General features: G+C 66.8%; 58 protein-coding genes (1 of these 58 cut by a window edge). 46 read left to right on the top strand and 12 right to left on the bottom strand.

Features of this window, described 5'->3' with window-relative positions; genetic code table 11:
• Positions 1-110: 110 nt before the first annotated feature.
• The gene (locus IC40_RS0106545; protein ID WP_030133941.1) at positions 111-1,250 is read right to left on the bottom strand and encodes an acyl-CoA dehydrogenase family protein; all 1,140 of its coding nucleotides are present in this window, start codon (positions 1,248-1,250) and stop codon (positions 111-113) included.
• Between the two features lie 86 nt (positions 1,251-1,336).
• Between IC40_RS0106545 and IC40_RS0106550 the strand changes: the two genes are divergently transcribed.
• The gene (locus IC40_RS0106550; protein WP_030133942.1) at positions 1,337-1,921 is read left to right on the top strand and encodes a TetR/AcrR family transcriptional regulator; all 585 of its coding nucleotides are present in this window, start codon (positions 1,337-1,339) and stop codon (positions 1,919-1,921) included.
• A gap of 130 nt (positions 1,922-2,051) precedes the next feature.
• Here IC40_RS0106550 and pntB read toward each other — a convergent pair whose 3' ends face one another.
• The 3 genes from pntB to IC40_RS0106565 form a co-directional block, all read right to left on the bottom strand.
• On the bottom strand, positions 2,052-3,473 hold the full coding sequence (pntB, locus tag IC40_RS0106555) for a Re/Si-specific NAD(P)(+) transhydrogenase subunit beta (RefSeq protein ID WP_030133943.1): 1,422 nt from the start codon (positions 3,471-3,473) through the stop codon (positions 2,052-2,054).
• 46 nt (positions 3,474-3,519) lie between these two features.
• A complete protein-coding gene (locus tag IC40_RS0106560) occupies positions 3,520-5,055 on the bottom strand; it encodes a Re/Si-specific NAD(P)(+) transhydrogenase subunit alpha (protein ID WP_030133944.1) in 1,536 nt (511 codons plus the stop codon).
• 129 nt (positions 5,056-5,184) lie between these two features.
• Entirely contained in the window at positions 5,185-6,207 is a 1,023-nt protein-coding gene (locus tag IC40_RS0106565) for a magnesium transporter CorA family protein (protein WP_030133945.1), read from the bottom strand.
• 294 nt (positions 6,208-6,501) lie between these two features.
• Between IC40_RS0106565 and IC40_RS0106575 the strand changes: the two genes are divergently transcribed.
• From IC40_RS0106575 to IC40_RS0106595, 5 genes are all read left to right on the top strand, one after another.
• Positions 6,502-6,924: a hypothetical protein gene (locus IC40_RS0106575; RefSeq protein ID WP_030133946.1), complete on the top strand. Its 423-nt coding sequence runs from the start codon at positions 6,502-6,504 to the stop codon at positions 6,922-6,924.
• An 88-nt stretch (positions 6,925-7,012) separates the two neighbouring features.
• Positions 7,013-7,384 carry a hypothetical protein gene (locus tag IC40_RS26435; RefSeq protein WP_036469518.1) on the top strand — a complete coding sequence of 124 codons (372 nt, stop codon included), beginning with the start codon at positions 7,013-7,015 and terminating at the stop codon, positions 7,382-7,384.
• Between the two features lie 144 nt (positions 7,385-7,528).
• Positions 7,529-8,392 (top strand): ABC transporter permease, encoded by an 864-nt coding sequence (locus tag IC40_RS0106585; RefSeq protein WP_030133948.1) that lies wholly within the window; start codon positions 7,529-7,531, stop codon positions 8,390-8,392.
• A complete protein-coding gene (locus IC40_RS0106590; protein WP_030133949.1) occupies positions 8,393-9,439 on the top strand; it encodes a taurine ABC transporter substrate-binding protein in 1,047 nt (348 codons plus the stop codon).
• Positions 9,420-10,208 (top strand): ABC transporter ATP-binding protein, encoded by a 789-nt coding sequence (locus IC40_RS0106595; RefSeq protein ID WP_030133950.1) that lies wholly within the window; start codon positions 9,420-9,422, stop codon positions 10,206-10,208. Before IC40_RS0106590 ends, IC40_RS0106595 begins: the two co-directional genes overlap by 20 nt.
• A 58-nt stretch (positions 10,209-10,266) precedes the next feature.
• On the opposite strand, the gene IC40_RS27500 is transcribed toward IC40_RS0106595, so the two are convergent.
• Positions 10,267-10,377 (bottom strand): hypothetical protein, encoded by a 111-nt coding sequence (locus IC40_RS27500; RefSeq protein ID WP_019514171.1) that lies wholly within the window; start codon positions 10,375-10,377, stop codon positions 10,267-10,269.
• Positions 10,378-10,525: 148 nt separating this feature from the next.
• Here IC40_RS27500 and IC40_RS0106605 point away from each other — a divergent pair, with 148 nt between their 5' ends.
• The 7 genes from IC40_RS0106605 to IC40_RS0106635 all read left to right on the top strand — a co-directional run bounded on the left by IC40_RS0106605 (position 10,526) and on the right by IC40_RS0106635 (position 18,838).
• Positions 10,526-11,164 (top strand): TetR/AcrR family transcriptional regulator, encoded by a 639-nt coding sequence (locus tag IC40_RS0106605; protein WP_030133951.1) that lies wholly within the window; start codon positions 10,526-10,528, stop codon positions 11,162-11,164.
• A gap of 15 nt (positions 11,165-11,179) precedes the next feature.
• The gene (locus tag IC40_RS0106610) at positions 11,180-11,956 is read left to right on the top strand and encodes an SDR family oxidoreductase (RefSeq protein WP_030133952.1); all 777 of its coding nucleotides are present in this window, start codon (positions 11,180-11,182) and stop codon (positions 11,954-11,956) included.
• Between the two features lie 51 nt (positions 11,957-12,007).
• Positions 12,008-13,153: a ferredoxin reductase gene (locus IC40_RS0106615; protein ID WP_030133953.1), complete on the top strand. Its 1,146-nt coding sequence runs from the start codon at positions 12,008-12,010 to the stop codon at positions 13,151-13,153.
• Positions 13,154-13,163: 10 nt separating this feature from the next.
• Complete coding sequence (locus IC40_RS0106620) at positions 13,164-14,402, top strand: fatty acid desaturase family protein (RefSeq protein WP_030133954.1); 1,239 nt, start codon at positions 13,164-13,166, stop codon at positions 14,400-14,402.
• Positions 14,403-14,422: 20 nt separating this feature from the next.
• Positions 14,423-16,135, top strand: a complete 1,713-nt coding sequence (locus tag IC40_RS0106625) for an acyl-CoA dehydrogenase (protein ID WP_030133955.1) — start codon at positions 14,423-14,425, stop codon at positions 16,133-16,135.
• Between the two features lie 102 nt (positions 16,136-16,237).
• Complete coding sequence (locus tag IC40_RS0106630; protein ID WP_030133956.1) at positions 16,238-17,233, top strand: tripartite tricarboxylate transporter substrate binding protein; 996 nt, start codon at positions 16,238-16,240, stop codon at positions 17,231-17,233.
• An 87-nt stretch (positions 17,234-17,320) separates the two neighbouring features.
• The gene (locus IC40_RS0106635; RefSeq protein ID WP_036469523.1) at positions 17,321-18,838 is read left to right on the top strand and encodes a phospholipase D-like domain-containing protein; all 1,518 of its coding nucleotides are present in this window, start codon (positions 17,321-17,323) and stop codon (positions 18,836-18,838) included.
• A gap of 2 nt (positions 18,839-18,840) precedes the next feature.
• Here IC40_RS0106635 and IC40_RS0106640 read toward each other — a convergent pair whose 3' ends face one another.
• Positions 18,841-19,935, bottom strand: coding sequence for an alcohol dehydrogenase catalytic domain-containing protein (locus IC40_RS0106640; RefSeq protein WP_030133958.1), 1,095 nt, complete (start codon positions 19,933-19,935; stop codon positions 18,841-18,843).
• Between the two features lie 25 nt (positions 19,936-19,960).
• On the opposite strand from IC40_RS0106640, the gene IC40_RS0106645 reads away from it, so the two are divergent.
• The 5 genes from IC40_RS0106645 to IC40_RS0106665 all read left to right on the top strand — a co-directional run bounded on the left by IC40_RS0106645 (position 19,961) and on the right by IC40_RS0106665 (position 23,482).
• Positions 19,961-20,422, top strand: coding sequence for an acyl-CoA thioesterase (locus tag IC40_RS0106645; RefSeq protein ID WP_030133959.1), 462 nt, complete (start codon positions 19,961-19,963; stop codon positions 20,420-20,422).
• Between the two features lie 62 nt (positions 20,423-20,484).
• Entirely contained in the window at positions 20,485-21,633 is a 1,149-nt protein-coding gene (locus IC40_RS0106650) for a zinc-dependent alcohol dehydrogenase (protein WP_030133960.1), read from the top strand.
• Positions 21,634-21,645: 12 nt separating this feature from the next.
• A complete protein-coding gene (locus tag IC40_RS0106655; RefSeq protein ID WP_030133961.1) occupies positions 21,646-22,215 on the top strand; it encodes a hypothetical protein in 570 nt (189 codons plus the stop codon).
• The gene (locus tag IC40_RS0106660; RefSeq protein WP_030133962.1) at positions 22,206-23,012 is read left to right on the top strand and encodes an MBL fold metallo-hydrolase; all 807 of its coding nucleotides are present in this window, start codon (positions 22,206-22,208) and stop codon (positions 23,010-23,012) included. Before IC40_RS0106655 ends, IC40_RS0106660 begins: the two co-directional genes overlap by 10 nt.
• A 32-nt stretch (positions 23,013-23,044) precedes the next feature.
• Positions 23,045-23,482 carry an SRPBCC family protein gene (locus tag IC40_RS0106665; RefSeq protein WP_030133963.1) on the top strand — a complete coding sequence of 146 codons (438 nt, stop codon included), beginning with the start codon at positions 23,045-23,047 and terminating at the stop codon, positions 23,480-23,482.
• A 27-nt stretch (positions 23,483-23,509) separates the two neighbouring features.
• On the opposite strand, the gene IC40_RS0106670 is transcribed toward IC40_RS0106665, so the two are convergent.
• On the bottom strand, positions 23,510-24,190 hold the full coding sequence (locus IC40_RS0106670) for a GntR family transcriptional regulator (RefSeq protein WP_030133964.1): 681 nt from the start codon (positions 24,188-24,190) through the stop codon (positions 23,510-23,512).
• Between the two features lie 173 nt (positions 24,191-24,363).
• On the opposite strand from IC40_RS0106670, the gene fadD5 reads away from it, so the two are divergent.
• The 16 genes from fadD5 to IC40_RS0106755 all read left to right on the top strand — a co-directional run bounded on the left by fadD5 (position 24,364) and on the right by IC40_RS0106755 (position 43,036).
• Positions 24,364-25,983, top strand: a complete 1,620-nt coding sequence (gene fadD5 / locus IC40_RS0106675) for a fatty-acid--CoA ligase FadD5 (RefSeq protein WP_042509495.1) — start codon at positions 24,364-24,366, stop codon at positions 25,981-25,983.
• A 338-nt stretch (positions 25,984-26,321) separates the two neighbouring features.
• On the top strand, positions 26,322-27,059 hold the full coding sequence (locus tag IC40_RS0106685) for an MlaE family ABC transporter permease (RefSeq protein ID WP_174241834.1): 738 nt from the start codon (positions 26,322-26,324) through the stop codon (positions 27,057-27,059).
• Between the two features lie 7 nt (positions 27,060-27,066).
• A complete protein-coding gene (locus IC40_RS0106690) occupies positions 27,067-27,936 on the top strand; it encodes an MlaE family ABC transporter permease (protein ID WP_030133967.1) in 870 nt (289 codons plus the stop codon).
• A 2-nt stretch (positions 27,937-27,938) separates the two neighbouring features.
• Positions 27,939-29,159: an MCE family protein gene (locus tag IC40_RS0106695; RefSeq protein ID WP_030133968.1), complete on the top strand. Its 1,221-nt coding sequence runs from the start codon at positions 27,939-27,941 to the stop codon at positions 29,157-29,159.
• Between the two features lie 31 nt (positions 29,160-29,190).
• On the top strand, positions 29,191-30,222 hold the full coding sequence (locus IC40_RS0106700; protein WP_030133969.1) for an MCE family protein: 1,032 nt from the start codon (positions 29,191-29,193) through the stop codon (positions 30,220-30,222).
• On the top strand, positions 30,219-31,802 hold the full coding sequence (locus IC40_RS0106705) for a virulence factor Mce family protein (protein ID WP_030133970.1): 1,584 nt from the start codon (positions 30,219-30,221) through the stop codon (positions 31,800-31,802). The genes IC40_RS0106700 and IC40_RS0106705 overlap by 4 nt, the downstream gene beginning before the upstream one ends.
• A gap of 9 nt (positions 31,803-31,811) precedes the next feature.
• Positions 31,812-33,449: a virulence factor Mce family protein gene (locus IC40_RS0106710; RefSeq protein ID WP_030133971.1), complete on the top strand. Its 1,638-nt coding sequence runs from the start codon at positions 31,812-31,814 to the stop codon at positions 33,447-33,449.
• The gene (locus tag IC40_RS0106715; protein ID WP_030133972.1) at positions 33,446-34,588 is read left to right on the top strand and encodes a virulence factor Mce family protein; all 1,143 of its coding nucleotides are present in this window, start codon (positions 33,446-33,448) and stop codon (positions 34,586-34,588) included. The genes IC40_RS0106710 and IC40_RS0106715 overlap by 4 nt, the downstream gene beginning before the upstream one ends.
• A gap of 6 nt (positions 34,589-34,594) precedes the next feature.
• The gene (locus IC40_RS0106720) at positions 34,595-36,145 is read left to right on the top strand and encodes an MCE family protein (protein WP_036462705.1); all 1,551 of its coding nucleotides are present in this window, start codon (positions 34,595-34,597) and stop codon (positions 36,143-36,145) included.
• Entirely contained in the window at positions 36,115-36,747 is a 633-nt protein-coding gene (locus tag IC40_RS0106725) for an Rv1363c family protein (protein WP_030133974.1), read from the top strand. Before IC40_RS0106720 ends, IC40_RS0106725 begins: the two co-directional genes overlap by 31 nt.
• Complete coding sequence (locus IC40_RS0106730; protein ID WP_030133975.1) at positions 36,744-37,721, top strand: RDD family protein; 978 nt, start codon at positions 36,744-36,746, stop codon at positions 37,719-37,721. The genes IC40_RS0106725 and IC40_RS0106730 overlap by 4 nt, the downstream gene beginning before the upstream one ends.
• A complete protein-coding gene (locus IC40_RS0106735; protein WP_030133976.1) occupies positions 37,718-38,269 on the top strand; it encodes an Rv1363c family protein in 552 nt (183 codons plus the stop codon). Before IC40_RS0106730 ends, IC40_RS0106735 begins: the two co-directional genes overlap by 4 nt.
• Positions 38,236-39,015: a mammalian cell entry protein gene (locus IC40_RS0106740; protein ID WP_030133977.1), complete on the top strand. Its 780-nt coding sequence runs from the start codon at positions 38,236-38,238 to the stop codon at positions 39,013-39,015. The genes IC40_RS0106735 and IC40_RS0106740 overlap by 34 nt, the downstream gene beginning before the upstream one ends.
• Before the next feature lie 23 nt (positions 39,016-39,038).
• Complete coding sequence (locus tag IC40_RS0106745; RefSeq protein WP_030133978.1) at positions 39,039-39,716, top strand: YoaK family protein; 678 nt, start codon at positions 39,039-39,041, stop codon at positions 39,714-39,716.
• Positions 39,717-39,725: 9 nt separating this feature from the next.
• On the top strand, positions 39,726-40,556 hold the full coding sequence (locus IC40_RS0106750) for an SDR family NAD(P)-dependent oxidoreductase (RefSeq protein ID WP_030133979.1): 831 nt from the start codon (positions 39,726-39,728) through the stop codon (positions 40,554-40,556).
• An 83-nt stretch (positions 40,557-40,639) separates the two neighbouring features.
• A complete protein-coding gene (locus IC40_RS0106755) occupies positions 40,640-43,036 on the top strand; it encodes an alpha/beta hydrolase family protein (RefSeq protein WP_110783576.1) in 2,397 nt (798 codons plus the stop codon).
• Between the two features lie 23 nt (positions 43,037-43,059).
• Here IC40_RS0106755 and IC40_RS0106760 read toward each other — a convergent pair whose 3' ends face one another.
• On the bottom strand, positions 43,060-44,142 hold the full coding sequence (locus IC40_RS0106760) for a phosphodiester glycosidase family protein (protein WP_030133981.1): 1,083 nt from the start codon (positions 44,140-44,142) through the stop codon (positions 43,060-43,062).
• 178 nt (positions 44,143-44,320) lie between these two features.
• Between IC40_RS0106760 and IC40_RS0106765 the strand changes: the two genes are divergently transcribed.
• Positions 44,321-44,599, top strand: coding sequence for a GlsB/YeaQ/YmgE family stress response membrane protein (locus tag IC40_RS0106765; protein ID WP_030133982.1), 279 nt, complete (start codon positions 44,321-44,323; stop codon positions 44,597-44,599).
• Here IC40_RS0106765 and IC40_RS0106770 read toward each other — a convergent pair.
• Both IC40_RS0106770 and IC40_RS0106775 read right to left on the bottom strand, forming a co-directional pair.
• Positions 44,592-45,896 (bottom strand): PQQ-dependent sugar dehydrogenase, encoded by a 1,305-nt coding sequence (locus IC40_RS0106770; RefSeq protein WP_030133983.1) that lies wholly within the window; start codon positions 45,894-45,896, stop codon positions 44,592-44,594. The two genes, IC40_RS0106765 and IC40_RS0106770, sit on opposite strands and share 8 nt — an antisense overlap.
• A complete protein-coding gene (locus tag IC40_RS0106775) occupies positions 45,877-46,638 on the bottom strand; it encodes a pirin family protein (protein ID WP_030133984.1) in 762 nt (253 codons plus the stop codon). The genes IC40_RS0106770 and IC40_RS0106775 overlap by 20 nt, the downstream gene beginning before the upstream one ends.
• Before the next feature lie 68 nt (positions 46,639-46,706).
• On the opposite strand from IC40_RS0106775, the gene IC40_RS0106780 reads away from it, so the two are divergent.
• From IC40_RS0106780 to IC40_RS0106790, 3 genes are read left to right on the top strand one after another with little or no spacing between them, the layout of a single operon-like run.
• Positions 46,707-47,150, top strand: a complete 444-nt coding sequence (locus tag IC40_RS0106780) for a MarR family winged helix-turn-helix transcriptional regulator (protein WP_030133985.1) — start codon at positions 46,707-46,709, stop codon at positions 47,148-47,150.
• A 43-nt stretch (positions 47,151-47,193) separates the two neighbouring features.
• Positions 47,194-47,448, top strand: coding sequence for a hypothetical protein (locus IC40_RS0106785; protein ID WP_030133986.1), 255 nt, complete (start codon positions 47,194-47,196; stop codon positions 47,446-47,448).
• 57 nt (positions 47,449-47,505) lie between these two features.
• Positions 47,506-48,282: an SDR family NAD(P)-dependent oxidoreductase gene (locus IC40_RS0106790; RefSeq protein WP_030133987.1), complete on the top strand. Its 777-nt coding sequence runs from the start codon at positions 47,506-47,508 to the stop codon at positions 48,280-48,282.
• A 78-nt stretch (positions 48,283-48,360) separates the two neighbouring features.
• Here IC40_RS0106790 and IC40_RS0106795 read toward each other — a convergent pair whose 3' ends face one another.
• On the bottom strand, positions 48,361-49,485 hold the full coding sequence (locus IC40_RS0106795; RefSeq protein ID WP_023985065.1) for an NDMA-dependent alcohol dehydrogenase: 1,125 nt from the start codon (positions 49,483-49,485) through the stop codon (positions 48,361-48,363).
• A gap of 129 nt (positions 49,486-49,614) precedes the next feature.
• On the opposite strand from IC40_RS0106795, the gene IC40_RS0106800 reads away from it, so the two are divergent.
• Positions 49,615-50,115, top strand: coding sequence for a VOC family protein (locus IC40_RS0106800; RefSeq protein ID WP_030133988.1), 501 nt, complete (start codon positions 49,615-49,617; stop codon positions 50,113-50,115).
• On the opposite strand, the gene IC40_RS0106805 is transcribed toward IC40_RS0106800, so the two are convergent.
• Positions 50,098-51,120 carry a sigma-70 family RNA polymerase sigma factor gene (locus IC40_RS0106805; RefSeq protein ID WP_030133989.1) on the bottom strand — a complete coding sequence of 341 codons (1,023 nt, stop codon included), beginning with the start codon at positions 51,118-51,120 and terminating at the stop codon, positions 50,098-50,100. The two genes, IC40_RS0106800 and IC40_RS0106805, sit on opposite strands and share 18 nt — an antisense overlap.
• Before the next feature lie 36 nt (positions 51,121-51,156).
• Between IC40_RS0106805 and IC40_RS0106810 the strand changes: the two genes are divergently transcribed.
• From IC40_RS0106810 to IC40_RS0106840, 7 genes are all read left to right on the top strand, one after another.
• Entirely contained in the window at positions 51,157-51,996 is an 840-nt protein-coding gene (locus IC40_RS0106810) for an alpha/beta hydrolase (RefSeq protein WP_030133990.1), read from the top strand.
• Entirely contained in the window at positions 51,993-53,045 is a 1,053-nt protein-coding gene (locus tag IC40_RS0106815) for an alpha/beta hydrolase family protein (protein WP_030133991.1), read from the top strand. The genes IC40_RS0106810 and IC40_RS0106815 overlap by 4 nt, the downstream gene beginning before the upstream one ends.
• A gap of 67 nt (positions 53,046-53,112) precedes the next feature.
• Positions 53,113-53,862, top strand: a complete 750-nt coding sequence (locus IC40_RS0106820) for a DUF2786 domain-containing protein (protein ID WP_030133992.1) — start codon at positions 53,113-53,115, stop codon at positions 53,860-53,862.
• On the top strand, positions 53,862-54,347 hold the full coding sequence (locus tag IC40_RS0106825; RefSeq protein ID WP_191293450.1) for a TIGR04338 family metallohydrolase: 486 nt from the start codon (positions 53,862-53,864) through the stop codon (positions 54,345-54,347). The genes IC40_RS0106820 and IC40_RS0106825 overlap by 1 nt, the downstream gene beginning before the upstream one ends.
• Positions 54,344-54,991 (top strand): O-methyltransferase, encoded by a 648-nt coding sequence (locus IC40_RS0106830; protein ID WP_030133994.1) that lies wholly within the window; start codon positions 54,344-54,346, stop codon positions 54,989-54,991. The genes IC40_RS0106825 and IC40_RS0106830 overlap by 4 nt, the downstream gene beginning before the upstream one ends.
• A 67-nt stretch (positions 54,992-55,058) precedes the next feature.
• Positions 55,059-55,442, top strand: coding sequence for an SRPBCC family protein (locus IC40_RS0106835; RefSeq protein WP_030133995.1), 384 nt, complete (start codon positions 55,059-55,061; stop codon positions 55,440-55,442).
• 68 nt (positions 55,443-55,510) lie between these two features.
• Positions 55,511-56,332: the 5' portion of a glycosyltransferase gene (locus IC40_RS0106840; RefSeq protein WP_030133996.1), read on the top strand. The gene runs 420 nt beyond the window's last position; the window shows 822 of its 1,242 coding nt (coding positions 1-822); it begins with the start codon at positions 55,511-55,513; its stop codon lies beyond the right edge, outside the window.

Consider the following 56,332-nt stretch of genomic DNA (forward strand, 5'->3'; position numbering starts at 1 on the left):
CCCACGCCCGCCGCACCATGACCGACCTACCGGCAGCTGCCTAACGCAAAACCGAAGCGCACCTTGACAACTGAACAGTGAGTCGGCTGCGGCCGGGGCGCGGTCGAATGCTAGGCCGTCAGCCCGCGGGCGATCACCAGGCGCTGGATCTGGTTGGTGCCCTCGAAGATCTGGGTGATCTTGGCTTCCCGCATGTAGCGCTCCGGTCGGAAGTCGCGGGTGTAACCGACGCCGCCGAGTACCTGCACGGCATCGGTGGTCACCTTCATGGCGGCGTCTGTCGCGATCAGTTTGGCCACCGATGCCTGGGTCGAGTACGGCAGGCCGAGGTCGCGGCGCCGCGCGGCGTCCAGATAGGTGGCGCGCGCGCTCACGACCGCGGCGGCCATATCGGCAAGCACGAATCCCAATCCCTGGTGGTCGATGATCTTGCGGCCGAAGGTGGTTCGTTCATTCGCGTACCGGGTGGCCTCATCGAGTGCGGCCTGTGCGATGCCGACGGCGACCGCGGCGATGCCGAGTCGGCCGGCATCGAGGGCAGAGAAGGCGATCGACAGGCCCTGTCCTTCGGTACCGATCAACCGGTCGGCATCGAGGCGGGCATTGTCGTAGAACGCGGCAGTGGTTGGGACGGCGTGTAGGCCCATCTTCTCCTCGGGCTTGCCGAAGCTCAAACCGTCCAGATCGCCGGGCACTAGGAAACAGGAGATGCCCTTTGATCCGTCACCGGTTCTGGCGAACAGCGTGTAGAAGTCGGCCTTGCCACCGTGGGTGATCCACGCCTTCGAGCCGTTGATCACGTAGTGGTCGCCGTCCCTGGTCGCGGCACAGCGTAAAGCGGCCGCGTCGGAACCCGCCTGCGGTTCGGACAGGCTGTAGGCGCCGATCTGGTCACCCGACAGCATGCCGGGCAGCCAACGACCCTTCTGTTCCTCGGTGCCGAAGGACAACAGGGCGTGGGTGGAAAGGCTGTGCACGCTGACCGCCACGGCCACCGTGGCCCAGCGGGCCGCAATCTCCTCGAGTACCTGGAGGTACACCTCGTAGGGCTGCCCGCCGCCGCCCCATTGCTCGGGCTGGGGCAGGCTGAGCAGCCCGGCGGCCCCGAGTTGGGGGAAGACGCCGTCGGGATAGGTCTCGGTCCGCTCGTGCTCGTCGACGATCGGGTCGAGCACCTTGTCCGCGATATCGCGGGTCAGTGCGATCAGTTCGGCGGCGTCCTCGGACGGAAGCAGGCGTTCGACGGGCACGGGTTCACCTCTCAAAACAGTACTGCGATGCGGTTCGCAGTATCGTCAAAAGAGTACTGGAATAGCCGCTGAAGTACTATCGGAGAATGTCCGAGCTGGTCGAGAGTGGTTTCGCAACCCGCAGACAGATCCGACTGTTCGACGAACTGCTGGAGTTGATGCTCGCCGAGGGATTCGGCCACCTGACGCTCGACGAGATTGCCGCCCGGTTGCGCTGCTCGAAGACCACGCTGTATGCGTTGGCATCGAGCAAGGATGAGTTGGTGCGTCGGGTCACCGTGCACTTCTTCAAGCGGGCGACGATCGCGGTCGAGACCAGCCTGGCGCGGACGGGCAACGCACGCGATCGCGTGGCGGCGTATCTGACGGCGGTCGGAGCCGAGTTGGCCGTGGCATCCGAGGCGTTCATGGCGGATATGAACGCGTTCGCTCCGGCGCGCGAGGTCTACGAAGCCAACACCGCGGCCGCCGCGGAGCGGGTGCGCCAGCTCATCGAGGAAGGGGTCACCGCGGGAGCGTTCCGCTCGGTCAACGCCGCCTTCGCCGGAGATCTCATCGCCACCATGATGGTGCGCATCCAGCAGCGCGAGGTGGGTGCGGCCACCGGGCTCAGTGATGCCGAGGCCTACACCGAGTTGGCGACCCTGCTCACCGACGGTTTACGGGCCTGACCCGACCGCAGAACCGGCCGGACCGCAGAACCGGAGAACCGGACTGACGCAAAAACGACATGGTCGCCATCACCTGAGGCAATGGCGACCATGTCGTGGAATCCGGCGAACGGGATGCCGGGCCGAGTGGTTACAGCGCGGCGTTGATCGCGTCGACGCGATCCTTGGCATCACCGAAGAGCATCTGGGTGTTCTCCCGGAAGAACAGCGGATTCTGCACACCGGCGTACCCGGACGCCATGGAACGCTTGAACACGATGACGTTGTCGGCATTCCACACCGTCAGCACCGGCATACCAGCGATCGGTGACCCCGGATCCTCGGACGCAGCCGGGTTGACGGTGTCGTTGGCGCCGATGACCAGCACCACCGAGGTGCCGTCGAAATCGTCGTTGATCTCATCCATTTCGAGCACGATGTCGTAGGGCACCTTGGCCTCGGCCAGCAGCACGTTCATGTGCCCGGGGAGTCGGCCCGCGACCGGGTGGATGCCGAAGCGCACGTCGACGCCGCGCTCGCGCAGCTTGCGGGTCAGGTCGGCGACTCCGTACTGGGCCTGCGCCACGGCCATGCCGTATCCCGGTGTGATGATCACCGAGGAGGCATTGGCGAGCAGTTCCGCGGCGCCCTCGGCGGTGATCTCGCGGTGTTCGCCGTAATCCTTGTCCTCCGCGGGGCCGGCTTCGATACCGAAACCGCCTGCGATGACCGAGATGAACGAACGGTTCATCGCCTTGCACATGATGTAGGACAGGAACGCACCGGAGGAGCCGACCAGCGCGCCGGTGATGATCAACAGGTCGTTGCCCAGCAGGAAGCCCGATGCTGCGGCGGCCCAGCCGGAGTAGCTGTTGAGCATCGAGACAACGACCGGCATATCGCCACCGCCGATCGAGGCGACCAGATGCCAGCCCAGCAGCAGCGCCAGCACGGTCACCACGACCAGCAGCCACAGCTGGGGCTCGATGACGAACCAGACCGTCAGCGCGATGAAGACCACCAGCGCGCCGACGTTCAGGAAGTTCTTGCCAGGCAACATCAATGGCGCGGATTTGATGCGGGCCGACAGTTTGAGGTTGGCCACGATCGATCCGGTGAATGTCACCGCGCCGATGAATACGCCGATGAACACCTCGGCCGAATGGATGCCCAGCATGCCCTGGCCGGCAAGATGCGCGGCCTCGGCACCATCCGGATGAGCCTCCACGTGCAGGTAACCGTTCCAGCCGACCAGCACGGCGGCCAGGCCGACGAATGAGTGCAGCAACGCGATGAGCTCGGGCATGCCGGTCATCTCGACGATCTTGGCCCGCCACAGACCGATCGCCGCACCGATGGCCATGGCGCCCACCAGCAGGCCGAGACCGAGCGGTTCGATATCACGGCCGATGGCCAACACGACGGTGGCGATCAGCGCCACCGCCATGCCCGCGATGCCGAAAGTGTTGCCGGCCTTGGATGTTTCGTGTTTCGACAGGCCCGCGAGGGCCAGGATGAACAGCAGCGCCGCGACCACATAGGCCGCGGTGGCCGCGGTTTCCAGAGAAAGCATGGGGAATCCGTTCACAGAGAGTGTCGTGAGAAGTGGGAGGGCAGCCCTAGCTGCGGGAGAACATCGCGAGCATGCGGCGGGTCACCGCGAAACCACCGAAGACGTTGATGCTGGCCAGCAAGATCGCGATGGTGGCCAATACGGTGATCGCCAGATCGCCGGTGCCGATCTGCAGCAGCGCGCCGACGACGATGATTCCCGAGATCGCGTTCGTCACCGACATCAGTGGCGTGTGCAACGCGTGGTGGACACCGCTGATCACGTAGTAGCCGATGACGATGGCCAGCGCGAACACCACCAGATGCACCTGCAGTGCGGCCGGCGATATCGCGATCAAGGCGAACAACGCTGCCGCACCGGCGAACGTCAGGCCGAGCCTGCGCTGAGCCGACATCGGCGGCTTGGGAGCCGGTTTCTCGGCAGGGGTGGCGGCCGCCGCGGCGGCAGGTGCCGCGGACACCTGCACAGGCGGGGGCGGCCAGGTGACCTCGCCGTCACGCACCACGGTGACCGAGCGTTGGACGACGTCGTCGAAGTCCAGCGTGAGCCGGCCGTCCTTCTCGGGCGTCACCAGCTTGAGCAGGTTCACCAGGTTGGTGCCGTAGAGCTGCGATGCGGTGGCCGGCAGACGGCCGGCCAGGTCGGTGTAGCCGATGATCGTCACGCCGTTGTCGGTGACGATCGCCTGATCCTTGACGGTGCCCTCGACATTGCCGCCATTGGATGCGGCCATGTCCACGATCACGCTGCCCGGGCGCATGGAGGCGACCATCTCGGCGGTGATGATCCGCGGCGCAGGCTTACCCGGGATCAAGGCCGTGGTGATGATGATGTCGACCTCGCTGGCCAGCTCGGCGTAGAGCTGCGCCTCGCGGGCCTTGTAATCCTCGCCCATCTCCTTGGCGTAGCCGGTGGCCGACACCTCGGCGGCCGCCGGGTCGACCGAGACGTACTCGCCGCCGAGGGACTTGACCTGGTCGGCGACCTCGGGCCGCGGGTCGGTGGCCTTCACGATCGCACCGAGGCTGCCCGCGGCGCCGATCGCGGCCAGCCCGGCCACTCCGGCACCGACAACCAGGACCTTGGCCGGCGGCACCTTGCCCGCCGCGGTGACCTGGCCGGTGAAGAACCGCCCGAAGCTGTGCGCGGCCTCGACGACGGCCCGGTAGCCGGCGATATTGGCCATCGAGGACAGCACGTCCAGTGACTGCGCGCGTGAGATGCGGGGCACCGCGTCCATCGCCAACACCGTGATGGGACGCGCCGACAGCTTCTCGACGAGGTCGGGCTTCAGCGCCGGGGAGATCAGACTGACCAGCGTCGCGCCGTCCTTGAGCGCCGCGATCTCGGTGTCATCAGGGGCATTGACCTTCAGTACGACGTCGGCCGACAGTACTTCCTGGGTGGTGCCGATGCCGGCGCCGGCCTCTACATAGGCGGCGTCGGAGAAGCTCGAGGCCGCACCCGCGCCGGTCTCTACGACGACGTCATAACCCAGCTTGATGATTTGCCCAACGGTCGCAGGCGTCGCCGCGACCCGTGTCTCGCCCGCGTGAGTTTCGCGCGGAATGCCGATGATCATCGGAAGAGTCTCGCATTTGCCCGCGCATTGCGCGTATGCCCCTCATGCGGTGAGCGGTCAGCCGACGTCGCCCAGCGTGGGCAAACACGCGAAACACGGTGCGCCGGCGTGCGCCAGCTCACAGCGGGACTACAACCAGTCCCGCCTGCGGAACATCACGTACAGGATGGCGACCAGCACGACGATCAGTGCCGAACTGGTGATGAACCCGGCGGTCGTCTCGATGCCCGGGTAGAGCACGTTCTGGCCGTAGAACCCAGTGATGGCCGTCGGTACCGCGATGATCGCGGCCCAGCTGGTCAGCTTCTTCATCACGGTATTCAGCCGCGCGTCCTGCAAGGAGAGGTTGGTCTCGAACACGGTGGTCACCATGTCGCGCAGCGACTCGGTCCATTCCGAGGCGCGCAGTACATGGTCGTAGAGATCGGCGTACAGCGAGTCCAGTGACGGCGCGCTCGAGGGCGATTCCCCGTCGAGGCGCCGGTGCTGGATCGCGCCGACCACCTCTCGCATCGGCAACACGGCGCGACGAAGTTCGACGAGTTCCTTACGGAGCCGGAACGTCCGGCGCTGCAGGCCGCGCCGTGGCCCGCTGTCGTCGAAAAGCTCGTCCTCCAGTCCTTCGATGGCGTCGTCGAGGGACTGCACCGCATCGAAGTGTCCGTCGACGACGACGTCGAGCAGCGCGTGTACCAGGGCACCCACCCCGTACTGCTGGCCGCCGAGTTCGTCGAAGCGTTGCGAGACTTCGCGGATGTCGAAGTGCACCTCGGGGTGGTTGACCGAGGGCAGGCGCACCGTGATCAGCCCGCGGGGCAGCACGAACGCCGAGATGCGGTGTTTGACGAGGGTGGAGGTGATGGATTCGTCCTCACCGGTGCCGAGGATGTCCACGGCATAGACCGTGAAGAACGTGTGCGTGCGGTACACGCTGGCCTTGGTCCGCTCCTTGGGAGCCACGGCGTCCTCGACGGCCCACATGTCCAGGTGCAGTTCGGCGGCGAGCGCCGCGAGCGCTTCATGGTCGGGGTCGTAGATATCGGCCCACACCAGGCGGTCCTCGGATGCCAGGCAGTCCGAGATCGCCTCGAAGGTGAATTCCTCGTCATGGGATTGCCCGTCCCGCCACAACCGACCGGTCACTGTCGTCACTCGGCCATCATTCACCGGATTCCTGGGCATCCAGGTAATGGACAGGCTTGCAGAAGATAATCCGAGGCACCACCGACGAAGGAACTTCCATGTCCGATATCGAGACCGTGATCGTCATCATCGCCGCGCTGGTCGCCGTGACGGTGGTCGTGACGCTGCTCGTCAGCACGTCCAAGGGCCGCAACGGCCGTCGCTAGCTCGGCGCGCGGAGTTTCGCCGCGCAGTCGGCTGGGCACCCGCAATTAGCGCGCGCGTCGATAAGCGCGGCGTCCGTAGCCCAGCAAGGAGCGAAAGATGTCTGACACGAACACGTTGTGGATCGTCATTGCCGCGGTGGTTGTCATCGCGGTCGTGGTGGGTCTGGCCCTGGTCGCGAGGCAGAAGCGACGTCGGGTCGCTGCCGAGAAGATGCGCACCGAACTGGAGGCCGAGCGCGAGCAGGTGGCCAAGCGGCAGGCGCTGGCCGACGAGACCGACGCGCGGGCGCGGGCGGCCGCGGCCGAGGCGGAGGCGAAGGCAGCCGAGGCGCGCAGGCTCGCCGACCGGGCGTCGTCGCATCAGCAAACGGTGGCCGAGCAGCAGGAGGAACTCGAGGAGCGCAGCAAGCGCATCGACAAGCTGGACCCGGACGTCAAGACCGGCAAGCGAGACGACCGCGCCGAGGTCGGCGACGCGAGCACCGGTGACACCCCGCGGCGGGTCGACAATCTGCGCTGAGCGGTTCGGTCTCGGATGTGCGGCGAACACGTATCGACATGGGGCGAACCATGTCGGCGGTGGCGGCGCGCGTCCCACCATGTTGGGCATGGAAATGGTGATCGAACGCGGGCAGGCCCGGTGTCCCTTCTGTGTATCCGTGGCCGATTACCGATTCATCGAGAACGACCGCAGCCTGGTGCGCTACGAGGTGCACTGCCGATCCTGCGGTGAGCGCTATCGGGAGAAGCTGGGTCTGGCCGCCGTATCGAACGCACCGGCAACGCAACCGTGGCTGCCCGAACCCGCGCAGCTGCCCGCGGTGCCGCTGAGCGAGCGGCTGCGGGCTGTCGCCGCGGGTGCCCGTGAACGCTCGGCGGCGGTGTCCGCGGCCGTGGCAGCCTCCACCGCTGCGGCCTGGCAACGCCGGGATGTACTGCCGTGGCTGGCCGGCGCGTTGGCGCGGGCCCAGCGCGGATAAAACTCACCCCGATTCCAGACCTTCTGCCATCGTCCCCACCCGGGTAGCAATACGCGGGTGAACACGACGCGGTCCGCCGACCCCTGCTGTTGCTGCTGAACTCGTCCGTTCAGTCCTTTTCCAGCAACAGAAAGTCGGCCGCCCGTGTCCGTTTTCGTCGATATCGTGCCCGACCCATCGGCTGTCGACTCGCCACGTCCCGCGGCGCCCCGTCGCCGATTGCGCGCCGTCCTCACCAAGGCCGGGCTGCCGTTGCTGTCGGTGCTGGTGTTCTTCGCCGTCTGGCAGGTGGTCGCGAGCGCCGGCATCTGGAACCAGACGTTCGTGCCCTACCCGAGCACGGTGTGGCGCGCGTTCCTCGACGTCTCCACCACGCATGACGGCGTGCGCGGCTACGCCGGTTACCTGCTCTACGAACACCTCTACATGACGCTGCGCCGGGTGCTGGCCGGCGTGGTCATCGGTGTGGTGTTCGGCGTGCTGCTGGGTTTGTTGATGGGGTCGGTGGGCTGGCTGCGCAGTGTGCTCGAGCCATGGCTGACGTTCCTGCGGGCGCTTCCGCCGCTGGCCTACTTCTTCCTGCTCGTCATCTGGCTGGGTATCGACGAGGCGCCCAAGATCACCCTGCTCGCCCTGGCGGCGTTGCCACCGGCCGCAGTGGCCACCACCGCCGCCGTCGTGGCGGCGCCGGTCGGATTGCAGGAGGCGGCCCGTGCCCTTGGCGCGACCCGGGCCCAGGTGATCCGCGATGTCGTGGTGCCCGCGGCGCTGCCGGAGACCTTCACCGGCATCCGGCTGGCGGTCGGCATGGCCTATTCGTCGGTGGTCGCCGCGGAACTGTTCAACGGAATCCCCGGTATCGGCGGATTGGTCAAGGACGCAAGTAACTACAACAACACCCCAGTCGTGCTGGTCGGGATCTTCGCCATCGGATTCTCGGGGCTGGTCATCGACGGATTGCTGCGGTCGCTGGAACGGCGTGCCGTCCCCTGGAGAGGAAAAATCTAGATGAAGTTCAAATCCCTGATGGCCGTGGCCGCCGCGAGCGTGATCGCGCTGGCCGGTTGCGCGGTGGACAACTCCGGATCCGGCGGTGGCGGAAGTGACCCGGCCAAGCCCACGCTGCGCATCGGATACCAGACCTTCCCCAGTGGCGATCTGATCGTCAAGAACAACAAATGGCTCGAAGAGGCGTTGCCCGACTTCAACATCAAGTGGATCAAGTTCGATTCGGGTGCCGACGTCAACACGGCGTTCATCGCCAAGGAACTCGATTTCGGGGCGCTGGGCTCCAGCCCGGTCGCCAGGGGGCTGTCCGCGCCGCTGAACATTCCCTACAAGGTGGCCTTCGTGTTGGATGTCGCCGGTGACAACGAGGCGCTGATCGCCCGCAACGATGCGGGGGTCAACAGCATCCCCGATCTGCGCGGGAAGCGGATCGCCACGCCGTTCGCCTCGACCGCGCACTACAGCCTGTTGGCAGCGCTGGCGCAGAACAACCTGTCGCCCAACGATGTTCAGCTCATCGACCTGCAACCACAGGCCATCCTGGCGGCCTGGGAGCGCGGGGACATCGACGCCGCGTACACCTGGTTGCCGACGCTGGACCAGTTGCGCAAGACCGGCAAGGACCTGATCACCAGTCGTCAGCTGGCCGCAGACGGTAAGCCGACCCTCGATCTCGGTGTGGTCGCCGACGCGTTCGCCCGAGAACACCCTGAGGTGGTCGACACCTGGCGTCAGCAGCAGGCCCGTGCGCTGGACACCATCTCCGACGATCCGGCCGCGGCAGCCAAGGCGATCGCCGCCGAGATCGGTCTGCCCGACAGCGAGGTGGCCGGACAGCTCAAGCAGGGTGTGTACCTGACCCCGGCCGCCGTCGCTTCGCCCGAATGGCTGGGCTCGGATGGGGCACCGGGCAATATCGCCATCAATCTGCAGAGTGCATCGCAGTTCCTCGCCGACCAGAAGCAGATTCCGGCGGCCGCGGACCTGAAGACCTTCCAGGACGCCATCTATGTGAAGGGGCTTCCCGGTGTCATCACGGGCGGCTGAGCCGGCGGGTGGGTTGCGTATCGCCAACGTGGCCCACCGCTACGGCCGCGGCGCCGATCAAGTGACCGCGCTGGGGCCGGTGGACCTGGAGGTGGAACCGGGGGCCTTCCTGGTCCTGGTCGGTGCCTCCGGGTGCGGGAAGAGCACCCTGTTACGGCTCATCGCCGGGTTCGAATCGCCCAGCGAGGGCGAGGTTCAGGTCGGTGGGACGGCGCCGACACCCGGGGTCACCTCCGGGGTGGTGTTCCAACAGCCGCGGTTGTTCCCATGGCGCACCGTGGGCGGGAACGTCGACCTCGCGCTCAAGTACGCCAAGGTGCCGCGCGAACGACGCGCCGAGCGCCGCGAGCAACTGCTGGAGCGCGTCGGGCTGGACGGCACCGCCGACCGCAAGATCTGGGAGATCAGCGGCGGGCAACAACAGCGCGTCGCGATCGCCCGCGCGTTGGCCGCCGAGACGCCGCTGTTCCTGCTCGACGAGCCGTTCGCCGCGCTCGATGCGCTGACCCGTGAGCGGCTGCAGGACGATGTGCGTCAGGTCAGTGCCGAATCGGGGCGCACCACGGTGTTCGTCACCCACAGTGCCGAGGAGGCGGCGTTCCTCGGTTCGCGCATCGTGGTGCTCACCCGGCGGCCGGGCAAGATCGCCCTGGACCTGCCCTCGGAGCTGCCACGCACCGGTGTCGACGCCGACGAGCTGCGGCGGTCACCGGAGTTCCTCGAGCTCAGGAATGCCGTCGGCGAGGCCGTGAAGGCGGCCGCGGCCTGAGTGCAGAGCCAAAAAAGCACCCGCACGCATACGGCGTGCGGGTGCTTTTTACGTCTCGTTAGACCGGGGGATACGCCGGTGGCGGGTACACCCCGCGCAGGCCCCAGGCCAGCCAGCTGAAGAAGAACTCGCCCTCGTCACTGATGTCGTAATCGGGATTAGGATCCATAGTCGCCTCCGCCGCAGCAAGCCCTGTTTGGCAGAAGTCTAAACCCACTGGGCGATCCCAGGACAGTCAAACCGCCCCATTGCCTACACTGGCCAACCAGTTGATTGGTCAACCCCGGGTCGTCCGGGTCTGCAGATAGTGAGTTGCCATGTCCACCGAAGCCGCATCCAACGGTTCGTCACGGCGCGACGAACTGCTGGCGGTCGCCGCCAAGCTCTTCGCCGCCCGCGGCTACCACGGCACCCGGATGGACGATGTCGCCGACGCCGTGGGCCTGAACAAGGCCACGGTGTACCACTACTACGCAAGCAAATCGCTGATCCTTTGGGACATCTACAAGCGGACGGCCGACTTCACCGTCGGGGCGCTGCACGACGATCCGACGGCCACCGCGCGCGAGACCATCTACCACTTCACCCGGCGGCTGCTCACCGGCATCGCCAACGACCTGGAGGCGGCCGCCGTCTACTTCCAGGAGGGTCCGTACATCTCGGAGTGGTTCACCGAAGAGCAGGTCGCCTACATCCGGACCGCCGAGGCCACCGTGTACGAACACGTTCGGGATGTCATCGACCGGGGGATCGCCAGCGGTGAGTTCTTCGACTGCGACTCCCACGTCTTGGCGCTGGGCTATATCGGTATGACCCTGGGCGCCTACCGGTGGCTGCGCCCGCATGGCCGCCGCACCGCCCAGGAGATCGCCGTGGAGTTCAGCACCGCACTGTTGAGGGGACTGATCCGGGACGAGGCTGTGCGCACGGACGAGCCACTCGGCGGGGCCCAGTAGTTGAGAGGACCTGGAATGACCGACTTGTTCCGCCTCGACGGCAAGGTCGCCGTGGTCACCGGCGGTGGCCGCGGTATCGGCGTGATGATGGCCCGCGGTCTGTTGCAGGCCGGCGCGGCCAAGGTGTACCTGGCGGCGCGCAAACAGGCCGAACTCGACGCGTCGGTGGCCGAACTGTCCGCCCTCGGTGAGGTCGAGGGCATCTCGGCCGACCTCGGTACCGCGGACGGGGTCCAGGCTCTCGTCGATGCCGTCGCCGCGAAGGAGGACGCGGTCCACGCGCTGTTCAACAACGCGGGCGCCAACTGGGGTGAGCCCTTCGAGACATTCCCCGAGTCCGGGTTCGACCGGGTCTTCGACGTCAACGTCAAGGGCGTCTTCCTGCTGACCCGCGCGCTGGTGCCGCTGCTGACTGCCGCCGCCACCGACGACGATCCGGCTCGGGTGATCAACACCGGCAGCGTCGACGGTTTCCACGTGCCCGAACGCGGTCGCAACAACTTCTCGTACGCCGCCAGCAAGGCCGCGGTCCACACGCTGACCCAGCACCTGGCCGGCGAACTGGCGCCCAAGATCCTGGTGAACGCCATAGCGCCGGGGCTCTTCCCGTCGCGGATGACCAAGGTGCTGTTGTCGGCGGGTGAGGAGGCCGTCGGTGCGGCGCTACCGCTGGGACGCGTCGGGCAGCCAGACGATATGGCCGGTATCGCGGTCTTCCTGGCGAGCCGCGCCAGTAGCTATGTCACCGGCACCGTGATCCCGGTCGACGGTGGAGTCAGCACCATCCGCTGAGGCGCAGAAGAAAATGTGTGAACTGCGTCGCACCTGGGTAACTGGGTGTACATGTGTTCACTTGATCTTCGCGGGCTGACGAAATGGAGCCAGAAGCCCGCGCGTGACATCGCGACGGCGTCGCCTGACGGCGGCTCCACGATCAACATGATCCGCGGGCTGGCGGCCAGGGCCACCACTCCGCTCCTTCCCGACGACTACCTCAAGATGCTCAACCCGCTGTGGACTGCCCGCGAGTTACGCGGTGCGATCGTCGACGTCCGCAAGGAGACCGAGGATTCGGCCACCGTGGTCATCAAACCGGGGTGGGGTTTCGCCGCCGATTACCAACCCGGCCAGTACGTGGGAATCGGTCTGCGCGTCGACGGCCGGTGGCACTGGCGGTCCTACTCCCTGACCTCGGTGCCCGAACGCGACGGCAAGCTGATCTCGATCACCGTCAAAGCCACCCCCGAGGGCTTCCTGTCCACCCACCTCGTCAACGGTGTGAAACCCGGAACAATTGTTCGCTTGGCGGCACCGAAGGGGCAGTTCGCCTTGCCCGATCCGCCGCCGGTGAAGATGCTCCTGGTCACCGCCGGCAGCGGGATCACCCCGGTGATGGCCATGCTGCGGTCCATCGCCCAGCGTGGTCAGACCAGCAATATCGTGCACATCCACTCGGCGCCGTCGCCGCAGGATGTCATCTTTCACGACGAGCTGATCGAGATGCAGGACGGCAGGCCCGACTACCGGCTGCACCTGCAGATGACCGACCGGATGGGCCACCTCGACCTGGACCGGCTGGCCGATATCGTCCCCGACTGGACCGAGCGGCCGACCTGGGCATGCGGGCCACCGGCCATGCTCGACGATATCGAGCGGGTCTGGACGGCGGCCGGGCTGCCCGAGAACCAGTTGCACATGGAGCGATTCGTCATCGACCGGACCGACAAGGGCGGTGAGGGCGGCACGGTGACGTTCGCCATCTCGGACAAGACGATCGAGGTCGACGGCGCCACGTCCCTGCTGGAGGCCGGCGAGCGCCTCGGCATCCAGATGCCCTTCGGATGCCGGATGGGAATCTGCCAAACCTGCGTGCTGCCACTGGAATCCGGGCATGTGCGCGACTTCCGGTCGGGCGCCGAGCACGGCGAGGGCGACCGGATCCAGACCTGCGTCTCGGCCGCGTCCGGCGACTGCACCATCAACGTCTAGGAGGAATCGCATGGCCATCACCGATATCAAGGCATACGCCCACCTCACATCCGAAGATGTCGACCAACTCGAACGCGAGCTCGACGCGATCCGCGCCGAGGTGGAGGAATCCCGCGGCGAGCGCGATGCCCGCTACATCCGCCGGTCCATTCAGCTGCAACGCGCGCTTGCCGTCGGCGGACGCATCGCATTGTTCAACAGTCGCAACAAGATCTGCTGGGCGGCGGGCACCGCGATGTTGGGCGCGGCCAAGATCATCGAGAACATGGAGCTCGGGCACAACATCATCCACGGCCAGTGGGATTGGATGAACGACCCGGAGATCCACTCGACCGAATGGGAATGGGACACCACCTCACCGGCCGTGCACTGGAAGAAGTCGCACAACTACATCCACCACAAGTACACCAACGTCATCGGCCTCGACGACGATATCGGCTACGGCATCATGCGGCTCACCCGCGACGAGCCGTGGGAGCGCTGGATGATCGGCAACTCGCTCTACAACTTCCTGCTCGGCACGTTGTTCGAATGGGGTGTCGCCTTGCACGGCGTGGAAACCACGAAGTGGCGCAAGGGCGAGAAGACCATGGCGGAGATCCGAAAAGATCTGCGGATCATCGGCAAGAAGGTCGCCAAGCAGGTCGGCAAGGACTACGTGATCTTCCCGGCGCTGTCGGGACCCAACTGGAAACACACCCTCGGGGCGAACGCGGTCGCCAACCTGATCCGCAACTACTGGGCGTATGTGGTGATCTTCTGCGGTCACTTCCCGGACGGCGCCGAGAAATTCACCCGCGAGGAGTTCGAGCGGGAAACACATGGCGAGTGGTATCTGCGCCAGATGCTGGGATCGGCGAACTTCCACGCCGGGCCGGTGATGGCCTTCATGAGTGGCAACCTCTGCTACCAGATCGAGCACCACCTCTTCCCGGATCTGCCGAGCAACAGGTACGCCGAGATCGCAGTGAAGGTGCAGGCGTTGTGCGACAAGTACGACCTGCCCTACACGACGGGCTCGCTTGCACGGCAATACAGCCAGTCGTGGTGGACGATCGCCAAACTGGCACTGCCGAACAGATTCCTCAAGGCCACCCCGGATGATGCACCGGAGACCAACTCCGAGCTGAAATTCCGGATCCGCGACGGCGTCCGGGAATCCTTCGGGATCGATCCGGCCACCGGTCGGCGCCGTGGCCTGCGCACCGCATTGCGCGAGCTCAGGTCGGGGGAGATCGCGGCCGCTTGAGCGGGGGTTAGCCTGGCGACATGAAGTCGACCATCCTGTCCCGGCGCGACCTGGAATTTCTGCTCTACGAATGGCTGCGGGCCGAGGAGTTGACCTCACTGCCGCGTTTCGCCGAGCACTCCCGGGAGACGTTCGACGGTGTGCTGGAACTGTGTGAACAGCTGGCCGAACGGTATTTCGCGCCGCACAACAAGCTCAGCGACGCCAACGAGCCCACGTTCGACGGCACCACCGTCACCGTCATCCCCGAGGTGAAAGTGGCGCTGGAGGCGTTCGCCAAGGCTGATTTGGTCGGGATGTCCTTCGACGCCGAACTCGGTGGCGCGCAGCTGCCGACCGCCGTCGCCCAGGCCGGGTTCGCGTGGATCTCGGCGGCCAACATCAGCACTTCGGGTTACCTGATGCTGACCATCGCCAACGCCAACCTGCTCGCGGAGTTCGGCACGCCCGAGCAGATCGACAGGTTCGTCAAACCGATGCTGGCGGGCCGGTTCACCGGCACCATGGCGCTCTCGGAAACCCAGGCCGGTTCCTCGTTGGCCGATATCACCACGCGCGCCGAGCCGCAGGACGACGGCACCTACCGGGTGTACGGCACCAAGATGTGGATCTCGGGCGCCGAACACGAGATGAGCGAGAACATCGTCAACCTGGTGCTGGCGAAAATCCCCGGCGGCCCGGCGGGGACCAAGGGCATCTCGCTGCTCATCGTGCCCAAGTACATCGTCGACGCCGACGGCACCGTGGGTGCGCGCAATGCGGTGGCGATCTCCGGCCTCAACCACAAGATGGGGCAACGGGGCATCACCAACACCGTGCTGAACTTCGACGGCGCGGTCGGATATCTGGTCGGTGAACCGCATCGCGGACTGGCCTACATGTTCCACATGATGAACGAGGCGCGGCTCGGGGTCGGGATGGGCGCGGTGGCACTGGGTTACACCGGCTATCTCAAGTCATTGGACTACGCCCGCGAACGGCCGCAGGGACGCCTGGTGAAGGATCCGGCCACTCCGCAGGTCCCGATCATCGCCCATGCCGATGTCAAACGGATGCTGCTCGCGCAGAAATCCTATGTCGAGGGCGCCTTGGGGCTGGCGCTGTATTGCGCGAAGCTCACGGACCTCGGTGAGCGCGAGCTGCTCGACATCCTGACCCCGATCGCCAAGAGCTGGCCGTCGCAGTGGTGCCTGGAAGCCAACAGCCTGGCCATCCAGGTGCTCGGCGGTTACGGCTACACCCGCGAATATGACGTCGAGCAGCATTATCGGGACAACCGGCTCAACCCGATCCACGAGGGCACCCACGGCATCCAGAGCCTGGACCTGTTGGGTCGCAAGGTCACCCAGAACGGCGGGGCGGCCATGACAACTCTGGCGGCCCGGATCACCGATACGGTGACGCGGGCCGGTGACGATCCGCTGGCCGCACAACTGGCCGCCGCGTGGCAGCGCCTTGTCGAGGTGACCGCCACCATGTTCGCCGGCGACGACCCTGCGGTGACGATGGCAAACAGCGCGGTCTATCTGGAGGCCTTCGGTCACATCGTCATCGCATGGGTGTGGCTGGAGCAACACCTCGCCACGTTTGCCAAAGATGGGGATTTCTACGAAGGTAAACGGCAGGCCGCCCGGTTCTTCTACCGCTACGAGTTGCCCAAGGTATACCCGCAACTGGATTTGCTGGCGAGCCTGGACCGTACGACGCTCGATATGCAGAGCAGTTGGTTCTGATTCGACCCGGAATGGTCATTCGGTAGCTACCTGGCGCGTACCCTTCCTGACGTAACCGTCAATACCCGAGCTGTCGATGTACCGGGAAGGGCCCTCATGGGGATGTCTGCCACTCGTTCACTGGCCGCACTCGCGGCGGCCGCCGCGTTGGTGGTCACCGCATGTGACGGTGCGCCCGCCGATGCCTCGAGCGCGGCCGAGGGCGTTTGGCCCACCGGTGCGGTGGACATGCTGGTCGGCTATGCCGCCGGCGGGTCCAGCGATCTGATCAGCCGTGCCGTCGCCAAGGGACTCGCCGCCGATCTGGACCAGCCGTTCCGGGTGACCAATCGCCAGGGCGGTAACGGCGCCGCCGCGGCGGCCGATCTCGCCGGTGCGCCCGCCGACGGCACGATGCTGTCCATCCAGAACGCGTCGCTCTACACCATCACACCGCTGGCGGTGGCTCCGGACGAGGCCCGCCACATCGGCGACGTCGATGTGGTGCACGGCATCTCCAGCGAAAACTATGTGCTGGTGACCAGTCCGGAGACGGGCCTGCGCACCATCGCCGACCTGCAGGCGGCGCATCGGCCGTTGCGGTACGGCACGACCGGGGTGGGTACCGGAGCTCAACTGTGTGGGGCGCTGCTGATGAAGGGCGCCGGCGTGCTGTCCGAGGCCGTGCCGTTCAGCAGCGGGGCCCCGAATTTGGCGGCCGTGCTGGCCAACGACGTCGATATCGCCGTCATCCACGTGGGCGAGGCGATCGAGAACATCGACTCCGGCAAGCTCGTCGCACTCAACGTCTTCAGCCCCGAGCGGATCGATTTCCTGCCCGACGTCCCCACCGCCAGGGAGCTGGGCTACGACGTCGTGGTATCGCAGTACCGCTTCATGACCGTGCCCAAGGGCACCCCCGCCGAGGTGACCGGCCCGCTGGTCGCGGGCCTGAAGTCGACCTTCGCCAGCGCGGCCTACCAGCGATTCAACGAGCAGAACAGCCTCACACCGATGGAGATCCCCGGCGAGCAGGTCCTCACCCAGCTCACCGATGATGCCCGTCGCTACGCAGAGATGGTGGCCACAGCCGGCATCGATCTGCACGATATTGGGTAAACCCCTGATGTGTTTCGCATCTCTTTCGCGTGCCTGAGGCCGCCCGCAAGCCGACTCAGTATGTGAGTGCAGGCGGAGGAGATGACTATGGCCGAGCAGCGGCTGCTGGTCGAAGGGGACACGTGCTGGCGCACGGTCGAGGCAGAGCGCTTCGCGCCGATCATCGACGGCGCGGATTATCTGGCCCACGTGAAATCGGCGATGCTGGGTGCGGAGAACCGTATCCTGCTGGTCGGGTGGGATTTCGATGCCCGGACCACATTTGAACCTGGCCGTGGCACGCTGCCCGGCCCCAACCAGCTCGGACCGTTCCTGTTCTGGCTGCTGTGGCGTCGCCCGCATCTCAAGGTGTACGTGCTCAAGACCAACCTGCGGCTGCTGTCGGTGTTCGAGCGCTACTGGTACAGCATCGTCCCGGTCGAGTGGCTCAACCGGATCACCTCCGAGCGGATGCACCTCGCCGTGGACGGCGCGCATCCCACGGGCGCGGTGCACCACCAGAAGGTCGTCGTCATCGACGACGCGGTGGCTTTCTGCGGGGGCATCGATCTGACGTTGGGCCGGTGGGACACCCGCGATCACACCGCGGACAACCCAGGACGCCGCGGCGGCGGTGAATCGTACGGTCCGCGGCACGAGGTCGCCGCCGTCGTCGACGGACCCGCTGCCCAGGCCCTCGGCGAACTTGCCCGCGACCGTTGGCGGCAGGCCACCGGCGAGGAACTGCCACCCCTGGGACCCGGCGCGAGTGTCTGGCCCCAGCACTGCGAACCGGCGTTGCGCCACGTCGAGGTGGGCATCGCCCGCACCCTGCCTTCGTTGCCCGAGCGCGAGGAAGTCCGCGAGGTGGAGGCGCTGAACCTGGCCGCGATCGCGGCGGCACGCGACATCATCTACCTGGAGAACCAGTACCTGGCCTCCCGCGGCATCTGCGAGGCCCTCGCCGACCGTCTGCGTGAGCGCAACGGCCCCGAGGTGATCGTCGTGCTGCCGCGCACCTCGGAGAGTCCGCTGGAACGCGAATCGATGGACAGCGCGCGTGAACGGATGCTCCGATTGTTGTGGGAGGCCGACGAACACGACCGGCTCGGGGTCTACTGGCCTGCCGTGCCCGGTGGGCAGTCGCTCTACGTGCACTCCAAGGTCGTGGTCATCGATGACCGGTTCCTGCGTATCGGATCGTCCAACCTGAACAACAGATCGCTGGGCTTCGACAGCGAATGCGATCTGGCGCTGGAGGATTCGCCGGATCGCGAGGACATCCGCACGCATATCGCCGATATGCGCGACGGTCTGCTCGCCGAGCATCTGCGGCTGCCGCTCGACAGCGTCCGCGCCGAGATCCGGGCCAGAGGGTCGATCCTGAAGGCCGTCGACACCCTGCGCGGGCGCTCGCTGCGCAAGTTCACCCCGCACATGGTCTCCGCCGACGCGGGCCCGTTCGCCGAGAACGACCTGATGGATCCCGTCCGGGTGCCCACCTCGCTGGCCGTCAGCGTCGCCTCGGTGGCCATCGCCCTGGTCACCTGGCCGTTGGTCAAGGGCGCCCCGGGAGCGTGGTCGGTGGTGCGCGCCGTCGGCAAGCGGGTCGGTCTGCCGATCTGAGGCTAGAACTCGATGATCTGCCGCACCGCAAGGCCATCGGCGAGGGCGTCCATGCCCGCGTTGATCTCATCGAGGGTCAGCGTCGCCGACACCAGCTTCTCCACCGGAAGCCTTCCGGCCCGCCACAATTCGACGAAACGCGGGATATCGCGGGCCGGCACCGCCGAACCCAGATAGCTGCCGATCAACGTCCGCCCCTCGGCCACCAAGCTCAACGGCGACAACGAGATCCGGGCGTCCGGCGCCGGTAGCCCGACGGTGATGGTCCGCCCGCCGGGGGCGGTCAGCCCGATGGCGGTCTCCAGCGCGGCCGCATGGCCGACGGCCTCGATGACGACCTCGGCGGTGAAGTCGGCCTCGTCGGGGGTGGACACCGCATGGGCGCCCAGCTCGCGGGCCAGCGCCAGCTTGTCCGGCAGCCGGTCCACCGCGACGACCCGGACATCATCATGCGCCAGCGCGGTGAGCATGGCCGCCATCCCGACACCGCCCATGCCGACGATCGCCACGGTCTGGCCGGGTTTCGGATCCCCGGCGTTGAGGACCGCCCCGCCGCCGGTGAGCACCGCGCAACCCAGCAGCGATGCGACGACCGCGGGCACATCATCGTCCACCGGGACGACCGACCGCCGGTCCACCACCGCGTGGGTCGCGAACCCGGACACCCCGAGATGGTGCAGCACCTGCTCGGCATCGGAGGTCGCCAGCCGGACGGCGCCGCTGAGCAACGTTCCCGCGCCATTGGCCGCACTGCCGGGGATACACGGGGCCAGACCGTCGGTCGCGCACGACCGGCACTGCCCACAGCGCGGAAGAAATGTCATCACCACGCGTTGGCCCGGCGCCAGATCCGAGGAACCCCCGACCTTCTCGACGATGCCCGCGGCCTCGTGGCCGAGCAGCATGGGGATCGGACGGACCCGGTTACCGTCGACCACGGAGAGATCCGAGTGGCACAGGCCGGCGGCCTCGATGCGCACCAGCAGCTCACCGTCGCCGGGATCGGCGAGTTCGAGCTCGGTCACCGTGATCGGTCGGGAGGTGGAATACGGACGGGCCGCGCCGATGGACTCCAGGACTGCGCCGCGAATGTGCATGGTGCCAGCCTGACATGCTTGCCGCATGGAGTACACGACCGCGGACTTCGGGGTGCACTGGCCGGTGCAGACACGATGGGCCGACAACGACATGTTCGGACATCTCAACAACGCCGTCTATTACCAACTCTTCGACACCGCCATCAACGCCTGGATCGGGCGTCGCGCCGGAGTCGATGCGATGGCGGCGCCGTGGCTTGCGGTGGTCGCCGAATCAGGTTGCCGCTACTACTCCGAACTGCAGTTCCCCGCTGACCTGGTGGTCGGTCTCGCGGTGACGCGGTTGGGCAACAGCAGCGTCACCTACCGCACCGGACTGTGGGCCGGAGGGGATACGCGGCCCGCCGCCGGACTTGATACGCGGCCCGCCGCGGTCGGCTCCTGGGTGCACGTCTACGTCGACCGCCGGACCCGCCGCCCGGTACCCATCCCGGATGCCGTGCGCGCCCTGCTGCAAACCGCAGTCCACGACGCGACGCCCGACTGACGGGCCCGTTTCCGTCGCGCCAGACGGGGTAGCCGCCGTGAACCAGCCACGGAGGAGGCGCCATGCGCGCAATGGTCTACCGCGGGCCCTACAAGGTTCGGGTCGAAGACAAGGACATGCCGACGATCGAACATCCCAACGATGCGATCGTCCGGGTCACGATGGCGGCGATCTGCGGTTCGGATCTGCACCTGTACCACGGGATGATGCCTGACACCCGGGTCGGCACGACGTTCGGACACGAGTTCATCGGCGTCGTCGAACAGGTGGGCCCATCGGTGCGCAACCTGAAACGCGGTGACCGGGTGATGGTGCCGTTCAACGTCTACTGCGGATCATGTTACTTCTGTGCCCGTGGCCTGTACTCCAACTGCCACAACGTCAATCCGAATGCCACCGCCGTCGGCGGCATCTACGGCTACTCCCACACCTGCGGCGGTTACGACGGAGGGCAGGCCGAGTTCGTCAGGGTGCCGTTCGCCGATGTGGGGCCCGCGATCATCCCGGACTGGATGGATGACGAGGACGCGCTGCTGTGCACCGATGCGCTGGCCACCGGCTATTTCGGTGCGCAACTGGCCGATATCGCCGAAGGGGATGTGGTCGCGGTGTTCGGAGCAGGGCCGATCGGACTGTACGCGGCCAAATCCGCCTGGCTGATGGGCGCGGGTCGCGTCATCGTGGTCGACCATCTGGAGAACCGATTGGCCAAGGCGCGCATATTCGCCCACGCCGAAACCCGCAACTTCGCCGAATACGACGACATCGTGGTCGAGATGAAGAAGGCCACCGGCTGGCTGGGTGCCGACGCGGTGATCGACTGTGTGGGTGCCGAGGCCGACGGCAACTTCACCCAGCACGTCACCGCAACCAAATTCAAGCTGCAGGGCGGGTCCCCGGTGGCGCTGAACTGGGCCATCGACTCGGTCCGCAAGGGCGGAACGGTATCGGTGATGGGTGCCTACGGGCCGATGTTCAGTGCCGTGAAGTTCGGTGACGCGATGAACAAGGGCCTGACGTTGCGGATGAACCAATGCCCGGTGAAACGCCAGTGGCCGCGACTGTTCTCACATATCCAGAACGGCTATCTCAAACCCAATGACATTGTCACTCATCGTATTCCGCTGGAGCATATCGCCGAGGGCTACCACATCTTCTCATCCAAGCTCGACAACTGCATCAAGCCGGTCGTTCTTCCGAACGCCGGCTGACAGGAGCGCACCATGGTGTACACACCCGACCACCCGTCCGTCCCGGACAGCGCCGACCTGCGCGCCCGCATCCCCGGCTGGGGTGCGGATCTCGATCCCGCCGATCGCCCCGCCGTGCCCCGGATGCGGTTCGACCCCGCTGTCACCGGTGCGCACTGGACGCTCCCCGAACAGCAACCCGAACGCCGGCCACGTGAACGCTCGATCGAACATGCCAGGCTCACACCGGTTTTCGGGACATCGGCACCGTTGCACGGACTTTCGGGCATGGTGCGTCGGTTCGCCTATCGCCGTTACAGCGAGGGACGTGCCGCGCACTGGCTGCTGTTGATCGGCGCCGACCGCATCGACACCGCGGAAAGTCGCCTGGGCGCATTGGTGCGGCTGCGCCCGGACAATCCGATCACCGAGACGGGCATCACCACAGAGTTCACCCATCACGGGTGGCGGTCCCGGGTCGGCACCACCCGGGTGGACACCTCGCACACCTGGATCGACCCGCTGCTGAACACCGCACCGTGGCTGCTGGCCGGTGTGCTCGTCGCGCGGGCCGCCCGCCGAAGGGCCGCCCGATGGACCTGACGGTCACCTTCATCGGCAATGCCACCACGCTGATCTCGGCCGGTGGCATCACCGTGCTGACCGATCCGAATTTCCTGCACCAGGGCCAGCACGCCTACCTGGGCTACGGCCTGGTCTCGCGGCGACTGCATGCGCCCGCCCTGAGCATCGACGAGCTACCGCCGCTGGATGCGATAGTCCTCTCACACATGCACGGTGACCACTGGGACCGGGTCGCGCAGCGCGGTCTCGACCACTCGCTACGGGTCGTCACCACCCCACATGCGGCAAAACGGTTGGTGCGCCGCGGTTTCAACGGTGCGCGCGGGCTGACCACCTGGGAGCACCGCGATATCGTCAAGGGGTCGTCCACGCTGCGGGTCACCGCCCTGCCCGGCAGGCACGCACCGACCTGGACGCAGCGGCTGCTGCCCCCGGTGATGGGCTCCATGCTGGAGTTCGGCACCACCGAGCATCCCGCGCAACGGCGGCTCTACATCTCGGGGGACACCCTCTACATCGAGGACCTCAGGGACATCGCCACCCGCTTCGAGACGATCGAGGCGGGCGTCCTGCATCTGGGCGGTACCCGGTTGCCTGCCGGCCCGCGGTTGCCGTTCGGGCTGACCGTCACGATGGACGGCCGTCAGGGCGCCGATGCGGTCGAGGCGGTCGGGCTGCCCAAGGTGATCCCCGTGCACTTCGACGACTACGGGGTCTTCGCGTCCCCGCTGAGGGACTTCCGCGCCGAGATGGAGCGCCGCCGCATGGACGACCGCATCGTCGAGCTCGCCAGGGGAGAGACGGTCCAGATCTGAGGCGCCCCGCCGTGACTCGCTATGCTCGCCCGATGCCGATCGTCAGCAAGACCGTCGAGGTTGCCGCACCCGCCGCCGCCATCATGGCGATCGTGGCCGACTTCGAGGCCTACCCGCAGTGGAACGAAGAGGTCACCGGAGCGTGGATCCTGGCCCGCTATGACGACGGGCGGCCCAGCCAGTTGCGATTGGACACCAAGATCCAGGGCATGGAGGGCAGCTACATCCAGGCTGTCTACTACCCCGCTGACGGACAGATCCAGACCGTGATGCAGCAGGGCAATCTGTTCAGCAAGCAGGAGCAGCTGTTCGCCGTCGTCGACATGGGCCCGAGCAGCCTGTTGACCGTCGATATGGACGTCGAGGTCGATATGCCCGGCGTGCCGGCGATGATGATCAAAAAGGTCGTCAACGATGCGCTGGAGCACCTGGCGAACAATGTGAAGAAGCGCGCCGAGCAGCTGGCCTGACGCTCATTGCGGCTTTGAAGGCACGGGTCAGGTCCACAGCCCGAGGCTGTCGAGGAGGCTGGTCAGCCGCCGCGCGCCGTCGTCGAATTGGCTGCGGGTCAGTCGCACCACCTCGTCGACCTCGCGGCGACGCATGGCCGCGGTCAATTGTCGGTGGTTGACCACCGCGTCCTGCCCCCACGTCGGGTCGGAGGCATAGATGTGCGGTGGCAGGTAACGCGCGGCGTGCAGCAGGAACCAGGCAAGCTTCATCCGATTGGTCGTCCGGTTGAACGCGCGATGGAAGTGGAACTCCGCACGGGCGATCGGTTCGACATCTCCGCCGCGGACGGCCGCGGCCAGGTCCTCGGTGAGCCGCTCCAGCTCGTCGATATCGGCATCGGTGGCCCGCTGTGCGGCCGTCGCGGCCAACTCCGCGGCGATGGCGCCCTGCAGCCAGAAGATGTCGGCGATGTCATCGCGGGTGAACGGTGACACCATGTGCCCGCGGTGTGGTTCCAGCTGCACCATGCCCTCACCGCGCAGGGTCCGCAGTGCCTCGCGCACCGGGGTGATGCTGACACCGAGTTGGGCGGCGGTCTCGTCGAGCCGCACGAAGGTTCCCGGCCGCAGCGTCCCCGACATGATCGCGACCCGCAGATAACCGGCCACCTCGTCGGAGAGCTGTTCGCGGCGGCGGGCGGGACCCAGTTTGGCGGGTGCGTTCATGCGGGTGCGGTGGGTCCTCTGCGGCTGGTCGTGGGTTCCGGGTCATCGCGGTGGTGAAAAGCTTGTCCAGAAGCGGGTCGGCGTCATAGTGTGACCCCGACTACATAATGTTTGATCAAATATCAACATTGCGCAAGCGTATTGCGCGGCCGCCGATCGAAAGAGCCTCTGCAGTGACAGTTCAGTCTGCAACTGAGTCCGCACCTCAGTCAGCGACGTCCAGTACCGAACAGCCCTATCTGGCCAGGCAGCAGAACTGGTCCAACCAGCTCTCCCGGCATGCGCTGATGCAGCCGGACAAGACCGCGCTGCGCTTCCTCGGCCAGACCACCACCTGGGCCGACCTCGACCGTCGCGTCGATGCGTTGGCCGCCGCACTGCACAGCCGCGGTATCACCGCGGGTGACCGCGTGCTCATCCTCATGCTCAACCGCCCGGAGTTCATCGAATCCTTCCTCGCGGCCAATCGGCTCGGAGCGATCGCGGTGCCGGTCAATTTCCGGATGACCCCGCCCGAGATCGCCTTCCTGGTCAGCGATTGCGCAGCGCGGGTGGTCGTCACCGAATCGGTGCTCGCGCCGGTGGCGATCGCGGTACGCGACCTGGACGCGACCCTGAGCACTGTCATCGTTGCCGGGGCGGGCAGCGAGGACGGTGTCCTCGGCTACGACGATCTGCTCGCCGAGCAGAACCCGACGCCCGAGCCGGTGGACGTCCCCAACGACTCGCCCGCGCTGATCATGTACACCTCCGGAACCACCGGGCGTCCAAAGGGTGCGGTGCTCACCCACACCAACATCAGCGGTCAGGCACTGACCCACCTGTTCACCAACGGTGCCGACCTCAACCACGATGTCGGTTTCATCGGTGTGCCGCTGTTCCACATCGCCGGTATCGGGAACATGATCCCGGGCCTGCTGCTGGGCAGGCCGACCGTGGTCTACCCGCTCGGCGCCTTCGATCCGGGTGCGCTGCTCGACGTGTTGGAGGCCGAAGAGGTCACCGGCATCTTCCTGGTCCCCGCGCAGTGGCAGGCGGTCTGCGCCGCCCAACGCGCGCAGCCGAGGAACCTCAAGCTGCGGGTGTTGTCCTGGGGCGCGGCGCCGGCCTCCGATACGTTGCTGACAGATATGGCGCAGACCTTCCCCGGAGCCAACATCCTGGCCGCCTTCGGTCAGACCGAGATGTCGCCGGTGACCTGTATGTTGTTGGGCGAGGACGCAATTCGCAAGCTCGGCTCGGTGGGCAAGGTCATCCCGACGGTGTCGGCGCGCATCGTCGACGAGGACATGAACGACGTCCCGGTCGGCGAGGTCGGTGAGATCGTCTACCGGGCGCCGACCCTGATGGCCGGTTACTGGAACAACCCGAAGGCCACCGCCGAAGCGTTTGCCGGCGGCTGGTTCCACTCGGGGGATCTTGTGCGCCAGGACGACGAGGGTTACATCTGGGTGGTCGACCGTAAGAAGGACATGATCATCTCCGGCGGGGAGAACATCTACTGCGCCGAGGTCGAGAATGTCTTGGCTGCTCATCCCGCCATTGCCGAGGTCGCGGTGATCGGCCGGCCGCACGAGAAGTGGGGCGAGGTTCCGGTCGCCGTGGTTGCTCTGGCGGCGCGGTCCGGCGAGCCGCCCGAGAGCGTTCTGACGCTTGCCGAACTCGACGATTTCCTCACCGAGCGGTTGGCTCGATACAAGCACCCGAAGGCCCTGGAGATCGTCGAGGCGTTGCCACGCAACCCGTCGGGCAAAGTGCTCAAAACCGAACTACGAACCATGTTCGGCAGCTGAGCGAAGATTGACGCGGGCGAAAGGCGTGTCGAGCCAACGGGTTTACCACAGAACCCGGTGTCTCGCCGCGCAGATCGAATTTGCTAACAGTTGCGATATGAATAGAGCCGATGCGTCACCTGCCTGGTCACCGATCGGGTACAGTCCTGTGGTCCGAGTTACTACCGACCGGTAGGTAGGGCGATGTCACAGGTCATGGAGACGGGGCTCCGCGAGAGTAGAGGAGGGGGCGTGCAGCTAGTTCCGCCGCACTTGGAACTCGCCTCGGTGGTCGCGCTGTGACGGCGGGCAACGGCCTGGTCGACTACGTCAAGGACCAGTTGGACAAACCACTGACTATGGTCGGTGGCTTCTTCAAGATGTGCGTCCTGACCGGCAAGGCGCTCCTCACGAGGCCCTTCCAGTGGAAGGAATTCATCCTTCAGAGCTGGTTTCTGATCCGGGTCGCGTTCCTGCCCACGCTGGCGGTGTCCATCCCGCTCACCGTGCTCATCATCTTCACGTTGAACATCCTGCTCGCCGAGTTCGGTGCGGCCGACGTCTCCGGTGCCGGCGCGGCGCTGGGCGCGGTCACCCAGCTGGGCCCGCTGGTGACGGTGCTCGTCGTCGCCGGAGCCGGGTCCACCGCCATCTGCGCCGACCTCGGTGCGCGCACCGTGCGCGAAGAGATCGACGCCATGGAGGTGCTGGGCATCGACCCCATCGAGCGCCTGGTGGCTCCCCGCGTGGTTGCCGCCACGTTCGTCGCCTTCCTGCTCAACGGCGCGGTGATCACCATCGGCCTGGTCGGCGGGTACTTCTTCGGTGTCTACATCCAGAACGTCAACGCCGGCGCCTATGTCGCGACGCTCACGCTGCTCACCGGTTTCCCGGAGGTCATGATCTCGGTCATCAAGGCCACCCTCTTCGGTCTGATCGCCGGGCTGGTGGGTTGCTACCGCGGGCTCACCGTGGCGGGCGGTTCCAAGGGCGTCGGCACTGCGGTCAACGAGACGCTGGTGCTGTGCGTCGTCGCGTTGTTCGCGGTGAACGTCGTGCTGACGACGATCGGTGTCCGGTTCGGGACGGGAGGCTAGGCCGCGTATGAGTACAGCCGCAGTTCTACGCGCCCGGTTCCCGAGGGCGTTCGATCGCACCCGCGGATACGCCGGCGCGCCCGGCCGGTTCCTCGACAGCATCGGTCACGTCGCCTGGTTCGTCGTGCAGGCCGTCGGGCATCTGCCGCATGCGTTCAAGCACTACCGTCGCGAGTCGCTGCGACTGGTGGCCGAGATCGGCATGGGCACCGGCGCCATGGCCGTCATCGGGGGCACCGTCGCCATCATCGGTTTCGTCACCCTCTCGGCGGGCTCGCTGATCGCCATCCAGGGTTTCGCCTCACTGGGCAATATCGGCGTCGAGGCCTTCACCGGCTTCTTCGCCGCGCTGGCCAATATCCGCGTCGTCGCCCCGGTGGTCACCGGCCAGGCGATGGCCGCCACCGTCGGCGCGGGAGCCACCGCCGAGCTCGGCGCCATGCGCATCAGCGAGGAGATCGACGCGCTGGAGGTGATGGGCATCAAGTCCATCTCGTATCTGGTGTCCACCCGGCTGATGGCCGGGGCCATCGTCATCGTCCCGCTCTACGCGATGGCCATTCTGCTGTCGTTCCTGTCCGCGCAGTTGGTCACCACGGTCTTCTACTCGCAGTCGGTCGGCACCTACGAGCACTACTTTCATACGTTCCTGCGGGTGGATGACGTCATGTGGTCGTTCCTGGAGGTGATCATCATGTCGATCATCATCATGTTGAACCACTGCTACTTCGGTTACTTCGCCAGCGGTGGCGCAGTGGGTGTGGGTGAGGCGGTCGGTCGCTCGATGCGCACGTCACTGATCGCGATCGTGCTGGTCGTCCTGCTCGCCTCGTTGGCGCTCTACGGCACCGACCCGAACTTCAACCTGACGGTGTAGCCATGACCCAGCCCTCCGCACCCCTGGTCAAGCCGAAGACGCCGCCGTACAAGGTCGCCGGTGTCGTCCTGCTCCTCGTCTGCGCCCTCGTCCTGACCCTGACCTGGTTGCAGTTCCGCGGCTACTTCGAGAAGCGCGTGCAGCTGACCGTCATGGCCGAGCGGGCCGGCCTGGCGATGGACCCGGGCTCGAAGGTCACCTTCAATGGTGTGCCGATCGGGCGGTTGGCCGAGTCCGGCGTCGTCACCGTCGGCGACGTCCCGCAGGCCAAGCTGACCCTCGACGTCGACCCGAAGTACCTGTCGCTGATCCCGGCCAATGTGCAGGCCGAACTGCGCGCCACCACGGTGTTCGGCAACAAGTACATCTCCTTCCTCTCCCCGCCGAACCCGTCGGCGCAGCGGTTGGCCGGTGGGGACACCGTGCAGGCCACCGGCACCACCACCGAGTTCAACACGCTGTTCGAGACGATCATGAAGATCGCCCAGCAGATCGACCCGGTGAAGCTGAACCAGACGCTGACCGCCGCGGCCCAGGCACTCGACGGACTCGGCGACAAGTTCGGACAGTCGCTGGTCGACGGCAATGACATTCTCGGCGAACTGAACGCGCGGATGCCGCAGATCCGGCGCGACGTGACGGGGCTGGCCAATCTGGCCGAGGTGTATTCCGATGCCGCGCCCGATCTGTTCGACGGTCTGACCAACGCGGTGACCACCGCGCAGACCCTCAACGCCGAGCAGGGCAATATCGACCAGGCGCTGATGGCCGCGGTCGGGTTCGGCAACACCGGCGCCGACATCTTCGAGCGCGGGGGTCCATATCTGGTCCGCGGGGCCCAGGACCTGCTGCCCACCTCCAAGCTGCTCGATTACCACAGCCCCGCCCTGTTCTGCACCATCCGCAACTACCACGACAGCGCCCCGAAGCTGGCGGATGCCCTCGGCGGTAACGGCTACTCCCTGCGGACCAAGTCGTCGGTGGTCGGTGTGGGCAACCCGTATGTGTTCCCGGACAACCTTCCTCGCGTCAACGCCACCGGCGGACCCGGCGGACGTCCCGGTTGTTGGCAGCCGATCACCCGTGATCTGTGGCCGATGCCGTACCTGGTGATGGACACCGGTGCCAGCCTCGCACCGTACAACCATTTCGAACTCGGACAGCCGATCATGCAGGAATACGTCTGGGGACGCCAAGTGGGGGAGAACACGATCAACCCATGAGCGAAGCGATTATTCGACAGGTGCGTATCCCATGAGCATCAAGGGAACCCTCTTCAAACTGGGCGCCATCTCCGCGGTGCTGCTGACCTTCACCGCGGTCATCTTCGTGGTGTTCGCCCAACTGCGGTTCGACCGCACGACGGGATATTCGGCGATCTTCGAGAACGCCAGCGGTCTGCGCACCGGCCAGTTCGTGCGCGCCTACGGTGTCGAGGTCGGCAAGGTCGAGGGCGTCACCCTCATCGACGGCGGCCAGCGGGTGCGCGTCGACTTCGAGGTCGAGCGCGACCTGCAGCTGTTCTCCGAAACCACCGCTGCCATCCGGTATCTCGACCTCATCGGCAACCGCTACGTGGAACTGCGACGCGGTGACAGCAACACCGTGCTGCCCGCCGGCAGCACCATCCCGCTGGAACGCACCGAGCCGGCGCTGGACCTCGACGCGCTCGTCGGTGGCTTCCGGCCGCTGTTCAAATCCCTTGACTCCAACAAGGTCAACAACATCGCGAACTCGATCATCACGATCTTCCAGGGCCAGGGCGGCACCATCAACAACATCCTGGACCAGACGGCCGAGCTGACCTCAGCGCTCGCCGACCGCGACCAGGCGATCGGCGAGGTGATCACCAACCTCAACACCGTGCTGGACACCACCGTCAAACACCAGAAGCAGCTCGACGAAACCCTGGTGAACTTCGAGGCATTGATCACCGGCCTGAAGAACCGGGCCGACCCGATCGGTGCGTCGGTGGCCGATATCAGTGATGCCGCAGGCTCGTTGTCGGATCTGTTGGCCGACAACCGGCCGCTGCTGCGGGATTCCTTCGGTTACCTGGAGACCATCCAGCAGCCACTGGTCGACCAGCTGGACCAGGTCAACGACATCGTGCAGAAGATCCCGGCCTCGCTGAAGATCATCGGCCGCGCCGGTGGCATCTACGGTGACTTCTTCAACTTCTACGCCTGCGATCTCTCGCTGCGGCTCAACGGTCTTCAGCCGGGTGGACCGGTCCGCACGGTGCGGGTCACCACCCAGCCGACGGGAAGGTGCACGCCGCAATGAGGACCATCCAGGGCAACGACCGGATCCGCAAGGGTCTGATGGGCGTGGTGACCGTGGCGCTGGTCATCGGCGTCGGCTCGTCCATCACCAGCGTGCCGATGCTGTTCGCGGTGCCGGAGTACTACGCCCAGTTCAACGACACCGGCGGTCTCAACGTCGGTGACAAGGTGCGCATCGCGGGCGTCGACGTCGGCACCGTCCAGAGCATGGAGATCAAGGGCGACCGCGTCGAGATCGGCTACACCCTCGGCGGAATGCAGATCGGCACCGAGAGCCGGGCCGCGATCCGTACCGATACGGTGTTGGGCCGCAAGAACATCGAGGTGGAGCCCCGCGGCGACGAGATCCTCAAACCGCGTGGCTTCCTGCCCGTCGAACAGACCCAGACGCCGTACCAGATCTACGACGCGTTCCTCGACGTCACCCAGGGCACCGCGGGCTGGGATACCCAGGCGGTCAAGCAATCTCTGAACGTGCTGTCCGAGACGGTCGACCAGACCTATCCGCACCTGAGTGCTGCCCTGGAGGGCGTGCAGCGGTTCTCCGACACCCTCGGCCAGCGTGACGAGCAGCTCAAGCAGCTGCTCGCCAACGCCAACAAGATCGCCACCGTGCTCGGCGACCGCAGCGGTCAGGTCAACGCACTGCTGGTCAACGCGCAGACCCTGTTGGCCGCGGTCAACGAGCGCAGCTACGCGGTGAACATGCTGCTGGAGCGGATTTCTGGTGTGTCCCAGCAGGTTTCCGGTCTGATCCAGGACAATCCGAATTTGAACAAGGTGCTGACCCAGCTCAACACCATCAGCGATACGCTCAACGAACGTAAGCAGGACCTCGCCGACACGCTGTCCATCGCCGGCAAGTTCATCACCTCTCTGGCCGAGGCGCTGGCGTCGGGCCCGTACTTCAAGGTGATGCTGGCCAACCTGCTGCCGCCCACCCTGTTGCAGCCGTTCGTCGACGCCGCCTTCAAGAAGCGCGGCATCAACCCGGAAGAGTTCTGGCGTAATGCGGGCCTGCCGGCCTTCCAGTTCCCCGATCCCAACGGGCAGCGTTTCGAGAACGGCGCACCGCCGCCGGCCCCGCAGGTGACCGAGGGCACCCCGGAGTTCCCGGGTCCCGCCGTCCCGCCGGGATCGCCGTGCTCGTACACCCCGCCCGCCGACGGCCTGCCCCGCCCGGGCAATCCGCTGCCGTGCGCGCAGCTCAGCCAGGGACCCTACGGTCCGGTGCCCGGCGGCTTCGCCCCGCCGGTGGGCGTGCAGACCTCGGATCCGAACGTGCACGGACTCGGACCGACACCGGGTGTCCCGAGTGCGGGTATTCCAGGTCAGTTGCCGCCGAACGTGCCCGGCACACCGGTGCCGTTGGTCCCGGGCCCGCCCGGAGCACGCACCGTGCCGGTCGGTCCGCCGGGGGCTCCGGCCCCGCCAGGACCGATCCCGAGCCGCGCGCCGTTGCCGCCGCCGCTGCCGGGACCGCCGCCGCCACCGGGACCAGGTGAGCAGCTCTCGCCGGCGGGCACCGCGCCGCTGCCCGGTAATCCGCCGTTCCTCCCGCCCAATTCGCAGGAAGGGTAGGGCGCCGACATGTCGACGATCTTCAACATCCGCAACGTCAAACTGCCACAGCTTTCCAAGGCGAGCGTCATCCTCGGCGTGATCGTGCTCGTGGTGGCCGTAGGTGCCGCCGCGGTCGGTTGGAATGTTTACAAGAAGCTGACCACGACCACGGTCACCGCCTACTTCCCGCAGACGCTGGCGCTCTACCCCGGCGACAAGGTGCTCATCATGGGCGTCAAGGTCGGGGCCATCGATTCCATCGAGCCCCAGGGCGACCGGATGAAGGTGGTGCTGCACTGGGACAGCAAGTACAAGGTGCCCGCGGACGCCAGTGCCTCCATCCTGAACCCGTCGCTGGTGGCCTCCCGTGTCATCCAGCTCTCCCCGCCCTACACCGGCGGTGAGGCGATGCAGGACGGTGCGGTCATCGACGAGGACCGCACCCAGGTCCCGGTCGAGTACGACCAGCTGCGCGACCAGATCACCCGGCTGTTGGCCGATCTGGGCCCCACACCCGAGCAGCCCAAGGGCCCGTTCGGCGATATCGTCGAATCGTTCGCCGACGGATTCGAGGGCAAGGGCGAGCAGTTCAACAAGACGCTCACCGGGCTCTCGGATGCCCTGACCGCGCTGAACGAGGGCCGCGGTGATTTCGTCGGCATCGTCAAGAGCCTCGCGGTGTTCGTCAATGCGCTGCACAAGAGCGATCAGCAGTTCGTGGCGCTGAACAACGACCTGGCGCAGTTCACCAACTCGTTCACCAACACCGACCGCGAGGTCGCCAACGCGGTGGACGATCTGAACACGTTGCTGTCGACCACGCGAAAGTTCCTCGACGAGAACGCGACCCCGCTGACCAACGACATCAACAATCTGTCGGATGTCACCACCGCGATCCTGCAGCCCGAGCCTCGCGACGGTCTGGAGACCGGTCTGCACGCGTACCCGAACCTGGTGGCCAACGTCGTCAACGTGGTGGCGCCCAACCAGGGTGGCATCGTCGGTCTTCCGGTGCTGCCCGGCGTCACCAACTTCTCCAACCCGCTGAACTTCATCTGCAGTTCCATCCAGGCCGGTAGCCGGATGGGTTACCAGGATTCCGCGGAGCTCTGCGCGCAGTACCTGGCGCCGATCATGGACGCGATCAAGTTCAACTACCTGCCGTTCGGCATGAACCTGGCGGCCGGTGCGATGACGCTGCCCAAGCAGATCGCCTACTCCGAGCCGCGGCTGCGTCCGCCGCCGGGGTACAAGGACACCACGGTGCCGGGCATCTTCTCTCGTGACACCCTGTTCTCGCACGGTAACCATGAGCCCGGCTGGATCGTGGCACCCGGTATGCAGGGGGTCGAGGTGCAGCCGTTCACCGCGAACATGCTGACCCCGGATTCGTTGGCCGCGTTGCTGGGTGGGCCCGATATCGTGCCGCCGCCGGCACCGCCCGCCTTCGGCGTGCCCCCGGGTGGCAACCTGCCCGGACCGCCGAATGCCTACGACCAGAACAATCCGCTACCCCCGCCGTGGTATCCGCAACCGGGACCGCCGCCGGTCCCGGCACCGGGTGTCATCCCGGGTGACCCGCCGCCGGCCGTGCCCGTGGGGGCGCCGGTCGCACCGGCGGCCCCGGCCGGACCGCCGCTGCCGGCAGAGGCAGGTGCACGATGAAGCTGAAGAAGATCGCCACGCGTGCCGTGGCGCTGGCCGTCGCCGGGTTGATGCTCACCGGGTGCGGGCAGTGGCGAGGTATCGCCAATGTCCCGCTGCCCGGTGGCCCCGGCACCCAGGACGGCAGCACGACGATCTACATCCAGATGCCGGAGACGTTGGCGCTCAACGCCAACAGCCGGGTCCGGGTCGCCGATGTGTTCGTCGGCCGGGTGCGCAAGATCGAGCTGAAGAACTGGACGCCGTTGCTGACGGTGGACCTGGAGCCCGGCGTCGAGTTGCCCAAGAATGCGCTGGCGCGCATCGGGCAGACCTCGCTGCTGGGTTCCCAGCACGTCGAACTCGACGAGCCGGACGACCCGTCGCCGGAAAAACTGCGCAACGGGGACACCATTCCGCTGGAACGATCATCGGCGTTTCCCACCATCGAGCGGACGCTCGCCAGCATCTCGGGCATCCTGACCGGCGGTGGCATCCCGAACATCGAGGTGATCCAGAACGAGGTGAACGCCATCCTGACCGGGCGTTCCGGCGAGATCCGGGAGCTGTTGAACCGGCTGGACACCTTCACCTACGAGATGAACCAGCAGCGTGAGGACCTGACGCGCGCCATCGACTCGACCAACCGGCTGCTCGGTATCGTCAGCCAGCGCACCGAGACCCTGGACCGCGTGCTCACCGAATTCCCGCCGCTGATCAAACATTTCGCCGATACCCGGGACCTGTTCGCCGATGCGGTGACATCGCTCGGGCGGCTCAGCGCGACGGCTGACGAGACGCTGAGCAACACCAACGCGAACCTGAACACCAACCTGAAGAATCTGCAGCGGCCGCTGCGGGAGCTGGCCAAGGCTTCCCCGTATCTGGTCGGTGCGCTCAAGCTGTTGCTCACGGTGCCGTTCAACATCGAGAACATCCCGAAGGCGATCCGCGGTGACTACATCAACGTCTCGCTGACCATCGACCTGACGCTCAGTGCCATCGACAACGGTTTCCTGTCGGGTACCGGTATCTCGGGCATGCTGCGGGCACTGGAACAGGCCTGGGGTCGTGATCCGGCGACGATGATGCCGGATGTGCGGTTCACCCCCAACCCGAACAGTGCGCCCAACGGTCCGCTGATCGAAAGGTCGGAGTGAGTCATGCTGCTGACCCGAATGATCAAGACGCAGTTGCTCATCTTCGTCGTGCTGACGTTGGTGGCGCTGGTGGTGTTGTCGCTGGGCTACCTGCGGCTGCCGACCTATGCCGGCATCGGCATGTACCGGCTCTACGCGGACCTGCCGAACTCGGCAGGTCTGTACAAGACCGCCAACGTCACCTTCCGCGGCACCACGGTCGGCAAGGTGATCGAGGTGGAGCCGACCGAGACCGGCGCCAGGGTCACGATGGACATCAACAACGACACCCAGGTGCCCATCGACGCCAGCGCCGATGTGCACTCGGTGTCGGCCGTCGGTGAGCAGTTCCTCGACCTCGTATCCCCCGATAACGTTCCGCAGCACTTCAAGGACGGGGACACGATCACCAAGGGCACCGTGCCCGCCGAGGTGGGGCCCGCCCTGGATTCCGCGCAGCGCGGCCTGGCCGCCCTGCCGGAGGAGAAGATCGGCGTCCTGCTCGACGAGACCGCCAAGGCTGTCGGCGGGTTGGGCCCTTCCCTGCAGCGCCTGGTCGATGCGACGCAGAACCTCGCCGGTGATTTCCGGGAGAACCTGCCCGCACTCACCGATGTCGTCGACAACTCGGCGCCGATCATCGAGTCCCAGGTGAACTCCGGTGACGCCATCTCGCGGTGGGCGGCCAACCTGAACACGATCAGCGCGCAGACCGCGGAGAAGGATGCCGCACTGCGCAGCGGGTTGCAGCAGGCGGCGCCGACGGCCGATCAGCTCAACGCGGTCTTCGGTGATGTGCGCGAGTCGCTACCGCAGACGCTGGCCAATCTCGAGATCGTTCTCGACATGCTCAAGCGGTACAACAAGAACGTCGAGCAGGTGCTGGTGGTGCTGCCGCAGGGTGCGGCGATCGCCCAGACGGCGACGATCTTCGCCCCGGAGGGTCTGCTGCATTTCGGTCTGGGGATCAACTCGCCGCCGCCGTGCCTGACCGGCTTCCTACCCGCATCGCAGTGGCGGTCACCGGCGGACACCAAGACCGAGCCGCTGCCGTCGGGGCTGTACTGCAAGATCCCGAAGGATGCCCCCAATGCGGTGCGCGGCGCGCGTAACTACCCGTGCGTCGACGTCCCCGGCAAGCGCGCGGCGACGCCACGGGAGTGCCGCGGTGAGGATCCCTATGTGCCGCTGGGCACCAACCCCTGGTACGGCGATCCGAACCAGATCGTGGACTGCCCGGCCGCCGGCGCACGCTGCACCCGTCCGGTGAACCCCGGTCAGGTCATCCCGGCGCCGTCGATCAACAACGGGATGAATCCGCTACCGGCGAGCCAACTGCCTCCACCGCAGACCACGCTGCCGACCAGTGACCCCCTCACCCCGCCTGGCCAGGGCACGGTCACCTGCAGTGGACAGCAACCCAATCCGTGCATCTACACTCCGGCAGCAGGTCCTTCCGCGGTGTACAGCCCGTCCAGCGGTGAAGTGGTCGGACCCGACGGCGTCAAGTACTCCGTCAACAACTCGAGCAATCCAGGAGATAACGGATGGAAGGAGATGCTGGCACCAGCCGGCTGAACCCCACCGACGAAGAGATCCAGGCCGCTGAATCCGCGGCCGACACCGACAGCGATGCCGGCAGCGCCGACACCGACAGTGATGCCGGTTCGGCATCCGTTGCCGGACGCCTCGGCGGCGGCTGGGTGGCCGCGATCGCTGCGGTCCTGATCATCGTCGCCGCCGCCCTGACCGGGGTTGGCTATCTGTTGCTCCAGTGGAACGCGCGCAGTGACCAGATCGCCCGCGACGACGCGGTCGCCCTGCAGGCGGCCAAGGATTGCGTCATCGCGACCCAGGCACCGGATCTGGCGTCGATGGGCGCGGCGCAGGGCCGCATCGTCGACTGCTCGACCGGAGACTTCGGCGCGCAGGCCGTGTTCTACAGCTCGATGATGATGGAGGCCTATCAGGCCGCCAACGTGCAGGTGGAGGTCGCCGATCTGCGGGCCGCGGTCGAACGCCACCACGATGACGGGTCGGTCGATGTGCTGGTGGCGGTGCGGACCAAGGTGACCAACAGCGAAACCGCCGACCAGGAGCAGGGGTACCGGCTGCGGGTCACCATGCAACGCGACGACGGCACCTACAAGATCGCCAACCTCGTACAGGTCACCACGTGACGGCAGTTCTCGACGACGCGGTCGAGCTGGAACCGCTGCCGCAGGAGCCCCCGGCGTCCTGGGGGGCCCGAGCGGCCGCATTCGGTATCGATGTCCTGTTCGGTGCGGTGCTGATCGGCACCCTGGCGATGCTGGCCTGGACCGCGCCCTTCCTCGGGACGCTGTGGTGGGTCTACACCGGCTTGGCGGTGCTGACCGGACTGGTGCTGATGGGCAACCGCTGGGTGCTGCCGGTGCGGACCGGCTGGACGGCGGGCCGCGCGGTCACCGGGATCCGGGTGTTCCGCACCTCCGGCGATGGGAACCCGCCCGACACCGGCAGACTGCTGCTGCGCGATATCGCCCATCTGCTCGACACCGTTCCGCTGCTGGCGGGGTGGTTGTGGCCGTTGTTCGACCGTCGTCGTCGCACTTTCGCCGACCTGCTGCTGCGCACCGAGGTCCGCCGCGTCGGCGAGCCGGACCGCGATGTGCGCCGACCGGTGGCGATCGGCCTGATCGCGGTGGCGCTGGTCGGTGTCGGGGCGTCGACCGCGGGCTATTTCGTGGTGTACCGGGGTGACCGTGCGTTGGAGGATGCCCGCGGTCAGATCGCCGCCCAGGGCGCAGGCATCGTGGAGAAGATGCTGAGCTACAACCCGGACACCGCGGAACAGGATTTCGAGCGTGCCCGCTCGTTGGCCTCCGAGAGTTACCGGCCGCAGTTGATCGCCCAGCAGGACGCGTTGCGCAAGGCCCCCCTGGTGTCCAACGAGTACTGGTCGGTCAACAGCGCGGTGCTGGAGTCGCCGCCGCCGACGACGACCACCGCATCGATGCTGCTGGCCATGCAGGGCCAGCGTGGCAGCAATCCCGGCGCGATGCGTTTCATCACCGCGACCGTACGGGTCGATTTCGTCAAGGCCGGTGATCAGTGGCAGGTGCAGAACCTGTCGGTGCTGACGCGGCCACAGATGCAGGCGAGCGGCGGATGAGCCCGCGCCGCATTGTCGATCCCGACCGGCCCGAGTATTTCGTGGCGCCGGAGCGCAGGCCGCTGCGCTGGGGTCTGCCGTTGGTGAGTGGACTGGTCTCGATGCTGATGGCCGCCGCGCTGGGCTTCGCCTCCTACCTGGTGGTCACCCACGAGTCGGACCGCCAGACCGCGATCCGCGATGCCGACGCCCTCGGTTACGTCCGCGCGTTCATGACCTCCTACACGACGCTGGATCCGTTCAACGCCAACGACTATGCGGATCGGATCAAGGCCGAAGGCACCGGCGAGTTCGCGACCACCTTCACCGAGAAGCAGAACGAGATCGTGCTGCAGGTGGCTCGGCTGGAGCCGACCACCGGCACGGTGTTGGAGGCGGGCGTCCAACGGTGGAACGATGACGGAAGCGCCGATGTGCTGGTCGCCACCAAGATGACCAGCACCACACCCGACGGCAAACAGACCATCGAGACCGGAAGTCGTTGGTTGGCAACGACGATCAAGGAAGGACAGCAGTGGAAGATCAGCCGACTGATTCAGGTGATCTGACCACCGGGTCCGGGAGCGGGACCGATCCGGGCCCCGTGCCGAAGACGAAGTCCGAGGCCAAGTCCGAGGCCAAATCCGAGGCTGAGGCCACGGCGTCGACTACCGAGCCGGAGGCAGCGGCCGATGAGCCGGCCGTCACCGACTCCGAAACCGAAGTCGACACCAACACCGACAGCGAGCCCGATACCGATACCGAGGCTCAGGCCGAACCGGTGTTGGTGGCGCACCGGCCGCCGGGTCGACGCGTCAAGATCCTGGCGGCCGTCGGAGCCGTCGCCGTTGTCGCGGCCGCCGCATTCGCCGGTGCCACCGCCGCGCCCTATCTGGTCGACCGCGCGCAGGTGCAGGTGAAACTGGACATCGCCGGCACCGCCGCCGATGCCATCAGCACCCTGTGGACCTATACCCCCGAGGACATGGAGGCGCTACCGGACCGCGCCGCGAAGTATCTCGGCGGGGATTTCCAGGTCGAGTACCGCAAGTACATCGATGCGATCGCCGCGCCGAACAAGCAGGCACAGGTTTCGAACAACACGCAGGTCCTCGGTGCCGCGGTCGAATCGATGGACGCGAACAACGCCTCTGCGATCGTCTACACCAACTCGGTGGCCACCAGTCCGGTGACCAAGAACATCCCGTCGCTGCGGTACCTGTCCTACCGGTTGATCATGGAGAAGCACGGCACCCGCTGGCTCATCACGCAGATGGACGCCATCACCTCCCTGGACCTCACCCCGCGACTGTGACTTCCCGGCTGTAGCTTCCTGGCATGGAATCGCCGGTATCACAGCGCCGCACGGTCACCGTGCTGTTGTTGCTGACGTTCGCGACCGGGCTGGTCGATGCGGTCAGTGTGTTGGTCCTGGGACATGTGTTCGTCGCCAACATGACCGGCAACGTCATCTTCCTGGGATTCTGGTTCGTCCCGCATTCCGGTGTCGACGTGGCGGCGGCCTTGGTCGCCTTCCTGAGCTTCGTCGCAGGGACGATGGTGGGCGGGCGGATGGTCCGTCACCTCGGCACCGTGCGCAGATGGATGTCGACGGCGTTGACCGTCGAGGTGCTGGCGTTGACAACGCTCGCCGCCTTGGCCGGCAGCGGTGTGCTGCGCTACCACGACGACACCAAGTTGATCCTCATCGCCGGGCTGGCCGTCACCTTCGGGATCCAGAACGCTGCGGCCCGACAGGTCGGCATCGCCGAACTGTCCACCACGGTGCTCACCCAGACGATCGTGGGCATCGGCTTCGACAGCCGGCTCGCGGGCGGCACCGGCCAACGCGAGAAACTGCGCTACACGGTGGTCCTGACGATGTGTGCCGGCGCCGCCCTGGGCGCCACCTTGACGCTTTACGTCGTCGCACCCGTCATCGGTCTGGCGGCGGTCATGGTCGCGACGGCCGGTCTGGTCTTCGCGCTCGGACCGGATGCTGGCCAGCCCGGCTAGTCTGAGCCCATGCCCACAGTTCTGGTCACCGGAGCCGGCCGAGGAATCGGCCGCGTGATTGCCGAGCAGTTGGCCGTCGCGGGATGGGACGTCATTGCTGGCGTGCGCAACACCGTCGACGGTGCGATGCTGACGGCCACCCATCCACAGCGCATTTCATCGGTGATCCTCGATATCACCGATGCCGAGCATATCGCCGCCCTCGATGCCGTCCTGCCCGCACAGCTGGATGCGGTGGTCAACAACGCCGGCATCGTCGTGGCCGGACCGGTGGAGACCGTGACCGCCGACCAGTGGCGTAAACAGCTGGAGGTCAACGTCATCGGACAACTCGCGGTGACGCAGGCCGTGCTGCCGAGGCTGCGCGGCAGCCAGGGCAGGGTGGTGTTCATCTCCAGCGTGAACGGCCGGCTGTCCACGCCGATGGTCGGCGCCTACGCCGCTTCCAAGTTTGCGCTCGAGGCGGCCGCCGACGCGCTGCGAATGGAGTTGCGGCCGTGGAGTATTCCGGTGGTACTGATCGAACCGGCGCAGACCGACACCGATATGTGGCGCCGCGCGCCTGCGATGGTCGACGACGCGGAAGCGGCGCTGTCGCCGGAGCAGCGGGCGCTCTATGCCCGGCACATCTCCGGCATGCGCAAGTCGATACCGGTGTCCCAACGAATGGCGGTGGATCCGAAGCGCGTTGCCGAGGTGGTGATCAAGGCGCTCACCGAAAAGCGGCCTCGCGCACGCTATGCGGTGGGGGCCGGCCCGAAGCTGCAATTGGCTTTGCTGACACGGCTGCCGGCAACCATCCGAGACCGCCTGTTGCGCAGCGTTATGCGCCAACCCTGATGCTTTCCTGAGCAAAAGCTTCAGAACGCCCGTGAGGCGATGCTAAGTTCCTGCCCAGAACTCGTCGGGGAGGCATGAGGTAGATGGCTGGCAAGCACCGGAGAACGGCACAGCGCGCCAAGCGGGTGGCAATGGTCACGGCGGCAACGGCGACGGCAACGGCGATGACGGTGGGGGCGGCAGCACCCGCCCCGCTGCCCCGCCCCGAGGAGCACTACCTGCGGGTGGTGGAGCAACCGGTCGATCTGACCGCCGGAGTGAGTCCGTTCGGCCCGCCGGGCAGCCTGCCGGATGTCACCGGTGGTGCGGGCCGCGCCGGTTACGACTCGCTGCAGGCGTTCATCGAGGCCTACGAACGGGCCATCGCCGGTATCAACATCGGCGGCGGGTTCGGGCTGAACATCGAGGATCTGCTGAGCAAGATCCCGCTCGCGTTCCTCGACGACATCCTGGGTGCGGTGCCGATCGGGCTGGAGCCGGTGCTGGCACCGATCCTCGGTGCGGCCACCCCGCTGCTGATCGGCATCCTCGACCTGCTCAACATCACCGATGCGCAGGGCAACATCACGCTCTCGGCGCTACTGGGGCTGGTCGGACTGGACCTGTCCGCCCCGCTGAATCTGGCCGCACTGGACATCAAGGGGCTCAACATCATCACCCCGGGTGAGCCCTTCACCCTGCTCAAGGCGCTGGCCGGACTCGACCTCGGGTGGACTCCCGGGACGGCGAATGCCGTTGCCGATGCCATCAATTCGACCTCCTACCTGCAGGTCGGGGTGGAGACCCTGCTGGACTCCGTGCTGGGCCTGGCGCGTGGCGCCGTCGGACAGATACCGCTGCTGGGACCGTTACTCGACGGTGTGGTGAACATTCTCATCGGCATCGACCTTCCGGACCTGAGCCTGATGGACGTGCGGATCCCGCTCGTCATCGGCTACGGCTTCGGGGCGATGGCCGCGGGTTCGGCCTACCAGCAGGTGCTGGCCGACCTGGCCAACCAACCCCGGGTGGGTGGCGGTGGCGGACCACTGGGCAGCCTCACGCTGTTGCCGATGATCCTGGCCAACAATGTCGGTCGCGCAAACGGCGGCATGCTCGCCAGGTTCTACCCGTTGTTCGATCTGCTGGGCATCGACGTCCGCACACCCGATGTGGCCGCGACCAACGAGGGCGTGGGAATACCGGTTCTGGGCACCGGGATCGAACTCGGCGCGGCCAACCTGGTGCCGATCAAGATCGATGCCACCGTGCAGTACCAGCCCTTCTCCGACTTCGCGGCCTGGCCGAATCCGGTGTCGCTGTTCAACAATCTGCTCGCCGGCACCATCGGTGCGTCCTACATCCTGCGTGGGGTGGATCTCGACACCGCGCTGGACCAGATCCTCGGTGAGGTCGGCGATACCGTCGCCGGCGCGCTCGATCTGGGCAGCCCGCTGGACATCAACATCTATCTGACCCTGGCGACCAGGACGTTGCCGCTGCTGGAACCGCTGTACCTGATCGGCGATGTGCTCAACACCGTCAGTTTCGGCACCCTCGGCACGGTGGCCTACCGCCTGGCCAATGCGTTGTCGCCGGCCCTGACCAGTCTGGTCAACCTGGGATACACCGATGTCGTGCGCAATGCCGACGGCACCTGGACCAGGACCCTGGACGAGGCGGGCAGCGCGACACCGTTCATGTCCTTCCCGACGGTGGACTGGGGCCAGGCCATGAACGACGTGTTCACGTCGTTGGTCAACGGTTTCCAGAAGGAGTTCTTCAGCGCCAACCCCACCGCAGCACCGCCCAACGTCCTGGAGAACCTGGGCAAGCTCATCCAAACCCTCACCGGCGGGCTCAATCTCGGCGGACTGCAGGCAGGTATCGACGCACTGCTCGCCTCGGCGCAACCCGCCGCTCAGCCTGCCGATGCGCAGCGTCAGGCAGAGGCCGACCCCGGCACGCTCCCCGACAACGATTCCGCACTGGTGACGCTGTCGGTGGATACCGGCGCGGCGGAGTCCGCGGGTAAGCATGCCGCCGATCCCAGCGCACCGATTCCCGAGGATTCGGGCGCCGAGCCCAAACATGCTGCGACAGGGGGCGAGTCGGTGGACCCCGAGGTTTCAACCGACGACGAGGTCGCGGATGCCACCGAAGCGGAAGTCACCGACGACGAGGTGATCGAGGACGTCACCGAAGAGGTCACCGACGAAGCCGAAGAGGACGTGGCCGAGGGCATTGCCGACGAGACCACCGACGAGACCACCGACGACGACACCACCGAACGGGAGATCGGTGACGAGGACGACCGGAAGTCGATCGCCGAGGACGATTCCGACGTAGGGTCCGTCAGCCCATTCGGTGGGCGTCGGGCCGCCGAGTCCGCTGCGTCCGTCGATCGCACGCCCGCTGCTGCGGGTGCGGATGCGAAGGGCGACACAGCCGACCGCGATTCCGACCGCGCGGCCTCATCGGACGGTGCCGCGGCGGCCTAGCTGTCAGCACATCTGGCCCGCCCTCAGTTGAAGGCCAGCCAGCTCGGCAGGGCTCGTTCCTTGGAATCGCAGAGCACCTGTTGAGTGTCACACGATCCCTTGGGCACACCGGCGCCGGCCCACATGCCACCGGTGTCGCGGCGCAGGACGATGGCCGAGGAGCCGCCCCCGTCGAGCAGGATGGCGGCATCAGATCCCAGGCCGCGGAACAGATCCTGGATCTGGTCGGGGGTGTAGCTGCCGCCTTGGAACACGTAGAACTCGTCGCGGTCGCGAACGTAGCCCAGCGCGGTGCGGGCCGCCGACGGGCCTGGATCGTTCATCTGACCGGTATCTCCGGGAGCCAGTAGCCCGAGGCCCGCGACGGCGACGAAGCGGGTGCCCTTGCTGATCAGGTCGGCGATCACCGGAGTGGCCGCATCGAAATCGTCGGCCGAGCGTGGCATCACCATGAAGGGGGTGCCCGAGGTCGGCATGATCATGGTGGCGAGGGGGGTCCAGATCTCGTTGCCGCCGGAAAGGCCCTGTTTGCCTGCGTAGGCCAGGGTTCCGGTCAGCGGCAGGTTGAGCTTGCCGAGTCCGCGGGTGTTGTCGACATAGGCGCCCAGCGGCGAACTGCATCCGGTCGTCTTCCATGACCCGCCCTGTTGGCCACGGATATCGAAGAAGTTGGCGTTCACCGCGATGGTGGGCTGGCCGAGCGCCTGCCACGCGGCGATCGGGGTATAGATCTCGGATGCCTGGACCAGGCCCTCGCCCGTCCGGGCGCCCGGGGTGCGTTCGCAGCGCGCCTGATAGCCGTTGTGGGTGTCCACCAGCAGCCGCGGCGCCAGCCGCTGTGAGGCGCCTTTGATGACCATCACCCGCCCGCCATTACCGGCCTCGTACCAACGACCGGCGGCGTCGAGCATCGGTGCGGGATAGCCGCCGCCGAAGTTGTACACCAGATAGGAGCCTTTGGTGTTGGCGATCGCGGCGGCCAGCAAACTGCGGCCATCCGCCGCCGATGCGGTGGGTGACCCGGTGCATGTTGCCAATGCCGCTCCGACCGCGAGTGCGGCGGTACCAGCGAGGAAACGCCGGAGGCGGGGGGCGACGGTGGGCACGGCATTTCCTTCTGATGCGGGACGCAGACGATCACTTTCAATCACAGCAGCAACACTGTCAACTTTCGTCACAGGTGCGTCACGGTTGCGCATCGGGTTATCCGCTTGAGCGTCAGTGTCTTTGGGTACTCCTACGGGCATCAGTCAACAGGCTGTGCCACGCGAGCTAGGAGCAGCAATGATCGGAACAATCCTCGGCGCCCTCATCGTCGGACTGATCGTCGGAGCGCTGGCGCGCCTCATCATGCCGGGAAAGCAGAACATCGGAGTCCTGATGACCGTGCTGCTCGGCGCGGCAGGATCGCTCATCGGTAGCTGGGTGACCTACCAGGTCGGCTACGCCAACTCCAATGGCGGATTTGCCATCATCCCGTTCCTCGTCGGTATCGCGGTGGCGATCGTGCTGATCGCCATCTACGTCGGCGCCACCGGACGGCGCGGCACGCCGGTCAGGTAGGCGGGGTCAAACGGTAGACCGCGTCGGCGTAGTCGTCGGTGATGTACACCGAGCCATCGGGTCCGGCGACTGCGGCGACCGGTCTGCCCCAACGTGTCCCATCGTCGGCCTGGAACCCGCCGACCAGGGTCTGCTGGTCGCCGAGTTCCCCGTCGCGCCAAGCGAAGTAGGACACCTCGGGGGGCTGCGGGTTCTGGCGGTTCCAGGAACCGTGCACACCGACCAGTGCTCCGCTGTCGTATGGTCGGGGCAACTGGCCGGTGCTGAAGCTCAGACCCAACGGCGCCGAATGCGCACCCAGGCTCTGCTCGATGGGCGGCAGCGCCGCGCAGTCCATCCGGCTGCCGTCGGGGTTGGTCTGGACATCGCGGATCAGCGGCAGGTTGGCCGGGCCGCCATCGGGATTGCAGTAGGGCCAGCCCAGTTCGCGTCCCGGGCTCAACTTGGCGACAGACTCCGGGGGGTTGTCGTCGACGTATGCGGGATCGACCTGTCCGGTCGATGGGTCGGCGACGTTGTCGCGGTTGTTCACCGCGGTCCACACGGCACCGTCGGGCGCGACGGCCAGCCCGGTTCCGTTGCGGACACCGGTCGAAAAGGGTTGGGCCGGACCGCCCTCGGGCGCAACCCGCATGATGGTGGCACGTGGCGGTGTTGCAGTGCGGTCCTGCTCGGAGATGTTGCCGGTGGACCCGATCGAGAAGTACACCGCGCCGTCGGGTCCCACTGCGACGCTCTTGAGGGCATGGGAGTAGGCGCCCCGCAGGTCCGGGCTGCGGCCATCCGGCAGGTCGTCGGCGATCACCCTCGGCTCGACGGCAGCACCGTCGCGGTAGGCGTACGAGCTGATCCGATTGCTCTCTGCGATGTACAACCGGTTCGCCGCGAAGGTGAGCCCGTGCGGTTGGGTGAGCCCGTCGAGCAGCACGGACGCATTCCCGTCCCGCATCGAAAGCACCTGTCCGGTACGGGGAATGGAGACCAGCAGGGCGCCGTCGGGCGCCCACGCCATCAACCGGGGTTTGTCCGTTCGCGCCCAGACCGACAGTGTCCACCCCGCCGGCACCATCGCCCGGCGGGGCTCGTCGAACGGCGTCGCGCGCATCCCGTCGGGAACGTCGACGGTCACTTCGGTCAGTTCGGCGGTACGCGGCGCCGACGGGGGCTCGCCCGTTGTGGTGGTGGCGGAGGTGCCCGACTGCGCGGTGCCGGGTGCGGTGTCGGTCGAGCATCCGGTGACCAGTGCTGCGCCCACCAGGGCACAGGTGATTCGGTGGCTAACCTGCCAGACCGGCATGCATCTCCCAGAGCAGTATTTCCGACGGTTCCGAGGCGGTGACCCGCTGGCCTCCGGTCGCGGTGAGTCGGGCGGCATCACCCGCCCCGAGTTCACCGGCACCCTCGAGGGTGACGGCGCCGCGCGGCACGAACAGATGCAGATACGGCGCCTGCGGCAACTGCACCGTCTCGCCGGCCTGCAGACGGGCGCCGTGTAGCGCGGCGTACTTGTTGCCGATCGTGATCGCGGACTGGTCGCGATGCTCGGGCATCCCGGATGCGATGGTCACCAGCCCGCCGCGCAGGAGTTCGTCGTCGATCTCCAGCTGTTGGTAGCCCGGATCGCGCCCGGACTCGTCGGGGACCACCCACATCTGCACGAAATGCACCGGTTCGCTGTGGGTTTCACTACCGGTAAGCCGCCACGAGTCGTTCTTTTCCGAGTGCAGGATGCCGCGACCGGCCGACATCCGTTGTGCCAGACCCGGATAGATGACACCGGAGTTACCGGTCGAGTCCTGGTGGACCAGCGAGCCCTGCATGACCCAGGTGACGATCTCCATGTCCCGGTGCGGGTGGGTGTCGAATCCCTTCGCGGGGGCGACACGGTCGTCGTTGTTCACCAACAACAATCCGAAATGGGTGTTGGCCGGGTCGTAGTGGTCTCCGAAGGAGAACGAGTGTTTGGAGTCCAGCCACGAGATCTTCGTCGCCGCGCGGTCGGCGGCGCGCCGGATGTCCACGGATGCAGTGCGGGTCATCGATGCTCCTCGATTTCACATGCCAGCCTAGGTGGCGGCTATGGACAGCACAACTTAGATGATGTGTCATGTATTCCATGTGGTTGAACGCGCAGGAACAGGCGATGTGGCGCAGCTACCTGGAGATGACCGGCCTGCTGCAGACCGCGATGAACCGGCAGTTGCAACGGGACTGCGGGCTGTCGTTGGCCGATTACGACGTGCTGGTGGCCCTCGACGAGGCACCAGGGTGCCGGGTCGCCGATCTGGGCGCGCGGCTGGGCTGGGAACAGAGCCGGGTTTCCCATCAACTGGCCAGGATGCGGACGCGCGGGCTGGTCGGGCGGCGCGGCGCCGACGATGACCGCCGCGCCGCTGTAGTCGATCTGACGGCCGACGGGAGGGCGGCACTGCAGTCCGCCGCGCCGGCGCATGCCGCCCTGGTGCGCGCGACGGTCTTCGACGGGATGACCGAGCCGCAGGCGCGCGCCGTGCAGCAGTGGCTGTCCGCGGTGCTGGCACGGCTGCGCTGAACGAGGGCGGGCGATCAGCGGCGGTCCTGGTTACCATCGGCCCATGAGCCCGGCGGACGAGGACTACCCCGATGCGCCGGACTTCGACGACATCTTCGACGACGTCGAGGACATCCCGCCGCGCCCCAGCAAGCGCGGGCCGGTGGCGATCTTCCTGCTCGGATGGCTGTGCCTGCCGTTCTTTGTCTACCTGCTCGGTGAACTGCACAGCCCGTTCTACGAGATGGCCTGCGTGGCGATGCTCGCCTTTGTCGCCTTGTTCATCTGGGCCATGGTCCGGGTGGTGCGGACCTTCTGAGGTTTGGGATTCTCGGTCGGCATCAACCCACCGGTCGGGAGGCCTTAGTCTGTCGACGTGGATATCAATGGAGCTAGCGCAATCGTCACCGGTGGCGCGTCGGGTATCGGCGCCGCTTCCGCCCGTCAGCTGGCGGACCGGGGTGCCCGGGTCGTCGTCGCGGACCTCAACGCCGAACGCGGTGAGGCACTCGCCAAGGAGATCGGCGGTGTGTTCGTCACCGTCGACGTGACCAAGACCGATCAGATCCTGGACGCGGTCAACACCGCCGTCGATCTGGGCCCGCTGCGTGCCCTGGTCAACTCGGCCGGTATCGGCTGGGCCCAGCGGACCATCGGTAAGGACGGCGAGTTCGACTCGGCGCACAACCTGGACGCCTACAAGAAGGTGCTGGAGATCAACCTGGTCGGCACGTTCGACTGCATCCGGTTGGCCGCCACCGCCATGAGCCGCAACGAGTTCACCGAGACCGGTGAGCGCGGCGCGATCGTGAACCTGACCAGCGTGGCGGCCTTCGACGGCCAGATCGGCCAGGCGGCCTACTCGTCGTCCAAGGGTGGCGTGGTCGGCCTGACCCTGCCGGTGGCCCGGGATCTGTCCGCCGCGGGTATCCGCGTCAACACCGTCGCGCCCGGCCTGATCGACACGCCGATCTACGGCGAGGGCGAGGCGTCGGAGGCGTTCAAGGCCAAGCTCGGTCAGTCGGTGCTCTTCCCGCACCGCCTCGGCAAGCCCGAGGAACTGGCCTCGATGGTCATCGAGTTGCTCACCAACTCCTACATGAACGCCGAGGTCGTCCGCGTCGACGGCGGCATCCGGATGCCACCGAAGTAACCAATCCTCGCGAGAAGACGCCCATGCCCCCAGGATCACCGGATTCTGGGGGCATAGGCGTCTGTTGGCCGAAAAGGCCTACCAGTCGGACTCGTCGAAGCGGATGACGCCGCGAATATTGTTGCCGTCCAACATGTCCTGGTAGCCGGTGTTGATGTCTTCCAGCTTGTAGGTGCGGGTGATCATATCGTCGATGTTGAGCAGGCCCGACTTGTACAGCGCGGCCAGGCGCGGGGTCTCCACATGTGAGCTGCCGCCGCCGAAGATGTTGCCCTTCAACGTCTTCTGCAACATGGTGAACAGGAACAGGTTGAGCTTGACGTCGGCGTCCATCATCGAACCCATTCCGGTCACCACGCAGGTGCCGGTCTTTGCGGTGAGGATCATCGCCTCTTCGATGTACTCGCCCTTCATCTCACCGACGGCGATGATCACCTTGTCGGCCATCAGGCCGTAGGTCGCGTCGATCACCGGTCCGATGGCCTCGGCCATCGACGGATAGACGTGGGTGGCGCCGAATTTGATCGCCTGATCGCGTTTCCACTCGTTGGGGTCGATCGCGATGACCTGCTTGGCGCCGGAGATCACCGCGCCCTGCAGCGCGCTCATGCCGATGCCGCCGACGCCGACGATGATGACGGTCTCGCCGGGCTTCACCTCGGCGACATTGGTGGCCGATCCGAAGCCGGTCGGCACCGCGCAGCCCATGATCGCCGCCGTCTCGAACGGGATGTCGTCGTCGATCTTGACGACCGAGTCCTTGTGCACCGTCATATAGGGAGCGAAGGTGCCCAGCAGGTTCATCGGCGAGACCTCGCGGCCGCCGGCGTGGATGCGGCTGGTGCCGTCGGCGATCGCCTTGCCGCCGAGCAGCACCGCACCGCGGTCACACAGTGAGCGGAAACCCTTCAGGCACGGCGGACACTGACCGCAGGCCGGGATGAACGCCAGGATGACGTGGTCGCCCTCGGCGATGCCGGTGACATTCTTGCCCACCTTGGTGACGACGCCGGCGCCCTCGTGCCCGCCGAGTGCCGGTAGTCCGATCGGGGTCGCCCCGGTGGTGATGTGGTAGTCGGAGTGGCACATGCCGGCCGCGTGCATGCGGATCTGTACCTCGTCGGCGACCGGATCTCCGAGATCGATCTCGTCGACCGTGAACGGCGAATTGAGCTCCCAGAGCAGGGCACCTTTGGTCTTCATGGACAGCAATAATAGAACACGTTCCAAATCGGCGGCTTCCATGACGCTGAACTGGCAATTCAGTTGCTTTGATGTGTCGTCGTGTGGACTCGGCGATGAATTCGGCCGGAAGACCGGGTCGATATCGGCATGACTGAGATCACCGCACGCATCGTCCCGAATCTCTGGTTCGACCGCGAAGCCGAGGAGGCGGCCGCGCATTACATTGCGGCCTTCGGCGGCAACGGCAGGATCGTCGCCACCCATGCCCCGCACCCCGACGCTCCGTCGCCGCAGGACGTGCCCGTGCTCGTCGAGTTCGAACTCGGCGACCAGCTCTTCGTCGGCATCAACGGCGGACCCCATTTCACGTTCACCGAGGCGGTGTCGCTGGAGGTGCGGGTCACCGGTCAGCAGGAACTGGACCGGGTGTGGGCCGCGCTGGTCGCCGGTGGTCAGGAGCAGCCGTGCGGTTGGCTCAAGGACAAGTACGGCCTGTCGTGGCAGGTCACTCCGACCGAGTACTTCGACATGATCGGCCGCGGTGACGTCGAGGCCAATCGGCGACTCGATGCCGCGGTGCTGGCGACCTTCGGCAAGTTCGATATCGCGACCCTGACGCGGGCCTACCGATCAGAGACGGTCGGGTAGCCCGAACGCCGGGAACAACGTGGTGTCCAGGAAGGCCACCACGTGGGTGATACCGGCGGCCGTCATGTCGATGACGTGCAGCTGAAACGGTTCGTGCACACCGGTTTCCGGGTTGCGCAGATACATCCCCGCCGCGGTCTGGCCGTTGGCGGTGGTGGCGATGAATCGCATATCGCCCGCCCGCTCGGCCGGGCACTTGTCGCGGGACAGCGCACCGATCGCCGCCGGGCCGACGTACCAACTGTCGAAGGGCGGCATCTCCCAGATGGCGTCGTCGGTGAACAGCTTCTCCAACGAATCGATGTCGTAATCCTCGAACGCGGCGATGTAGCGGGCCAGCAGTTCCCGGGCTTCCGGGGACTCCGGCGCCCGCAGCACCTCGTCGGCGCTCGGGCCGACGGCCTCGAGCTGGGCGCGGGCGCGCTGCAGCAGGCTGTTGACGGCCGCGGTCGTCGCGCCCACGGCATCGGCCACCTCGGCGGCCCGCCACTGCAACACATCGCGGAGCACCAGGACCGCCCGCTGCCGGGCCGACAGGTGTTGCAGCGCCGCCACGAAGGCCAGCCGCACCGACTCGCGGGTGCCGACCACCGTCTGCGGATCCGCCGGATCCTCGGCATCGGGCAGCGGCTCCAGCCAGGGCACCTCATGCCGCTCGTGGATATCGGCGTGCGGGTCGGCGTTCTGGGTGCCCAGCCCCGACGGCAATGGCCGCCGCTGCTTGCCCTCCAGTGCCGTCAGGCAGGTGTTGGTGGCGATCTTGTACAGCCAGGTGCGCACCGAGGACTTGCCCTCGAACCGGTCATAGGACTTCCACGCCCGGAGATAGGTCTCCTGGACCAAATCCTCGGCATCGTGCACCGAACCCGTCATCCGGTAGCAATGCGCCAACAGTTCCCGCCGATACCGCTGCGCATCGGCGAGGAAGGCGTCCTTGGAGTCGAATCTGTCGTCTACCGCTGTGAGGACGGTCACCCACGGGAGCTTACCGACCGGGACCGACAAGCGGGGCCTGCGGCGGTGTGCCGATAGGCTCATCGCGTGGCCACCACGCGCAGTGAACGCACCTTCGACGGTGTTTCCGGAGTGCACATCGTCTACGACGTGTGGACACCGGGGACCGACCCGACCGGCGTTGTCCTGATCTGTCACGGCTACGCCGAACACGCCCGCCGGTACGACCACGTCGCCCAGCGCTTCGCCGAGGCCGGGCTGATCACCTATGCCTTGGACCTGCGCGGGCACGGACGCTCGGGCGGCAAGCGCGTCTACCTGAAGAACATCTCCGAGTACACCGACGATTTCCACCATCTCGTCGGACTGGCCACCGCCGCGCACCCCGAACTCAAAAGGGTGGTGCTCGGTCACAGCATGGGTGGCGGCGTTGTCTTCACCTACGGGGTCGAACATCCCGACGATTACGCCGCCATGGTGTTGTCCGGACCGGCGGTGTATGCCCAGGATGCCGTGTCGCCGCTGATGATCGGTGTGGCCAAGGTGCTGGGCAGCCTGCTGCCCGGGTTGCCCGTGGAGAACCTGCCTGCCGACGCGGTGTCTCGTGATCCCGAGGTGGTGGCGGCCTACGAGGCCGACCCGATGGTGCATCACGGCAAGCTGCCCGCCGGTATCGCCAAGGCGCTCATCGGAGTCGGAGAGACCATGCCGCGCCGCGCGGCCGTGCTGACCGCGCCGCTGCTGGTGGTGCACGGCGGGCAGGACTCGCTGATCCCGGTCGCCGGCTCGGAGCTGCTGGTCGACCGGGTGGGCTCGGCGGATGTCAACCTCAAGGTCTACCCCGAGCTCTACCACGAAGTGTTCAACGAACCCGAACGCGCCGTGGTCCTCGACGACGTCACCTCGTGGATTGCGACCAGACTGTGAAAAGCGCTGTCCGCGTCATCGTCTCGCTGCTCGCGGCGCTGCTGTTGGTCGCCGGGTGCTCGTCGGGAGAGTCCGGGAACGGTGACGCCCAGCAGGGCTGGGTCGAGGATGACGTGTCCTTCACCGATGCCGCCGGTCTCACCATCCACGGCACCTACCGCCACCATGGCGAGGACACCGGTCCTGCGGCACTGCTGATCTCGGAGAGTGGTGCCACCGACCGCAACGGGGACAATGCCGTGGCCGGTCCCGTGGGCAACATGCGTCAGCTGGCCGAGTACCTGTCTGGCAAGGGCATCGCCTCGCTGCGCTATGACAAGGTCGGCACCGGCAAGACCGGTCTCGGCCCGTACGCCACCAATCCCGCGAATGTCGGCAGTGCGGCCTACACGGCGGGAGCCCGAGCCGCGGTGCGCTATCTGGCGGGCCGGCCCGGTACCGACGCCGACCAGATCTCGGTGTACGCAATCGGCGAGGGCACCATCCACGCCATGACGCTGGCCGACGATATCGACCCGGACGCCCCGAAGATCCACGCCCTCGGGCTGCTCCAGCCGTTGCCGGGACGGTATCTCGACATCGTCAGCGATCGGGTGCGCGTCGATGTCGAGGCCGCCCGCAGTTCGGGCGCCAAGACCGATGAACAGGCGCAGCAGGTGCTCGCCGCCTGGGCCGCGGCCGTCGAGGAGGCCCGCACTCGCGGCACCGCGCCCGCGCAGCTGCCGGACGGGCTCGGCACGATCCTCAACGCGGGCAATGTCAAGGCCGTCGTGGAGGCGGATTCGATCGACCCGCTGGCGTTGGCGGCGAAGGTGCCGACCGCGACCCGGGTGCTGCTGACCTGTTCGGACACCGACGGGCAAGCCCCGTGCACGGCCGTTCGTCCGTTGGTCGACGCGCTCCGGCGCACCGCGCTGACCGTCGTCGAGCTCAAGGGCGTCAACCATGTCCTGCGTGACGACCCGACCGACAGCGTCGCCAACTACGCCAAGCAGGATCCGCTGTCACCGCAGTTGGTCGCGGCATTGGACACCTTCGTCCAGCCATGACCCGCGGCCTGTGGATAACCGTGCCCGAGCGGGCTGCGTTGTCGGGGCGACTTCGTAGCCTGGCCCCATGAGTAGCGACAAGATGCTGGCCCGCATCGCGGCCCTGCTGCGGCAGGCCGAGGGCACCGACAACCAGCATGAGGCGGACGCGTTTCTGGCTGCCGCGCAGCGGCTGGCCACCGCCACCTCGATCGACCTGGCGGTGGCCCGTGCGCACACGGCGACCCGTACCGCCGCACAAGCCCCGGTGCAACGCACCATCACCATCGGTGATCCGGGCACCCGGGGCCTGCGCACCTACGTCCAGTTGTTCGTCGTGATCGCACTGGCCAATGACGTGAAATGCGATGTGGCATCGAACTCGACATTCGTCTACGCGTATGGCTTCGCCGAGGACATCGACGCCAGCCACGCGCTGTATTCGAGCCTGGTCATGCAGATGGTGCGGGCGTCCAAGGAATACCTGGCCACCGGCGCGCACCGGCCGACGCCGACGATCACCGCCCGGATCAACTTCCAGTTGGCCTTCGGTGCGCGGGTGGGGCAGCGGTTGTCCGAGGCCCGCGAGGAGGCTCGGCGGTCGGCCACCGAGGGCGCCGACGGTGTGCCGGGCACCGCGGTGGCCTTGCGCAACAAGGACCTGGAGCTGACCTCGTTCTATCGGAAGGCCTCGGCGGCGCGGGGGACATGGCGGGCCAGCAGTGCCACGGCCGGGTACTCGTCGGAGGCTCGCCGGGCCGGGGATCGGGCCGGTCGTCGGGCGCGGCTGGGTCCGCCGCAGGAGTTGTCCGGGGCGCGGGCCCGCCTGGAGCGCTGATGCGCGATGCGCAACGGGCAAAGGTCTATGCCGCAGAGGAATTCGTGCGGACACTGTTCGACCGCGCCGACGGTCGCGGCTCGCTGGATTTCTTCGGTACCGCGCTGACCCTGCCGCCGGAGGCGCGGTTCGGGTCGGTGGACGCGGTGCGGCGCTATGTCGAGGATGTCCTGGCAATGCCCGCCGTGCGGCAGCGCTGGCCCGCGGCGGGGACGTGCGCGGTGCGGTCGCGGCGCGGGGTCACCGCGGCACATTACGAACCCGGCATGATCGCCGTGCCGGACGGTCAGAGCCGGTGGGCGCTGCGCGAGCTGGTGGTCCTGCACGAACTGGCGCATCACCTGACCGACGATCTGACCGACGACGGTGAGCCGCACGGTCCCGGGTTCGTCGGCACGATGGCCGATTTGGCAGGGTGCGTGATGGGACCGGAAGTCCAGCACGTGCTCCGGGTGATCTACGCAAAGGAAGGGGTGTCCGGATGAGCGATTACGCCGCGATGGACGCACTGTACGACGAGTTGCTGAACACCGAGGACGAGGCGCTGCGCGCCGCGCGGCTCTCGACGGGCCCGGCAGGCATGCCCGCCATCGAGGTCTCCGCGCAGCACGGCAAGCTGCTGTCGCTGTACGCCCGGCTCACCGGAGCCCGCCGCGCCCTGGAGATCGGCACCCTGGCCGGCTACTCCACCATCTGGCTGGCGCGCGGGGTCGGCCCGCAGGGCAGCGTGGTCACCCTCGAGTACGACCCGCGGCACGCCGAGATCGCCAGGCAGAACCTGGAGCGCGCCGGCGTGGCCGACCGCGTCGAGGTGATCGTCGGCGCCGCGCTGGACACCTTGCCCACACTGAAGGGGCCGTTCGACCTGTTCTTCATCGATGCCGACAAGGAGAACAATCTCGCCTACCTCGAGGCGGCGATCGCCCTGTCCGAACCCGGTGCGCTGATCATCGTCGACAACATCGCCCGCGGCGGCCGGGTCCTGGATCCCGACCCGCAGGATCGACAGGCGACTGCGGTGCGCGACACCATCGCGCTGATGGGCAGCCATCCCCGCTTGGACGCCGCCGCCATCCAGACCGTCGGGGCCAAGGGCTGGGACGGGTTCGCCGTCGCGCTGGTCACCTGAGCCCGCGTTATCCCGATGGCCGAACCTGCGCGGTTCGGACAGCGCGCCGGTGGGTACCAGCACAGCCGTGTGGACGGCGAAGCGAACGGTCGATGCCCCCGCCGATGCGGTGTGGGAGCTGCTCACCGATCTGGACGCGTGGCCCCAGTGGGGTCCCACGGTCTCGCGCGCCGAACTCGACGGCACCGCCGTCCTGCTGGGTGCGACCGGACGGGTCTGGACACCGGTCGGGATTCCGCTGCCGTTCGTCATCAGCGCATTCGATCCCGGCCACAGCTGGGGATGGGATGTCGCCGGCGTACCGGCAACCCAACACGGTGTCGAACCGCGACCCGGCGGCTGCACGGTGTGGATGACGGCGCCGTGGTGGGCGCCGGCCTACCTGCCGGTGCTGGAGGTGGCGGTCCGTCGTATCGAGTCCATGGCCGCCGGGAAGCCGTTCACGAACTGACCCGATCCGCCGTGGGCGGTGCCGCGAATGACAATTGACGTGGCCGACACGGTGGAAGGAGTCCTGGCATGGCGGTGATCCTGGCGTACACGGCGCCGGCGCTGGGGCACCTCTATCCGTTCTGCGCGCTACTCACCGAACTCGCCGGTCGCGGTCACCGCATCCACGTGCGCACGCTCGCCGACGGCACCCGGTTGTGCCGCAGGCTAGGATTTGCCGTCGAACCCGTGGACCCCACGATCGAATCGGTCGAACACGACCGCGACGAGGCCGATATCTCAGTGCTGCGGGCGGCCACCGACACCGTGCGGGTGCTCACCCGGCGCGCCGCCCTGGAAGTCGCCGATATCCGGCGGGCGGTCGAGGTGGTGCGTCCCGATCTGGTCATCGTGGATTCCAACTCCTGGGGTGCGATCTCCTATCTGGAGGCCGAGGATGTTCCCTGGCTCGTCCTGTCGCCCTTCACCCCCTATCTGCGGGCTCCCGGTCTGCCGCCGTTCGGCGCGGGAGCCCGGCCGTGGCGGGGGCCATGGGGCCGCATCCGTGACCACGGCATCGGCACGGTGACCCGCCGGGTCTTCGACCGACCTTTTGCCGAAGGAATCGCCCCGGTCCGCACCGACCTCGGACTGCCCGCCGTACAGACCGCCGACGAGCTGCTGCGGCGCGCCCCGGCGGTCCTGGTGGCCACCGGCAAACCCTTCGAGTACCGGCAGACCGATTGGGGGCCGAACGTGCACATGATCGGCCCCGCGGCGTTCGACCCGGTGGGTGATCAGGAGCCGGCCTGGTTGGCCGATATCGACCGCCCGATCGTCCTGGTGACCACATCTTCGGTCCCACAGGCCGACGCCCGGCTGGTGGGGTCGGCGATCGAGGCATTAGAAGGC

The sequence above is a fragment of the Mycolicibacterium neoaurum ATCC 25795 genome (assembly GCF_000691525.1).
In the GTDB taxonomy this organism is placed as follows: domain Bacteria; phylum Actinomycetota; class Actinomycetes; order Mycobacteriales; family Mycobacteriaceae; genus Mycobacterium; species Mycobacterium neoaurum.

Bases quoted from the DNA above. Each gene is read 5' to 3' on its own strand.
- IC40_RS0106550 (WP_030133942.1), top strand. From the start codon at position 1,337: ATGTCCGAGCTGGTCGAGAGTGGTTTCGCAACCCGCAGACAGATCCGA.
- pntB (WP_030133943.1), bottom strand. From the start codon at position 3,473: ATGCTTTCTCTGGAAACCGCGGCCACCGCGGCCTATGTGGTCGCGGCG.
- IC40_RS0106560 (WP_030133944.1), bottom strand. From the start codon at position 5,055: ATGATCATCGGCATTCCGCGCGAAACTCACGCGGGCGAGACACGGGTC.
- IC40_RS0106575 (WP_030133946.1), top strand. From the start codon at position 6,502: ATGTCTGACACGAACACGTTGTGGATCGTCATTGCCGCGGTGGTTGTC.
- IC40_RS26435 (WP_036469518.1), top strand. From the start codon at position 7,013: ATGGAAATGGTGATCGAACGCGGGCAGGCCCGGTGTCCCTTCTGTGTA.
- IC40_RS0106590 (WP_030133949.1), top strand. From the start codon at position 8,393: ATGAAGTTCAAATCCCTGATGGCCGTGGCCGCCGCGAGCGTGATCGCG.
- IC40_RS27500 (WP_019514171.1), bottom strand. From the start codon at position 10,377: ATGGATCCTAATCCCGATTACGACATCAGTGACGAGGGCGAGTTCTTC.
- IC40_RS0106605 (WP_030133951.1), top strand. From the start codon at position 10,526: ATGTCCACCGAAGCCGCATCCAACGGTTCGTCACGGCGCGACGAACTG.
- IC40_RS0106610 (WP_030133952.1), top strand. From the start codon at position 11,180: ATGACCGACTTGTTCCGCCTCGACGGCAAGGTCGCCGTGGTCACCGGC.
- IC40_RS0106615 (WP_030133953.1), top strand. From the start codon at position 12,008: ATGTGTTCACTTGATCTTCGCGGGCTGACGAAATGGAGCCAGAAGCCC.
- IC40_RS0106620 (WP_030133954.1), top strand. From the start codon at position 13,164: ATGGCCATCACCGATATCAAGGCATACGCCCACCTCACATCCGAAGAT.
- IC40_RS0106625 (WP_030133955.1), top strand. From the start codon at position 14,423: ATGAAGTCGACCATCCTGTCCCGGCGCGACCTGGAATTTCTGCTCTAC.
- IC40_RS0106630 (WP_030133956.1), top strand. From the start codon at position 16,238: ATGTCTGCCACTCGTTCACTGGCCGCACTCGCGGCGGCCGCCGCGTTG.
- IC40_RS0106635 (WP_036469523.1), top strand. From the start codon at position 17,321: ATGGCCGAGCAGCGGCTGCTGGTCGAAGGGGACACGTGCTGGCGCACG.
- IC40_RS0106640 (WP_030133958.1), bottom strand. From the start codon at position 19,935: ATGCACATTCGCGGCGCAGTCCTGGAGTCCATCGGCGCGGCCCGTCCG.
- IC40_RS0106645 (WP_030133959.1), top strand. From the start codon at position 19,961: ATGGAGTACACGACCGCGGACTTCGGGGTGCACTGGCCGGTGCAGACA.
- IC40_RS0106650 (WP_030133960.1), top strand. From the start codon at position 20,485: ATGCGCGCAATGGTCTACCGCGGGCCCTACAAGGTTCGGGTCGAAGAC.
- IC40_RS0106655 (WP_030133961.1), top strand. From the start codon at position 21,646: ATGGTGTACACACCCGACCACCCGTCCGTCCCGGACAGCGCCGACCTG.
- IC40_RS0106660 (WP_030133962.1), top strand. From the start codon at position 22,206: ATGGACCTGACGGTCACCTTCATCGGCAATGCCACCACGCTGATCTCG.
- IC40_RS0106665 (WP_030133963.1), top strand. From the start codon at position 23,045: ATGCCGATCGTCAGCAAGACCGTCGAGGTTGCCGCACCCGCCGCCGCC.
- IC40_RS0106670 (WP_030133964.1), bottom strand. From the start codon at position 24,190: ATGAACGCACCCGCCAAACTGGGTCCCGCCCGCCGCCGCGAACAGCTC.
- IC40_RS0106685 (WP_174241834.1), top strand. From the start codon at position 26,322: ATGGTCGGTGGCTTCTTCAAGATGTGCGTCCTGACCGGCAAGGCGCTC.
- IC40_RS0106690 (WP_030133967.1), top strand. From the start codon at position 27,067: ATGAGTACAGCCGCAGTTCTACGCGCCCGGTTCCCGAGGGCGTTCGAT.
- IC40_RS0106695 (WP_030133968.1), top strand. From the start codon at position 27,939: ATGACCCAGCCCTCCGCACCCCTGGTCAAGCCGAAGACGCCGCCGTAC.
- IC40_RS0106700 (WP_030133969.1), top strand. From the start codon at position 29,191: ATGAGCATCAAGGGAACCCTCTTCAAACTGGGCGCCATCTCCGCGGTG.
- IC40_RS0106705 (WP_030133970.1), top strand. From the start codon at position 30,219: ATGAGGACCATCCAGGGCAACGACCGGATCCGCAAGGGTCTGATGGGC.
- IC40_RS0106710 (WP_030133971.1), top strand. From the start codon at position 31,812: ATGTCGACGATCTTCAACATCCGCAACGTCAAACTGCCACAGCTTTCC.
- IC40_RS0106715 (WP_030133972.1), top strand. From the start codon at position 33,446: ATGAAGCTGAAGAAGATCGCCACGCGTGCCGTGGCGCTGGCCGTCGCC.
- IC40_RS0106725 (WP_030133974.1), top strand. From the start codon at position 36,115: ATGGAAGGAGATGCTGGCACCAGCCGGCTGAACCCCACCGACGAAGAG.
- IC40_RS0106735 (WP_030133976.1), top strand. From the start codon at position 37,718: ATGAGCCCGCGCCGCATTGTCGATCCCGACCGGCCCGAGTATTTCGTG.
- IC40_RS0106745 (WP_030133978.1), top strand. From the start codon at position 39,039: ATGGAATCGCCGGTATCACAGCGCCGCACGGTCACCGTGCTGTTGTTG.
- IC40_RS0106750 (WP_030133979.1), top strand. From the start codon at position 39,726: ATGCCCACAGTTCTGGTCACCGGAGCCGGCCGAGGAATCGGCCGCGTG.
- IC40_RS0106755 (WP_110783576.1), top strand. From the start codon at position 40,640: ATGGCTGGCAAGCACCGGAGAACGGCACAGCGCGCCAAGCGGGTGGCA.
- IC40_RS0106765 (WP_030133982.1), top strand. From the start codon at position 44,321: ATGATCGGAACAATCCTCGGCGCCCTCATCGTCGGACTGATCGTCGGA.
- IC40_RS0106770 (WP_030133983.1), bottom strand. From the start codon at position 45,896: ATGCCGGTCTGGCAGGTTAGCCACCGAATCACCTGTGCCCTGGTGGGC.
- IC40_RS0106775 (WP_030133984.1), bottom strand. From the start codon at position 46,638: ATGACCCGCACTGCATCCGTGGACATCCGGCGCGCCGCCGACCGCGCG.
- IC40_RS0106780 (WP_030133985.1), top strand. From the start codon at position 46,707: ATGTATTCCATGTGGTTGAACGCGCAGGAACAGGCGATGTGGCGCAGC.
- IC40_RS0106785 (WP_030133986.1), top strand. From the start codon at position 47,194: ATGAGCCCGGCGGACGAGGACTACCCCGATGCGCCGGACTTCGACGAC.
- IC40_RS0106795 (WP_023985065.1), bottom strand. From the start codon at position 49,485: ATGAAGACCAAAGGTGCCCTGCTCTGGGAGCTCAATTCGCCGTTCACG.
- IC40_RS0106800 (WP_030133988.1), top strand. From the start codon at position 49,615: ATGACTGAGATCACCGCACGCATCGTCCCGAATCTCTGGTTCGACCGC.
- IC40_RS0106820 (WP_030133992.1), top strand. From the start codon at position 53,113: ATGAGTAGCGACAAGATGCTGGCCCGCATCGCGGCCCTGCTGCGGCAG.
- IC40_RS0106825 (WP_191293450.1), top strand. From the start codon at position 53,862: ATGCGCGATGCGCAACGGGCAAAGGTCTATGCCGCAGAGGAATTCGTG.
- IC40_RS0106830 (WP_030133994.1), top strand. From the start codon at position 54,344: ATGAGCGATTACGCCGCGATGGACGCACTGTACGACGAGTTGCTGAAC.